This is a genomic window from Methylobacterium sp. Leaf456, from assembly GCF_001425465.1.
In the GTDB taxonomy this organism is placed as follows: domain Bacteria; phylum Pseudomonadota; class Alphaproteobacteria; order Rhizobiales; family Beijerinckiaceae; genus Methylobacterium.
Map to the genome: position 1 here is coordinate 54,763 of NZ_LMQV01000008.1, position 55,783 is coordinate 110,545.

The window sequence follows — 55,783 nt, forward strand, 5'->3', positions numbered from 1 at the left end:
CGAGGGTGCCGGGCATTTCCCGCACCGGGAGCGGCCGGATGCGGCGGCGCGGGCCATCGCGGGGTTTTTCGGGCGGATCACAGGTTGAGGCCCGCCACGTCCGGCCTCTCAAGATAATCCTCCGTAAAAGCGTGACCGGCGGGAGAAGCACCCTCGCCTAAGCCCCTGAACAACGGAGGATTATTCCGTTGACCCGACGCCCGTGCGGCGGCGAGATTGAGGCGCGGTCCGGTCTCTACCGGCCTCCTCCGAGAAAAGCTCCGCAAGCGGAGCGAATGTCTCGAGTAGGCCGGGACGACGCCGGATCTGCCCAATTTCCCTCGAAGCGAGACCCCGACGGGGCGGCGCGCCGCCGCTCCGGGCAATCGCTGCCGCCTTGTCCGGAGCCAATCCCGTGCTGCGCCCATCCGCCTTCCTGTTCGCCGTCGCCGCGGCCGTCCTCCTGCCCGTGGCCCCGGCCGCCGCACAGGAGCCGGCGGCCCAACCCGTCAAGGAGGGCTCGACCAAGGAGAGCCCGCTGGTCTCGACCGAGTGGCTGGAAAAGAACCTCGACTCCAAGAAGATCCGGATCGTCGAGGTCAGCGTCGAGCCGGGCGTGTTCGAGCGCGGCCACATCCCGAACGCGCAGAACGTTTCGTGGCACACCGACCTCGTCGAGACGGTGAGCCGCGACATCGCCGGCCCCGAAAAGTTCACGGCGCTGGCGCGCCGCCTCGGCGTCGATCGCGACACCACAATCGTGCTCTACGGCGACAACAACAACTGGTTCGCCGCCTGGGGCGCCTGGGTGTTCGCCCAGTACGGCCTGACCGACAATGTCAAGCTGCTCGACGGCGGGCGCAAGAAGTGGGAGGCCGAGAAGCGCCCGCTCGACACCCGCACGGCGGACGTGCCGGCCTCGACCTTCACGGCGCAGGCGCCCTCGGGGAAGCTCCGCGCCCGCTTCGCCGACGTGCTGGCGGTGGCGAAGAAGGAGCGCGACGAGCAGATCCTCGACATCCGCTCGCCCGACGAGTTCAGCGGCAAGATCATCGCGCCCGCCGGCATCCAGGAATTGGCGATCCGCGCCGGCCACATCCCCGGCTCGGTCAACATCCCCTGGGCCAAGGCGGTGAACCCGGACGGCACCCTGAAGTCCAAGGAGGAGCTGAAGGCGCTCTACGCGGCGGCCGGGATCGACGGCTCCAAGCCGATCATCACCTCCTGCCGCATCGGCGAGCGCTCCAGCCATTCGTGGTTCGTGCTGAGCCGCATCCTCGGCTACGACGCCCGCAACTACGATGGCTCGTGGACCGAATACGGCAACGCCGTCGGCGTGCCGGTGGTCAACCTCGCCGGCACGGTCTGGGGCGGCAAGTGAGCCGGAGCGGCAAGTGACCCGGAGCGGAAAGTGACGTCTCCCGACGGTCTGGCGGAGCCGGTCGGCTCCGTCAGCTTCGCCGCCAAGCCGGCCCGGCGCCTCGCCCGGGCCGGCCTCGTCCCGGTCCTGGCCGGACCGTCCCCGATCGCGGCCTCCCGCGGCCTCGCCCTGCGGGTAGCCATCGCCGCCCTCGTCGCCGCCGGGCTCGCGACGGCGGCGTGGCGGCTCTCGGGCGAGACGGGCGGCACCCGGCTCGCCCTCTCGCTCGTCTTCGGCGCGCTGTTCGGCCTCGTGCTCCAGCGCAGCCGCTTCTGCTTTTCCTGCCAGTGGCGCGACTTCCTCGTGCTCGGCGATCCGCGCGGGATGCTCGGCATCCTGGCCGCACTCGCGGCCGGAATCGCCGGCTACGCGGTTGTGCTCGGCGCCTGGATGCCCGATCCGTCGGGCACGCGGCTGGCCCCCGACGCGCATATCGGCCCCGTGGGGCCGGTGCTGGTGCTGGCAGGGCTCGCCTTCGGGACCGGCATGGCGCTGTCGGGCTCCTGCATCAGCGCCCATCTCTACCGCCTCGGCGAGGGCTCGCCGACGGCGCCGTTCGCGCTCGTCGGCACCGCACTCGGCTTCGTGCTCGGCTTCCTGACGTGGAACCCGCTCTACCTCGCCAGCATCTCGGACGCCCCGGTTCTGTGGCTGCCGAGGCATCTCGGCTATGCCGGCACCCTCGCGCTGTCGCTGGCGCTCCTCGCGGCGCTGGCCTGGCCGCTGCTGCGCCGCCTGCCCACACCGGAGCCGGCCGCACGGTCCGATCCGCTGCACGCCGTGTTCGTGGCGCGCTGGCCGGTCTGGATCGGCGGGCTCGCAGTCGGCGCCATCGGCACGCTCAGCTATCTCCGGGTCGGCCCGCTCGGCGTCACCGCCGAGATCGGCGGACGCGCGCGGCAGGCGGCGGGTTCCTTTGGGCTGCTTCCGGAGCGGCTGGAGGGCCTCGACACCTTCCGCGGCTGCGCCACCGCCGTGCGCGACGCCCTGCTCACGCCCAACGGCCTGTTCGTCGGCGGCCTCGTGCTCGCGTCCTTCGCTGCCGCGCTGGTGGCCGGCCAGTTCCGTCCTGCCCTGCCGACATCGGGACAGGTGGTGCGCGGCCTCACCGGCGGCCTGCTGCTGGGCTGGGGCGCGATGACGGGGTTGGGGTGCAGCGTCGGCACGCTGCTGTCGGGCATCATGGCCGGCGCGGTCTCCGGCTGGGTTTTTGGCGTGGCCATGTTCGCCGGGGCGGCGGGGACGCTGTGGGTGGGGCGGCGGATGGGGGTGCTGGCGTAGGAGCGGCGCTCCCACAGCTCAGCAGACGATCACCTCGAGATATTTCTCCGCCGCCAAGCGGCACAGGATCGCGTCGCGCGTGACAATCGGGACCTTCCGCACGCGGGCCGTCGCGATCAGGAAACAGTCACCGGGGTCCCTGTGCCCAGTCGCGACCGGCACCTGCGCCGCCTCGATCGCGATGGTCTGCCGGATCGGTACAATTCTGGCGGATGTCGCGCGGACGGCCGCACGAAACCAGTCCGACACGCCGCCATCCAGGTGCGGAGGGTCACGGTGCGGCGGCTTCTGTGCCGCGATCGACAATTCCCATGCCGTGATCGGAGACACATAGAGCTGGCCCACCGCCTGACTTTCACCGATGGCGAACAAAGCCGTCTCGGTGAGCGGCTCCGCGCCTCCGACGAGCCAGTAGAGGGCATGGGTATCGAGAAGGACGCCCGCCAACGGCTACGCGTCTGTCCGTTCGCCGCGCCGTTCAGCGAACGCCTGCTCGGCGATCGGCTTCAGCAGGTCGATCCCCTTCCCGAGTTCGAGATCGCTGCCTTTGAGCGCTCCGAACCCCTTCACGGTCACGGTCGCGCCCGTCTGCGCGTCGCGCACGAGCTTCACCGCGGCCAGCGCTGGCTTCGCAGGTCGGTTCGGGGACGATGTCAGACGGATCTTCGCCATGCCCCCTATCATAGCAGGCCGGCGACTTGGCTTCGAGCCATCGATCGGGACAGCGCACCGAACATGGCCCGACGTCCTGGCGGATGCGCCCTCGGGTGATTAGCTCTCGTGCCGGTCGGCATGGAGAGCATCATGAGCGGAACGGCACTGATCGCCGGCGTCAGCGGCATCGTCGGCAACAACCTCGCCCGTCATCTCGTTGCCGCGGGCTGGTCGGTCCACGGCCTCGCCCGGCGCCCGCCGCACGACATCGACGGCGTCGCGCCGGTGGCGGCCGACCTGCTCGATCCGGAGAGTCTTCGGGCCGCGCTCGAAGGGCTGAGGCCGAGCCATGTCTTCATCACCACGTGGCTGCGCCAGGAGACCGAGGCCGAGAACATCCGGGTCAACGCCGCGATGGTGCGCAACCTGCTCGACGCGGTCCGGCCGGCAGGGAGCGTGCGCCACGTCGCGCTGGTGACCGGCCTCAAGCACTATCTCGGGCCGTTCGAGGCCTACGGGCAGGGGACGCTGCCGGAAACCCCGTTCCGCGAGGAGCAGGGCCGGCTCGACGTCGAGAACTTCTACTACGCGCAGGAGGACGAGGTGTTTGCCGCCGCCGGGCGGGACGGGTTCGGCTGGAGCGTGCATCGCCCGCACACCATCATCGGCTATGCGCTCGGCAACGCCATGAACATGGGCGTGACATTGGCCACCTACGCCATGCTGTGCCGCGAGACCGGACGGCCGTTCCGCTTTCCCGGCTCGGCGGCGCAGTGGAACGGGCTCACCGACATGACCGACGCGCGGCTGCTCGCCCGGCACCTCGCCTGGGCCGCCACCAGTTCGGCGGCCCGCAACGAGGCCTTCAACGTCGTCAACGGCGACGTCTTCCGCTGGAGCTGGATGTGGGGCCGGATCGCCGCGTGGTTCGGCGTCGAGCCCGCGCCCTTCGACGGGGAGTCCAATCCCCTGGAGGCGCAGATGGCGGGGGCCGCCCCGCTCTGGGCGGAGATCGCGACCCGGCACGGTCTGGTCGAGCCGGACCTGAACCGTCTCGCTTCCGCTTGGCACACCGACGCCGATCTCGGCCGGCCGATCGAGGTGGTGACCGACATGAGCAAGAGCCGCCGTCTTGGCTTCCTCGACTATCAGGCGACGGACGAGGCGTTTTTCGCGCTGTTCGAGCGGCTCCGGGCCGAACGGGTCATCCCCTGACCCGTTACCCCCGCGCGATCATCTCCCGGATCCGCAGGCCCAGCGTCTCGACCACGAAGGGCTTGGTCAGCACCGCCATGCCGGGCTCCAGATGGCCGTTGCCGACCGCCGCGTTCTCGGCGTAGCCGGTGATGAACAGGATTTTCAGGTCGGGCCGCGAGACCCGGCCCGCATCGGCCATCTGGCGGCCGTTCATGCCGCCGGGCAGACCGACATCGGTGATGAGCAGGTCGATCCGCACATCGGATTGCAGCACCTTGAGGCCGGAGACGCTGTCGGCCGCCTCGATCGCGGTGTAGCCGAGGTCTTCCAGCACTTCCGTCACCAGCATCCGCACCGTGGGCTCGTCGTCGACCACGAGCACCGTCTCGCCCTGCTCGGCGCGGGGCGCATCGACCAGGGGGCCGGACGCATCGGGCTCGGTCGCCGCGCCGTGATGGCGCGGCAGGTAGAGACACATGGTCGTGCCCTGGCCGAGTTCGGAATAGATCCGCACCTGCCCGCCCGACTGCTTGGCGAAGCCGTAGATCATCGACAGCCCCAGCCCCGTGCCCTGGCCGGTGGGCTTCGTCGTGAAGAACGGGTCGAAGGCCTTGGCGATCACGTCCGGGCTCATGCCGGTGCCGGTGTCGGTGACGCAGAGCGACAGGTAGGGGCCGGGCGGCATGTCGTGGGTGCGGGCGGCGGCCGGGTCGAGCCACTTGTTGGCGGTCTCGATGGTGATGCGCCCGCCCTCCGGCATGGCGTCGCGGGCGTTGATGCAGAGGTTCAGCAGCGCGTTCTCGAGCTGCGGCGGATCGACCAGGGCCGGCCAGAGGCCTGCCGCGCCGACGACCTCGATGGTCACCGTCGGCCCCACCGTGCGCCGGATCAGCTCCTCCAGGCCGAAGACGAGGCGGTTCACGTCCGTGGGCTTGGGGTCGAGCGTCTGGCGGCGGGAGAAGGCGAGCAGGCGATGCGTCAGCGCGGCGGCGCGCTTCGCGGCGCCCTGCGCCGCGCCCATGTAGCGATCGACGTCCTTGAGCCGGCCCTGGCTGATGCGCGTCTGCATCAGTTCGAGCGAGCCGGAGATGCCGGCCAGAAGGTTGTTGAAGTCGTGGGCGATGCCGCCGGTGAGCTGGCCCACCGCCTCCATCTTCTGCGACTGGCGCAAAGCCTCCTCGGTCTGCATCAGGGCGCGGGTGCGGGTCGCGACCTGCTCCTCCAGGGTCTCGTTCAGTTCCCGCAACGCGTCCTGCGCCGCACGCTGCTCGGCGATGTCGACATTGGTGCCGAACCAGCGCACCACCGCGCCGGCCTCGTCGCGGATCGGCACGATGCGGGTCAGGAACGGCCAGAAGACGCCGTCCGCTCCTTTCAGCGGGAAGATCATCTCGAAGCGCTCGCCGGTGGCCAGCGAATGCCCCCAGCGCGCCGCCACGGCGGGAAGCACGGCAGGGTCGTGCAGGGCCTCCCAGCCCCAGCCCTGCATCGCCTCGAAATCGGTACCCGAATACTCGTACCAGCGCCGGTTGTACCAGTAGATGTGCCCGTCGGCCCGCGCCATCCAGCACAGGACCGGGATGTTGTCGGCCAGCGTCTCGAACTCGACCGCCTTCTCGCGGGCCAGCGCGCTCGCGCGATCGCGCTCGGCCTCGACGGCCCGGCGCTCCTCGACGTCGATGAGCACGCCGGGGAAGCGGATCGGCCCACCGTCGGTTCCGTGCTCGACCCGGCCGTTGGCCTCGATCCAGTAATAGCGCCCGTCGGCGCGCCGCACCCGGTACTGGTGGGCGTAGGCCCCGCCGCGGGCGATGGCCCCCTCGATCGCCCGCGCGAGCTCCGCCTGGTCGTCGGGATGGACCGTCTCGACCACCTGCCCCAGGCTGAGACCCACCCGGCCGAGCGCCGGATCGAGGCCGAAGGCGCGGGCGAAGGCCTCGTCCACGGTGAAGCGGTCGGCGGTCACGTCCCAGAACCACGTGCCGATGATCGCGCCCGCGGCCAGCGCTAGCTGGACCCGCTCGGCGTGCTCGCGGGCGAGCGCCTCGCTCTCCCGCAAGCGCCGCTCGACGGCGATGCGCTCGGTCACGTCGAGCTCCGCCGCCACGCCGCCGACGATCGCGCCGGCCGCATCCCGGATCGGTGCCGCGTTGTTGAGGAACTGGCGCCGCTCGGTCCCGTCGAACGGCTCGATCTCGATCAACTCGCCCTGCACGGTCTCGCCGTGCAGGAGCGCGCGGGCCAGCCCCCATTCCTCGGCCCGCAGCCGCTGCCCGGTCTCGGGCCAGTAGCCGACCCAGTCGCCGTACTGCTCCCAGCTCCCGGTCTCGGGCGGGATGCCCCACAGCGCCCGGTTGGCGGCGTTGTCGCGCAGGATCTTTCCTTGGGCGTCGGCCAGGATGACGCCGACGGGGAGCGCGTCGAGGGTCGCGGCGAGCAGGGTCTCGCTGCTGCGCAGGCGCTCGGCGTCTTCCCGCCGGGCGGTCACGTCCCGGTAGAACAGGGCGAGTCCCTCGGGCACGGGGTAGCCGCGCATGTCGATCCAGGCGGTGCGCCCGTCCGGCCACGTGTAGCGGTGCTCCAGCGTCACCGGCACGCGCTCGGCCATGGCGCGCCGGATCGCCTCGTCGAAGGCCGGATCGGTGCCGGGATAGACCTCCCACTGGATGCCGCCGACGATCGCCTCGCGCGGGCGCGTCTCCAGGCGCATCGCCTCGGCGTTGACGTCGAGGATGCGGAAGTCGCGGTCGAGCAGCGAGAAGGCGTCGCCCATATTGGCGAGCACGCCCTGCGCCCGGTCGCGCTCGGCCCGCAACTCGGCCTCGACCTCCTGCTGACGCGTCTCGGCCTGCACGCGCTTGGTCGTCTCGTTGGTGAAGATGAACAGGCCGGCGATGCGGCCCTCGCCGTCGAGCACCCGCGAATACGAGAACGACCACCACGTGTCGGCCTCGCCCCGGTCGGTGGCAAGCTTCCATGGCAGGTCCTCGAACCGGCGGCTCTTGCCGGCGAAGGCCTCGTCGATGATGGGCTTGGCCTGCTCCCAGCCGTCGGCCCAAACCTTGTCGAAACGCTCGCCCATCGCCCACGGCAGACGGGGGCCGAGCAGCGGGAAGTAGGTGTCGTTGAAGAAGAAATGCAGCTCCGGCCCCCAGGCCAGGATCATGCTCTCGGGCGAGTTGAGCACGAGGCTCAGCGCCGTGCGCAGCGAGTCCGGCCACGTCTGCGGGGGGCCGAGCGGATGCCCCGTCCAATCGCGCTCGGCGATCATGCGGGCGGCCTCGCCGCCGCCGGCCAGGAAGGGGGGTCGATCGGTCATGCGGCCGGATTTACACAGGTTAGCGCATCCCATGTCACTCCCGGTCACGGATAATTGCCCGATATGCCGGGAGGTTGGCTTTCGGGAGACATGGGCCCGTCGATCTCGGAACGGGGATCGAGAACGGAACGACGGCCACCCGCGCCTTTCCAACCCTCACCCTCATCCTGAGGTGCCCGCGTGAGCGGGCCTCGAAGGAGGGCTTCAGTGTATCGCGCGATCCCTGGAGCCCTCCTTCGAGGCTGCGCTTCGCTCCGCACCTCAGGATGAGGGGGTTGGGTGGGAAGGGTGAAAAAGTCGCCCTACGCCGCCCGCCCGCGCCGGCCCTCCACCAACCACATCGCCAGCACCGCCGCCGCCAGCGCCGCGAGCGCCCACAGGCCGATGCCCAACGGATAGACCTCGACGCCGCGGATCGTGGCGCTGTCGCTTGGGCGGAAGCCGATCCAGTCGGCGCCGCCGAGGCGCCCGCCACGGGTGATCTGGAGGCGCGGCACGTCGAGGCCGCCGCCCGCGGCCGCCACGCGGCGGATGGTGCCGCCGGAGGACTCGGCCACGCCCTTGAGGCGGTCGGTGTCGCTGAACACGTCGGCGAGTTCGCGCGGGTTGGCCGGGCCGACGCTGACGAAGGCGACGAGAGTCCCTGAACGCAGCGTATGCAGGCCGAGGCTCTCGGCTTCGAAAGTGGCGCTGAACAGGCCGGGCTCGGTCTTCGACAGGGTGAGCGTGCGCTCCTTTCCGGTCGGGCCGGTGACCGTGACGGGGCCGGTCTCCTCGGCCATGGTCTGGCGCTCGACGTGCACTTCGCGCCCCCGGCCCGTCGTTTGGGCGCGCAACGCCTCCTCTTCGAGGGCCGGCTCCTTCATCAGCCAGTGGGCGAGGCGCCGCAGCAAGTCGAGATACGGGCCGCCCTGCTGGTAGCCGCGGGCCCAGAGCCAGGCCTGATCCGAAAGCATCAGGGCGACGCGGCCCCTGTCCTCCCGCGACAGGGCCAGCAGCGGCAAGCCGTTGGCGCCCGATAGGATCGGCTGGACGCCCGCGCGGGTCTGGGCCGAGACGATGCGCAGCCAGTCGCCCCAGGCCGGCGGGTTCGATTCCGAACCGGGCAGCGCGCGGGTGACCGGATGGCGCTGGCCGGTATCGGTGAGCGCGGCCTTGTACGGCTGCTCGACCACCTTCATCGACGGGTCGCCCGGCAGCACCACCGACAACCGCGTGCGGGCGAGGCTCGCCGGCCCGGCGAATTCCGGCCCGGCGGCGATCAGCAGCGCGCCGCCCTCGCGGACGTAGCGGACGATGTTGTCGAAATAGGCCGACGGCAGCACGCTCTGGTTGGCGTAGCGGTCGAAGATGATCAGGTCGAAGTCCTTGATCTTCTGGACGAACAGCTCGCGGGTCGGGAAGGCGATCAGCGAGAGTTCGGAGATCGGCGTGCCGTCCTGCTTCTCCGGCGGCCTGAGAATCGTGAAGTGGACGAGATCGACGCTGGCGTCCGACTTCAGCAGGTTGCGCCACGTGCGCTCGCCCTGGTGCGGCTCGCCCGAGACCAGCAGCACACGCAGCTTCTCGCGGATGCCCTCGATGGGGAGCACCGCGCGGTTGTTGACCGTGGTCAGCTCGCCCAGCAGCGGCTCGACCTCGATCTCGACCACGTTCGGGCCGCCATGCTCGATATGCGTCGTCAGCGAGAACGGCGTGCCGGTCGCGATGCTCTGCCGGTCGATCTCCTCCCCGTCGCGGCGCACGCTGACGACCGCGGTGCCGGTGCCGCCGCGCTCCATCACCTCGGCGCGGATGGTCACGTCCTTGCCGACAATGCCGAAGCGGGGGGCCTCCAGCATCTTGATCTGGCGGTCGCGCTCATCCGGGCGGCCGGTGACGAGGACGTGCAGCGGCGCCTTGAACCCCAAAGTCTCCAGCGAGGCCGGGATGTCGTGGACCACGCCGTCGGTGAGCATGACGACGCCCGCGACGCGCTCGGCGGGCACGTCGGCGAGTGCCTGGGTCAGGGCGGTGAACAGCTTGGTGCCGTCGTCACCCTCGCCGCCCTGCGCGTCGCCGACCTCGATGAAGCGCGGCTCGATGTTGGTGAGCGAGCCGAAGCGGCGCTCCAGTTCGGCCTTCACCGCGTCGGTCATGGCCGGGCGCTCGCCCAGCGTCTGCGAGCCGGAGCGGTCCACGACGATGGCGGCCACGTCCTTCACCGGGTCGCGGTCCTCGCGCACGAGCGAGGGGTTGGCGAGCGCGGCGATCACCAGGGCGAGCGCGATCGCCCGCAGGAGCGCGGTGCGCCCGCGGGCGAGGATCGCGACCACCACAAGCACGGCCGCGAGCACGCCGAAGCCGGCGAGCACCGGCCAGGGCACGAGGGGGGTGAAGCTGAGGCTCAGCATCGGGCGAGGCCTTCAGGATGAAGCACGAAAATCCCTCTCCCCGCCGGGCGGGGAGAGGCCTGCTTGCACCTTGTCGTGCAGGCAGGAAGCGGAGGCGAAGCCGAAGCGAGGGTGAGGGGATGCTTCCGGAAGAGGCTCATCCTGAAGCGCCCCCTCACCTTCGGCTGCCGCCTCGCCGCGCCGACGACGAGGTCGTCGCGGCCCTCTCCCCGCGTGCGGGGAGAGGGGATAACCCTCGGAAACCGCGCGGCCCTCACTGTCCCAGCCGCTCCAGCAGCGCCGGCACGTGGACCTGATCGGCCTTGTAATTCCCGGTCAGCGTGTAGATCACGATGTTGATGCCGCCCCGGAACGCCATCTCGCGCTGCCGCTGGTCGCCGTTGACCGGGTAGAGCGGCTCACCGTTGCGGCCTACCGCCCAGGCGGCGGCCAGATCGTTGCCGGTGATGATGAGCGGGGTGACGCCGTCGCCCGCGCGTGCCGGGCGGCGCTCGCCGCCCTCGGCCGCGGGGGGAATCGTCTCGACCCAGGTCTGGCCGTTGCCGTAGCGGCCGGGGAAGGAATCAACGAGGTAGAATGCCTTCGTCAGCACGTGGTCGGGCGGCACCGGTTCCAGTTCCGGCACCTCCAGGGTCGCCAGCATCTTGCGGAGATAGGCGGTCTCCGGCGTCGGCGGGCCGCCGGCGCGGGCGGTCTGGGCGTCGCGGGTGTCGAACACCACGGTGCCGCCGTTCCTCATGAAGGCGTCGATCTTGCGGATCGCCGCTTCGCTCGGTTGCGCGCGCCCGGCGACAATGGGCCAGTAGATCAGGGGGTAGAAGGCCAGCTCGTCCTTTTCGGGGTCGAGGCCGGCGGGCTCCCCCGGTTCCAGGGCGGTGCGGGCGGCGAGCATCTGGGTCAGGCCGGTGAGCCCGGCCCGGCTCGCGGTGTCGATGGCGGCATCGCCGGTCACGACGTAGGCGAGGCGGGTGTTGAGGGCGGATTCGGTGCCGTTCGGCCGGTTGGCGGCGGGCACCTGCGCGAAGGCAGGCGGAGGCACCGCCAGGAGTCCGGCGCCCAGGATGGCGGCGAGGACGAGGGAAGCTGGTGCGGCGCGCCCGCGCGAGAGGCGGCTGGGACCGCGCAGAAAACCACCGAGCCAGAGGCCGGCCAGGGTGTCGAGGGCGAGCAGCAGCAGCGCCAGCGTGAACAGGGTGGCGCGCAGGTCCACCGTCTCGGCGCCGGCAAGCGAGCCGATCCGGGCGCCGGAGAGCGCGGCGATGTCGAGCGGTTCGAGCCGGTCGCCGGGGCGGAGCGCGTTGACCGCGATGCCGCCCTCGGCCGCGCCGTAGAAGCCCGGCGGATGCTCGGGGCCGGCGCGGTCGGCGAAATCGGCCGGGACCGCGGTGGCGCTGGCGGGCGGCGAGCCCAGCGCACCGAAGCCGTCGAGCGTCAGGCGCGGGGCGAGCAAAGCCGCCTTGGCCTGCCGACCGTCGCCCTCGACGGGCTTGGCGGAGGGGCCGGCGAGCCCGACGACCCGGCGCAGCATGTCCACGAACAGGCCCGACAGCGGCAGGTTCGACCACGTGGTGTCGGCGGTGACGTGGAACAGCACCATCAGCCCCTGGCCCCGCTTCTGCGCCGTGACGATCGGCGTGCCGTCCTGCAGCGCCGCCCAGGTCTTGCCCGGCAGGTCGCCGTCGGGCTCGGCCAGGATCTGGCGGCGGATGCCGATGTCGGCGGGGGGCACGAGGCCGGCGAACGGGCTCTCGGGGGCGAACGCGGCCAGCGTCTTCGGCCGGTCCCAGGAGAGCGTGCCGCCCAGCGACCTTCCGCCCCGGCGCAGGCGCACTGGCACGAGCGGATCGTTGCCGGCCGCCAAGCGCGGGCCGGCGAAGCGCAGCAGCAGGCCGCCCTCGTCCACGAATTTTTCCACGCGGGCGAGCGTGCGCTCGTCGAGCGCACCGACATCGGCCAGAGCCAGCACCGAGACCTGATTGTCGAACATCTGCCCGATGGCCTCCGCCGTGCCCTGCCCGCCGCGGGGCTGCTGCACGTCGGCGAAGGGCGAGAGCGCCTTGGCAAGGTAGTAGGTCGGCGCCAGCAGCGGCTGGGCCTGATCGAGGGTGCCGCCGAAGACGAGGCCGACGCGGCGGCGCCGGCCGCGCTCGTCCATCAGCACCACGGCCCCGGCCGAGCCCTCGCCTTCAATTTCGAGGCGCGCGATGGCGTTGCGCAGTTCCACCGGCAGATCGAAGGTGACCGTCGCCTCGCGGGCCTCCGGCTCCAGGGTGAAGCGGCTTTCGGCCAACGGCAGGCCTTTTGGGTCGAGCGCCCGCACAAGGCCGGCGTCGCGGCCGTTGGGGGCGGCGCGCAAAACCTGCGCGGCGAGTTTTTCGCCGGGCTGCTGCGGCGAGCCTTCGAGGGCGAGCGCCGGCGGACGGTCGGCCTTGAGCAGGGTGACGGCGCTGCCGTGGCGGGCGGCGAGTTCGCCGAGCTCCTTGGAAAAGTCCGCCTCGCCCGCACCGCGCACGCCGTCGGCGATCCAGACGATGGAGGCGCCGTGCGTGCGCTCCAGGAAGGTGCCGATCGAGGCCAGATGGGCGCCACGGTCGGCGAGGTGCGGGCGCGGCTTGATCGCGCGGAGCCGCTCCAGGGCGGCGGCGGGGGGCCGCGCCTCGAACGGGGCCGGCGCCTCCGCGCTCGCCATCAGGGCGACCGGGCGCCCGTCGCGGGCGGCGGCCTCGACCTCGTCGGTGGCAGCGCGCAGGCGGTCGCGCCAGTCGTGGGCGGCGGTGAAGCCGTTGTCGAGGATCAGCAGCAGCGGGCTGCGGCCCGAGGCGGCGCCGATGCCGGACGGGTTCCAGACCGGACCGGCCACCGCGAGGATCAGGCAGGCGGCGGCGAGAATCCGAAGAATCAGGAGCCAGGGCGGCGTGCGGGCCGGGGTCTCGCGCTTGGGCAGGATGTCGGCCATCAGCGCCAGGGGCGGGAAGCTGATGCGGCGCGGGCGCGGCGGCGTGACCCGCAGCAGGATCCAGAGCGCGGGCAGCGCCACGAGGGCGGCCAGCGCCAGCGGGGCGGCGAAGGTGAGGGGAATCCCGAACACGCTTTGCCTTTCAGCCGAGCCCGCGCGCGGCGGCGACCAGGGTGAGGACGCGGAGCGCCGCCTCGGTCGCGGGCCGGTCGGTGCGGTGGATGGTGAGCGTCCAGCCCCGCTGCCGGGCGATCTCGGCGAGCCCCTCGCGATGGGCAGCGATGCGCTGGCGATAGGCCTCGCCCCAGGCGCCGGCCTCGCCGATGTCGAGGCTGGTGTTGCCTTCGGGGTCGTGCAGCACGGCTTGGCCGGTGAAGGGGAAGGTTTCCTCCACCGGATCGACCACCATCACGAGATGGCCGTGGGTGCCGCGGGCCGAGACCGCCTGCACCGAAGCGCGCACTGCATCGAGCGGGGTAAGGAAGTCGCTAATCAGCACCGTCTCGTCGAAGCGGCCGGGGCTCGCGGGCGGGGGCAGGTCCTGGGTCAACCCGGCGCGGTCGTTGACGAGGGATTGGGCCAGTGTCTCGACCACGCCGCGGGCGGCGCTCGAGCGGGTGAGGCCCAACAGCCCGACCCGCTCGCCGCCGTCGACGAAGGTGTCGGCGAGCGCCAGCCCTAGCACGAGAGCGCGCTCGACCTTCGAGGTCTGGGCGAGATCGGAGGCGAAGCCCATGGAGGCGGAGCGGTCGATCCAGAGCCAGATGTTGTGGGCGGCTTCCCACTCGCGCTCGCGCACGTAGAGCCGGTCGTCGCGGGCCGAGCGGCGCCAGTCGATGCGCGCCGCGGCCTCGCCGTTCACGAAGGGCCTAAACTGCCAGAAGCTCTCGCCCGGTCCAGCCCGGCGGCGTCCGTGCAGGCCGTGCGCCAGCGTGCCGGAGACGCGACGCGATTCGAGCACGAGCCGCGGCATCCGCCCGGCGAGGTCGAGGGCGCCGCCGGTCTCGGGCCGCCCGGGGCGGCGGCTGTCGGCCTCGACGAGCCGGGTGGAGGCCATGCGGGTCGGCCCCGTCAGAGCTTGGCGGCGAGCTGGCCGATCAGGCCGGTCACGCTCTCGCCGTCGGCGCGCGCCGCGAAGGTCACCGCCATGCGGTGCTTGAGCACCGGCTCGGCCAGCGCCTTCACGTCGGCGACGGAGGGGGCGACGCGGCCCTCGATCAGGGCGCGGGCACGGACCGCCAGCGTCAGCGCCTGGCTGGCGCGGGGGCCGGGGCCCCATTGCAGCTTCTTGCCCACCGACGGATCGCCGCCCTCGGGGCGCGCCGAGCGCACGAGATCGAGGATGGCATCGACCACCGCCTCGCCCACCGGCAGGCGGCGCACGAGGCGCTGAGCGGTGAGAAGCTGCTCGGTGGTCATCACGGTCTTGGCCCGCGCGTCCTCGACGCCGGTCGTCTCGATCAGGATGCGGCGCTCGGCAGCGCGGTCGGGATAGCCGACATCGATCTGGAGGAGGAAGCGGTCGAGCTGCGCCTCGGGCAGCGGATAGGTGCCCTCCTGCTCGATCGGGTTCTGGGTCGCCAGCACATGGAAGGGCCGCGGCAGGTCGTGGCGCTCGCCGGCCACCGAGACGAAATGCTCCTGCATCGCCTGGAGCAGGGCCGATTGCGTGCGCGGGCTCGCGCGGTTGATCTCGTCGGCCATCAGCAATTGCGTGAAGACCGGGCCCTTCACGAAGCGGAACGAGCGACGGCGCTCGGCGTCCTCGTCCAGAATCTCGGTGCCGAGGATGTCCGAGGGCATCAGGTCGGGGGTGAACTGCACCCGCCGGGCGTCGAGCCCGAGCACGGTGCCGAGCGTCTCGACCAGCTTGGTCTTGGCGAGGCCCGGGAGGCCGACGAGCAGGCCGTGGCCGCCCGCCAGGATGGTGACGAGGGCGAGATCGACGATTCTTTCCTGGCCGAAGATGACCCCATGGATCGCCTCCCGCGCCTCGTGGATCGCGGACAGGCAGGTCTCGGCGGTGGCGACGATCCCGTCGTCGAGGTTCGTCGTGCTGGCCGAACCGGCGCCCTGTGCCATGCGGTCGAATCTCCGGATGCCGGGCGGCGAACCATCGGGCGCCCAGGATTAAGTGTAAGTCTGGCGCCGAACGCGCACCGAACGCAAGCGCGGCGCTGCCGCGCGGCGGATGAGCGCTATATGGGCCGGCCAGGACTCGAGGGCAGGCCGCCCGCGACATCATGCATCCGTGGTCGGCCCGTTCGGACTTTTGGCGCGGAGACGACCCCACATGACCGACGCGGAACAAGCGGCGTTTCCCGCCGGCTGGGAGGCCTTCACCGATCCGGGCTTCATCGCCCATATCGGCCCGGTCCATCACCGTACGGTCGAGGGGCGGCGCGACTTCGCGTTCCAGACGGACGAGCGCCACGGCAATCTGGTCGGCATCGTCCACGGCGGCGCGCTGCTCACCTTCGCCGACCGGGCGCTCAGCATCGTCGTGCGCGAGGCCGCCGACGACGCCCCTTGCGTCACCGTCGAGATGTCGAGCCAGTTCGTGGACGCGACCAAGATCGGCGACCTGATCGAGGTGACGCCGGAAATCGTGCGGCAGACCTCGTCGCTGGTGTTCGTGCGCGGCACGCTGACGAGCGGCGGACGGGCGCTCGTCGCCGTCACCGGCATCTGGAAGGTGCTGAAGAAGAAGCCCGGCGCGTAAGGGCACCTTGGCGGGTCTCCGCCTCCCTTGAAACGACTGCGCCAATGGCAGATAAGAATGACTTGGGATCCGGGCGCAGTCACCTTCGAATTCAGGGAGGACGGCGTCTCGGGCGACAATGTCGTGACTGTCCGGATCGTCACCCCGGACGGCGTCGTGCACCTGATGGCCGAAGTGGAGGAAACGGACGGTGGAGGTTTGCGGCTTTCCAGGCTGCACATCCACTCCGAGGGCGGGAAGAACACCCTGGGCCGCTCCAAGCTGCGCCAGCTTGCCCAATGGGCTCTCAAGGAGACGGGCTACGATGAGATCGTCGTTGAAGGAGCGGCTCGGACGTCTGGGGCCAATCCGGGACGTGTCCCGGGTCGTCTCAGGTTCACCCCTGACCCTGTCGCTGAGCCCGAGCTGGGAGCCGGCGGAGATTCTGACGGTCCCGCTGGCGCTGGCCCTGGCTAAGCGGGGCCTCACGCTGCTGAAGGCCAAGCGCGTCACCGAAGAGATGCTCGACAGGGGACGCGTCGTCGTGCGCCTTCCCCTCGTGGAGGACGAGGCCGCACTCGCCGACGAGCTGACGGCGGCCGGCTGCTCCGGGTTCCGGCTGGACCGACCCGAGATCGACGTTCGTGCCCTGCGCGAACGCCTCGGCCTCACCCAGGACCAGTTCGCGCTTCGCTATGCCCTGGATGTCGATACGCTCAGGAACTGGGAGAGCAAGCGGCGGCATCCGGATGCGGCCGGCCTCGCCTATCTCGGCGTGATCGCGCGCCTACCCGAGCAAGCCAGCCTGGCACTGGAGCGACCGCTGGCGTCGGCGCGGCTGCCGATGGCCGAGGACAGCGCCCGCTGACGGGGCGCGATGGAGGCGCTCTATCCGGAACGGGCGCGCGAGTCGCGCCGCATGGTCGATGCGGTTTCGGATGCGAGGCTTCTCGACGCGGCCGAGACGCTCGTGGCGGCGCGCATCGAATCCGCTGAGAAACGGAAGCCCGAAGCGTCGTCGGCGTGGAATCCAGGGCGCCCTTCCGGTTTCGACGGGGCGGCCGGCCGCGCTATGATGCGGAGAGCGGGTCGGCGCAACAGCCGCGCAGGTCCCGCGTTGCCGTCCGGGCCACGTCGCGGCCCGCTTCGCACCGATCGGTCCCATGGACGACTCTTCCGATCCCGCCCTCGCCCGCCTGAGCGCCGCCCTCGGCGACCTGCCGAAGCGCGGGCCACCGCCGGTCGAGCGCTGGAACCCCGAGCATTGCGGCGAGATCGACATCCGCATCGCGGCCGATGGGACGTGGTTCCACAACGGCTCGCCGATCCGGCGGCCGAAGCTCGTGAGGCTGTTCGCCTCGATCCTGCGCAAAGAGCCCGACGGCTCGACCGTGCTGGTGACGCCGGTCGAGAAGGTGCGGATCGCGGTCGAGGACGCGCATTTCACCGCGGTCGAGATGGCGGTGGAGGGCGCGGGCGAGGGGCGCCGCATCGCGTTGCGCACCAACGTCGACGACCTCGTGTCCGTCGATGCCGAGCACCCCCTGCGGTTCGAGGACGGGGCGGACGGGCTCAAACCTTATGTGCGCGTGCGCGGCGGGCTGACGGCGCTGGTGAGCCGGGCGCTCACCTACGATCTCGTCGAACTCGCCGAGGAGCGGAGCATCGACGGCGAGAGCTGGCTCGGACTGTGGGCCGGGGGCGCCTTCCACCGCATCGCCCCGGCCGGGGAAGCCGCATGAAGCTGCCCGACGAGGCGGCCGACCCCGCGACCGTGCCGCCGACCGGAGTGGAGCCAACCAATCCCGCAGACTTCCGCGGCCCCGGCTTCCTGGCGCGGGCCGAGGTCGGCTTGTCGCGCGTGCCGCCCGGCCCCGGCGGGCCGCTCGCGAACCCGCGCGGCGACCACGATCTCGATCCCGGCGGCCCGGCCGTCGCGCCCGCCGCGCCCCACCGCGACGCCGCGGTGCTGGTGCCGGTGATCGAGCGCGACGCCGGCATGAGCGTGCTGCTGACGCGGCGTGCGGCGCACCTGCGCGACCATTCGGGCCAGATCGCCTTCCCCGGCGGCAAGGTCGATCCCGGCGACGGCTCGCCCATCGACACGGCGCTCCGCGAGGCCCGCGAGGAGATCGGATTGGCGGCCGACGCCGTGCGCCCGCTCGGCTATCTCGATCCCTACCTCTCGGCGACCGGCTTCCTCGTGGTGCCGGTGGTCGGCCTCGTGGCCGCGGACGCCGTCCTCACCCTCAACCGCGACGAGGTGGACCTCGCCTTCGAGGTGCCGCTGCATGTCCTGATGGACCCGGCGCGGCATCTCGTCCGCTCGCGGGCGTGGCAGGGCCGGACGCGTTACTTCTACGCCATCCCGCACGGGGAGCACCTGATCTGGGGCGTCACGGCGGGGATCGTGCATAACCTCTACCAGCGCCTCTACGCCTGAAAACTCAGCCCCGCGAAAACCCCCAAAAATGCTGCGTCTCGTCCTCGAACAGATCGCCCTGTTCTCACTGCCCTTCATCCTCTTCGCCGGCTGGCTGCTGCTCGCCCGCCGCTCGCCGCTCGACCATGCCGAGTGGAAGCCGCAATGGACCCGGCTCGTGCTCGCCGGGATGTTCGTCGTGGTGGTCTCGCTGGTGATGACCGGGCTGACGGGCGAGCGCCACGCCGAGGGCTACGTGCCGCCGCGCTACGAGAACGGGCGCTTGGTGCCGGGCCATTTCCAGTGACCCAACTGCCAACGACCCCATTGCCCCTTGGCCTCGATCCCGAGGGCCCGGCGCGGCTGCTGGCGCGGCCGGGCGTGCGCGCCTGCCTCGATGCCCTCGACGCACCCGGCGAGGAGACCCGCCTCGTCGGCGGCTGCGTGCGCGACGCGCTGCTCGGGCGCACCGCCAGCGACGTCGATCTCGCCACCACGCTCCTGCCCCAGGCCGTGATCGCGCGGGCCCGCGCTGCCGGCCTCAAGGCGGTGCCGACGGGCATCGAGCACGGCACCGTCACCCTCGTGGTGGACGGCGCGCCGCACGAGGTCACGACGCTGCGCGAGGATGTCGAGACCGACGGGCGCCACGCCGTCGTCCGCTTCGGCCGCGACTTCTCGCGGGATGCCGAGCGGCGCGACTTCACCATCAATGCGCTCTCGCTCGGAGCCGACGGCAGACTCCACGATACGACCGGCGGCGTGGCCGACCTCGCCGGGGACCGCGTGCGCTTCATCGGCGAGGCCGCGACCCGCATCCGTGAGGACTTTTTACGCGTTCTGCGCTTCTTCCGATTTCACGCCCGCTATGGACGGGGCGACCCGGATCCGGAGGGGCTCGCGGCGGCCGTCGCGGCCCGCGACGGCCTTTCTCGGCTCTCGCGCGAGCGCGTGCGGGCGGAGTTCTTGAAGCTGCTGCTGGCGCCCCGCGCGGTGGAAGCCGTCGCGACCTTGAGCGAGACCGGCCTGCTCGCGCGCATCACCGGCGGCGTCGCCGAACTCGGCCGCCTCGCCCGCGCGGAGTCGGCCGCGGAGGCAGAGGCGATCGTGCGGCTCGGTGCGCTCTGCGTGCTGACCCGCGAGGATGCCGACCGGCTGCAGGAGACCTTGCGCCTGTCCAAGGCCGAGCATGCCGGTCTCACCGCCTACGCCGACCTGCTCGCGCCTCTGCACGGCCGCCCGGCCCTCGACGCGGCGGACGTGCCGGCGCTCGTGGCCGATCACGGCGCCGCGCCGGTGCAGACGGTGCTGCGCATCCTCGACAGCGAACCGCGCCCGCAGGTGATGAACGAAGCCAGGGCTACGGTGGATCGGATGGCGCAGGCGGGCACGCGCCCGGTGCTTCCGCTGACCGGCGCCGATCTCGTGGCCCGCGGCGTGCCGCCGGGTCCGGGTGTGGGACAGGCTCTTCGCGCCGCCCGGGCCCTGTGGCTCGCCGAGGGCTGCCCGAGCGATGCGGCGGTGAAGGATCGGTTGCTCGGCCACGCGCTTGCGGTCACCAAAGCAAGCACCCCTGTCACGAATTAGCCAATTCGCGAGCCGCGGAGTTCCCCTCTCCCCGCACGCGGGGAGAGGCCTGTAGGGACCTTGTCGTCCCTGCAGGAAGCAGAGCGATGGTCAGGGGGACTCGACGCATAGGCTCGTCCTGAATCGCCCCCTCACCTCCGGCTGCCGCCTCGCCGCGCCGACGACAAGGTCGTCGCGACCCTCTCCCCGCGTGCGGGGCGAGGGGATGCGCGGGCGATGGAGCGTACAACCCGAGGGGCGTTCAGGCTGATGAACCATGAGCCCTGAAACGAAAAAGGGCGCCGGTTGCCCGACGCCCTTCCCAAAAAAACGAAAAAACTCAGAGGCTGAGCGTGTGGCGGGCTTCGCGCAGCTGGACGATCTGGCTGTTGAGCTCTTCGCGCTTGGCCGGGTCCTGGGTCGCGTCGCGGGCCATCTCGGCCGCCTCGATCTCCCCATCGATCGTGGCCGGGCTGATCTCCTCGATCGGCGCGGCGCGCTCGGCCAACACCGTCACGGCCTTGGGGCCGATATCGGCGAAGCCGCCCTGCACGTAGATGCGCTTGCCGGAGCCGGCCTGCTCGGTGACCGTGATCACCCCGACCTTGAGCGAGGTGATGACCGGCGCGTGGCCCGGCAGCACGGTCATCTCGCCCTCGGAGCCGGGCAACTGTACCGCCTCGACCTGACCGGAATACAGCGTCCGCTCGGGGCCGACGAAATCGAACTGGAAGGTGGCCATGCGTCAGGTGTCCGCGAGAGGAGGGGCGGCGCGCGATGTCTCTCCCGCGCGCCGGGTGGAAGCGTCGTCGGCTTACGCGGCCGCGAGCTTCTTGGCCTTCTCCTGGGCGTCCTCGATGGTGCCGACCATGTAGAACGCCGCCTCAGGCAGGTCGTCGTACTTGCCTTCGACCAGGCCCTTGAAGCCCTTGATGGTGTCTTCCAGCGGCACCTGGATGCCCGGCGAGCCGGTGAAGATCTCGGCCACCGAGAACGGCTGCGAGAAGAAGCGCTCGATCTTGCGGGCGCGGGCCACCGTCAGCTTGTCCTCTTCGGACAGCTCGTCCATCCCGAGGATGGCGATGATGTCCTGGAGCGACTTGTAGCGCTGCAGCGTCTGCTGGACCTTGCGGGCCACGTCGTAATGCTCCTCGCCAAGGATCGCGGGCGACAGCATGCGCGAGGTCGAGTCGAGCGGATCGACGGCCGGGTAGATGCCCTTCTCGGCGATCGAGCGCGAGAGCGTCGTGGTCGCGTCCAAGTGGGCGAAGGAGGCGGCGGGGGCCGGGTCGGTCAGGTCGTCCGCCGGCACGTAGATCGCCTGCACCGAGGTGATCGAGCCCTTGGTCGTGGTGGTGATGCGCTCCTGCAGGGCGCCCATGTCGGTGGAGAGCGTCGGCTGGTAGCCCACCGCCGACGGGATGCGGCCGAGCAGCGCCGAGACCTCGGAACCGGCCTGCGTGAAGCGGAAGATGTTGTCGACGAAGAACAGCACGTCCTGGCCCTGGTCGCGGAACTCTTCGGCGATGGTCAGGCCGGTGAGCGCCACGCGCGAGCGGGCGCCGGGCGACTCGTTCATCTGGCCGTAGACCAGCGCGCACTTGGAGCCTTCGGCCGAGCCGCCGTTCTCCTTGGGGTTCTTGTTGACGTTGGACTCGATCATCTCGTGGTAGAGATCGTTGCCCTCGCGGGTACGCTCACCCACGCCCGCAAAAACCGAATAACCACTATGCACCTTGGCGATGTTGTTGATCAGCTCCATGATCAGCACGGTCTTGCCGACGCCCGCGCCGCCGAACAGGCCGATCTTGCCGCCCTTGGCGTAGGGGGCGAGCAGGTCCACCACCTTGATGCCGGTGACGAGGATCTGCGACTCGGTCGACTGGTCGGTGTAGGGCGGAGCGGGCTGGTGGATGGCGCGCAGGCTGTCCGACTGGATCGGGCCGGCCTCGTCGATCGGCTCGCCGATGACGTTCATGATGCGGCCGAGCGTGTTGTGGCCGACCGGCACCCGGATCGGCGCACCGGTGTCGGAGACCTCCTGGCCGCGGACCAGACCCTCGGAGGTGTCCATGGCGATGCAGCGGACGGTGTTCTCGCCGAGCTGCTGGGCCACTTCGAGCACGAGGCGATTGCCCTGGTTCTTGGTCTCGAGCGCGTTCAGGATCTCCGGCAGGTGACCCTCGAACTGCACGTCGACCACGGGGCCGATGACCTGGGTGATCTTGCCCTTGGCGTTGGTCGAGCCGGCGGCGGTGGGGGCGGCGGTGTTGGCCATGATGCCTGTCCTTCGAATGCGTGCGGGCGCGTGTTTGTGGATCAGAGCGCTTCCGCGCCCGAGATGATTTCGATGAGTTCCTTGGTGATCATGGCCTGACGCGTGCGGTTGTAGATCAGCGTCTGCTTCTTGATCATCTCGCCCGCGTTGCGGGTCGCGGAATCCATGGCGCTCATGCGCGCGCCCTGCTCGGAGGCGGCGTTCTCCAGGAGCGCGCGGTAGACCTGGACGGTCAGGTTCTTGGGCAGCAGCGTCTCGAGGATCGCCTCCTCGGAGGGCTCGAACTCCATGGCGGCGTCGGAGCCGGCGCCGGTGGTGGTCGAGCCGTCGGTGGTCGGCAGTTCGGCCGGGATCAGGCGCTGGGCGGTCGGGATCTGCGAGATCACCGAGCGGAACTCGGAGTAGAACAAAGTTGCCACGTCGAACTCGCCGGCGTTGAAGCGGGCGACGATCTTGTCGGCGATCTGCGAGGCGAAGTCGTAATCCACCGGCTTGGTGCCGCGGATGTCCATGCTCTCGACGATCCGGTCGCGATACTGGCGGCGCAGGATGTCGAGGCCCTTCTTGCCGACGGTCATGATCTTGACCGTCTTGCCCTCGGCCTCCAGCTTGCGGACGTGCTCGCGGGCGAGCCGCACGATCGAGGAGTTGAAGGCGCCGCACAGGCCACGGTCGCCGGTGCAGACCACGAGCAGGTGGACGCGGTCCTGGCCCGTGCCCGAGAGCAGGCGCGGGGCATCGACGCCGCCGACGAGGTTGCCCGCGAGGTTGGCGAGCACGTTCGACATCTTCTCGGCGTAGGGACGCCCGTTCTCGGCGGCGTTCTGGGCGCGCCGCAGCTTGGCGGCGGCGACCATCTGCATCGCCTTGGTGATCTTCTGCGTCGCCTTCACCGAGGTGATGCGGTTGCGCAGGTCCTTCAAGCTGGCCATCGAGGGGCGTCCGGGTCCGTTCGGGAGGGCCTCTCCTCCCCGACGGGGGGAGGAGCCGGAGAGGGTCGTTCGGGACGAGGGCTTTCAGCCGCCGTCCCCGATCCCTTCCTGACGCGGAAGGGATCGGATCGTTCGAGAGGCTTAGCCTTCGAGCGACTTGGAGATGCTTTCGACGACACCCTTGAGCTTGTTCGCGCTCTCGTCGGACAGGTCCTTGGAGTCGCGGATCGTGGTCAGCAGGTCGGCGTGCTTCGAGCGGAGCGTGCCGAGCAGCTGCTCCTCGAAGGTGCGGACCTTGTTGAGCGGCAGCTTGTCGAGGTAGCCGTTGACGCCGGCGTAGATCACCGCGACCTGCTCTTCCATCTTCAGCGGCGAGAATTGCGGCTGCTTCAGGAGCTCGGTGAGGCGCGAGCCGCGGTTCAGCAGGCGCTGGGTCGAGGCGTCGAGGTCGGAGCCGAACTGCGCGAAGGCGGCCATCTCGCGGTACTGGGCGAGCTCGCCCTTGATCTTGCCGGCGACCTTCTTCATCGCCTTGGTCTGGGCCGAGGAGCCCACCCGCGACACCGAGAGGCCGACGTTCACCGCCGGGCGGATGCCCTGGTAGAACAGGTCGGTCTCGAGGAAGATCTGGCCGTCGGTGATCGAGATCACGTTGGTCGGGATGTAGGCCGACACGTCGTTGGCCTGGGTCTCGATGACCGGGAGCGCGGTGAGCGAGCCCTTGCCGGCGGCGTCACCCATCTTGGCGGCGCGCTCGAGCAGGCGCGAATGGAGGTAGAACACGTCGCCCGGATACGCCTCGCGGCCCGGCGGGCGGCGCAGCAGCAGCGACATCTGGCGGTAGGCGACGGCCTGCTTCGACAGATCGTCGTACACGATCACGGCATGCATGCCGTTGTCGCGGAAATACTCGCCCATGGCGCAGCCGGAGAACGGCGCGATGAACTGCATCGGCGCGGCGTCGGAAGCCGTGGCGGCGACGACGATGGAGTATTCCATCGCGCCCTGGTCTTCCAGCACCTTCACGAACTGGGCCACCGTCGAGCGCTTCTGGCCAATGGCGACGTAGACGCAGTAGAGCTTGGCGCTCTCGTCCGAACCGGCATGAGCCGACTTCTGGTTGAGGATGGTGTCGAGCGCGATCGCGGTCTTGCCGGTCTGGCGGTCGCCGATGATCAGCTCGCGCTGGCCGCGGCCGACCGGGATGAGGGCGTCGATCGCCTTGAGGCCGGTGGCCATCGGCTCGTGCACGGACTTGCGCGGGATGATGCCCGGGGCCTTGACGTCGACGCGGCGGCGCTCGGTCGTCTGGATCGGACCCTTGCCGTCGATCGGGTTGCCGAGGCCGTCGACCACGCGGCCGAGCAGGCCCTTGCCGACCGGCACGTCCACGATGGCGCCGGTGCGCTTGACGGTCTGGCCTTCCTTGATCTCGCGGTCGGAGCCGAAGATCACGACGCCGACATTGTCCTGTTCGAGGTTGAGGGCCATGCCGCGCACGCCCGACTCGAACTCGACCATCTCGCCGGCCTGGACGTTGTCGAGGCCGTAGACGCGGGCGATGCCGTCGCCGACCGCGAGCACCTGCCCGACTTCCGTGACCTCGGCCTCCTCGCCGAAGTTCTTGATCTGCTCTTTCAGGATCGCGGAGATCTCGGCGGCGCGGATGTCCATCGTCGGGCCTCTTTAAGGTCGGGTGTCTGTTTCGTCGGGTACGGTCGGTCGCGAGGCGTCAGGCCTCAGCGGGCTTCCCGCATGGCGAGGCGGATGTTGTTGAGCTTGGTCCGCAGCGAGGCGTCGACCATGCGTGACCCCATCTTCACGACGATGCCGCCGATGAGGGAGGGATCGACGTGGAGGTCGATCTCGACCTCGGCCTTGGCGACGTCGCGCAGCGAGGTCTTGATCTCTTCGATGATCGCGTCGGACGGCTTCTCCGCCACGCGGACCTCGGCGCGCACGATGCCCTTGGCCTCGCGCACCTTCGTGCGGAAGGCGCGGATCATGTCCGGCAGGGCGAACAGGCGGCGGTTGGCCGCCGAGAGCTTGATGAAGCTGGCGGCGAGCCCCTCGATGCCGGCCTTGGCGAGCAGGGCACTGATCGCGGCCGTCTGCTGCTCGGCGGAGAAGGCCGGGCTCTTCACGAGGCGGCGGAGGTCCGCGCTCTCCCGGTAGAGCGCGTCGAACGCGTCGAGGTTCTTGGCGACCTCGTCGACCTGCCGCTCGTCGCGGGCCAGCTCGTACAGGGCCAATGCGTAGCGACCGGCAACGCCTGACACCAGGGGACCCTCGGAACCGTTCTGCGCCACCCGTCGCTCTCTCTTGTCCTTTGCCCGCCGCTCTCTTTCAGCCCGCGTCCGCCCGTGACGGCGAAGGCTGCAAGACCGTGGGGATTGGAATGGCGCCGGGCACGGAAGGCCCTAGAAGGGTCTCCCCACGGCGCGGCTGTCGCCTAGCATGGGCTCCGGGGGTGTGCAAGGCGAAGTCAGGGCGGGGGATGGGCGCTTGTGTGGCATGCCCCGCAGCGTGCGGGGCTCACGCCCGAAGCGGTTGGCCGACGCGCACCAGGGCGCCATCGGGATCGGACAGGGCGAATTCGAGCATCCCCCATCCCGTCGCCGCCGGTCCGTCGGTGCCGATGATCTCACCCGCGAAGGCAGCGGCCAGCGCTTCCACGTCCTCGGCGTACAGGTAGAGACCGAAGGGATTGCGCTCCGGCACGACCCCGCCGTCCTCCGCCTGCCGCAGATGCAGGCGGGCCCCGTCGGGCCGGCTCAGCATGCGGTAGCCGTCCTGCCACGCCGCCTGACCGGGATCGCGGGTGAAGCCGAGGCGGGCATAGAAGCGCTCCGACACGTCGAGGTCCCGGCAGGGCAGGATCGCGACGAGGCCGGAGCACGGCGTCACCGGATCAGAGCCATCCCTGCAATTCCCGCCGCACCACGTGCTCGATCACGCGCATGCCGAGGGCGGAATCGTTGAGGCAGGGGATGAAGGCGTAGTGCTCGCCGCCGTTCTCCTCGAAATAGTGGCGGTTCTCGCCGTCGAGTTCCTCCAGCGTCTCCAGGCAGTCGGCGGTGAAGCCCGGCGCCACGATCGCCATGCGCTTGACGCCAGATTTGGCCAGCGCCTGCACGGTCTCGTCGGTATAGGGCTTGAGCCATTCCTCGTTGCCGAAGCGCGACTGGAACGTCACCCGCATGCGCTCGGGCGAATAACCCATCGCCTCTCGGATCAGGCGGCCGGTCTTGAGGCACTGGCAATGGTAGGGGTCGCCCTTGAGCAGGTAGCTCTTGGGCACGCCGTGGAACGAGGTGAGGATCACCTCCGGCTCGAAATCGAGTTTTTGCAGTCCCTCGCGGATCGAGTCCGCCATGGCTTGGATATAGACCGGATCGTCGTGGTAGGGCGGCGAGACGCGGACAGACGGCTGCCAGCGCATCTGCATCAGGGCCTTGAACGCCTGGTCGCAGGCGGTGGCCGAGGTCGCCGCCGCGTATTGCGGATAGAGCGGCACCAGCAGGATGCGGTCGCAGCCCTCGTCCAGCAGCGCCTGGATGCGCACCGACACCTCGGGCTTGCCGTAGCGCATCGCCCAATCGACCAGCACGGTGTCGCCCATCGCGGCCTGGAGCTTCTCGCACTGACCGCGGGTGATGGTCTTGAGCGGGCCCTCGTCCAGCTCCTTGTTCCAGATGCTGTCGTAGTCGCGGCCCTTCGGCTTCGGGCGCTTCGTCAGGATGATGAGGTTGAGGAGCGGCCACCAGATCAGACGCGGCACCTCGATGACGCGGCGGTCGGACAGGAATTCCTTGAGGTACCGGCGCATCGGCCAGTAGCTCGTGCCCTCGGGGGTGCCGAGATTCATCAGGAGCACGCCGACGCGGCCGGTCCGCACCGCCGGATGGTCGGGCGGCAGGGTGGTCGGGGCGACGCGTAACGGTTCGCGCAAGAGGGTCTGGGGTTCGACGCGTTCGTTCATCGGGTTTCCGGTCACGGGGTGGCCGCCTCCCTCGACGCGGGGCCGTCGTTCGAGGCCCCCGGCGATCAGGTTGTGCGCTCCCACCGTTCGATCTAGAGCAGGCGGCCGTCCAAGACCAAGAATCTCGGTTCGCAAGAATCGCGGTTCGAGCGTCTCGGGGCGCGACGTACGACGAAGAGTGTGGCGAAATCCTTCGCCCGAAATCGCCTCGGAGGCCAGCGCGACATGCCGTCCCCCCGCTACTTCCTGCAGCATTTCGTGCCGTTCACCGGCTACCCCTACGCGGGGACGCCGACGGCGTGCAATCTGTGCGGATCGCGCGAGGCCGTGACCGTCGCCGAGACCGACCGGCGGCTGAAGACCCTGCGCTCGATCGCCTGCACCCAGTGCGGCCTGATCCGCACCGACCCGATGCCGACGCCGGATGAACTGGCCGAGTACTACGCCACCGCCTACCGGGCCGATTACCAGCTCGCCTTCGCCGGCGGCCCGCCGCGCCATCACCTCAACCGCTCGGCCCGCGAGGCCACCTTCCGCGCCGACCTCCTGGCGCCGAAACTCAAGCCCGGCGCGCGGCTGCTCGACTTCGGCTCGGGGTCGGGCGAGTTCCTGGCCGAGGCGAAGAAGCGCGGCTGCGACGTGACCGGCGTCGAGCCGGGCCGCGACTACGCCGCTTACGCCCGCGAGCATCACGGCGTCACCGTGCTGGACGAGGCCGAGAACCCCGAGACCTTCCCGGCCGGGCATTTCGACGTGATCTCGACGCACCACGTTTTGGAGCACCTGCGCAACCCCGCCGAGGCGGTGGAGCGGCTGGCCCGCTGGCTGAAGCCCGACGGCGTGCTCTACGCGGCGGTGCCGAACATGGCCGCCACCGGCAAGCCGCCGCACGAGCGGTTCCACTTCGCCCATGTCCACGGCTACGTCCGCGAGACCTTCGATCTGCTGGCCCGCCGCGCCGGCCTCGTGCCGCACACCGAGTACTGGCGCGAGGACACCACGGTGGTCTACCGCAAGACCGACGCGCCGCCCGCGCCGCTGAAGAATCCCGGCCTCGCCGAGCGCCTCGCCGTCGATCTGAAGCCGATGTCGGCCGGGCTGTTCCTCGCCTCGGGCGCCTGGATCTGGCCGGCGCTCCGGCGCAACGCCAAGGCGGTGCGGGACGGGCTCGCCCGGCGCTGAGGCGCCGGTCGTGGCCCACCGCCCCACCCGCCGCGCCACCGTGGCGGGGCTTAGTGTGAGTTTCGGCGCCGGCCTGCTCGCGGCCGGCACCGGACAGGCGTTCGCCGCCACGCCGACCTTCACGCTCCTTCTGGTCAACGACATCTATGCCATGGGCGAGGCGGAGGGCCGCGGCGGCTTCGCCCGGCTCAACGCCGTTGTGAAGGCCGAGCGGGCCCGCGGGGTGCCGCTGCTCTACGCGCATGCGGGCGATTGCTTCTCGCCCTCGCTGATGTCGGGTTTCGATAAGGGCGCCCATATCGTGGCGCTGCACAACCTCGCACCGCCCGACATCTTCGTGCCGGGCAACCACGAATTCGATTTCGGCCCCAAGGTGTTCGCCGAGCGGCAGGCGGAGGCGCGCTTCCCGTTCTTTGCGGCCAACCTCCGCGACGCGGCCGGACAGCCACTGCCGGGGATCAAGGATTCGGCGCTGATCGAACTCGGCGGCGTCCGGCTCGGAATCGTCGGCATCGCGCTGCAATCGACGCCGGAAAAATCGCAGTCCGAAAATCTCCGCTTCGGCCCCGAAATCGAGACGCTGGCCGCTGAGGCCCAAAAACTTCGGGCGGCCGGGGCGCAGATGATCGTCGGCGTGTGCCACACCGCGCGGGTCACCGACGACGCGATCGTGCGCGCCCGCCTCGTCGACATCCTGCTCTCGGGCCACGACCACGACCTCGTGGTGCGCGACGACGGGCAGGCGGTGCTGGTCGAGTCGAGCCACGACGCCCATTACGTCACCGCTGTCGACGTGTTCGTCACGTCCGCGGGCGACGGGCCGGTGCGCTGGCGCGCGGCCTTCCGCGTCCACGACACCGCGCAGGTGACGCCCGACCCCGAGACCGCGGCGCTCGTGGCCCATCTCGAAGGCGACCTGTCGCGGGAACTCGACGTGGTGCTCGGCACCACCCAGGCGCCCCTCGACAGCCGCATCGCCAGCGTCCGGACGCGGGAAGCGAGCTTCGGCAGCCTCGTCGCCGACGCGGTGCGGGCCGGCACCGGCGCAGAGATCGGCCTGATGAACGGCGGCGGCATCCGCGGCGATCGGCTCTACCCGGCGGGCGCCGCGATCACCCGGCGCGACATTCTCAGCGAACTGCCCTTCGGCAACTCGGTGGTGCTGGTGGCCATCGACGGCGCGACGGTGCGCGAGGCCCTGGAGAACGGTTTTCGCGATCTCGGTCGCTCGTCGGGCCGCTTCCTGCACGTCTCGGGCCTCACCGTGACGCTGGACCCCAAGGCACCACCGGGCCGGCGCGTCGTCGCGGTGGATGTCGGCGACGAACCGCTCGACGCAGGCAGGACCTACCGGATCGCCGCCAACGACTTCATGCTGCGCGGCGGCAACGATTACGGGATGCTGGCGAAGGGCCGCACCCTGATCGGCGCGACCGATGGAAAGCTCCTGGCCAACGCGGTGATGACCTATATCCGCGCCCACGCGCCGCTGTCGGCGGTGCCGGGCCCGCGCCTCAAGGTTCTGCCGTGACACAGAGCGATCTCTTCGCCGAGCCCTCGGCCGGCCCCGGCCCCGGCCCGGTCGCGGCCGCCCTCGCGGCCTTTCGGGACAGCGGCTCCCCCTGGCTCGCCCTCCCCTTCTTCCGCGAGGGCGCGGCCGACGCGGTCGCGAAGAAGATCGACGCCCGCGTGGCGGCGGGCGCGCAGGTTCTGCCCGATCCCTCGGCGATCTTCCGGGCGCTGATGCTCACGCCGCTGCCCGCGGTGAAGGCGGTGATCCTCGGCCAGGACCCCTACCCGACGCCGGGCGATGCCAACGGGCTCGCCTTCTCCTATGTCGGCGGACGTCGCCTCCCGGCCTCGCTCAAGGTGATCCTGGCCGAACTCGCGCCGGAGGGCGAAACGCCCGACCTCTCGACCGGCGACCTCACCCCTTGGGCCGAGCGCGGCGTGCTGCTGCTCAATTCCGCCCTGACGGTCGAGGCCGGCAAGGCCGGGGCGCATCTGCGGCTCGGCTGGTCGCAGCTCACCGACGAGGCGGTGGCGGCCGTCTCCGCCCGCGCGGAGCCTTCCGTGTTCCTGCTCTGGGGCGCCCAGGCCCGCGCCCGCGAGGCGCTGATCGACACCGACCGCCACGGCGTCGTCGCCTCGGGCCACCCCTCCCCGCTGAACCGCGCCCGCGACTTCCCCGGATCGCGTCCGTTCACGCGCGCAAACGCATGGCTCGAAAAAAACGGGCGGGCGCCGATCGACTGGCGCCTCGCCTGAACTATCGTTCCTCTTCGCACATGCGAAAAGCCCCGCCACAGGGGGCGGGGCTGATCGGCCGACCGGATTTTCGGAAGGATTATGCGGCGAGGCGGGCGCCCGCCGGGGCCGTGACGTTCTCGTTGGCCGGGGCGTAGGACGCGGCCGGGGCGGTGTTCGCGGTGCCGGTCGCCTGCAGGCTGGTCAGCTCGCCAGCGGAGACGTGCGAGCCCTCACCGCCGAAGCGTTCGGCCAGGAACACGACGAGCGACACGTTGGCGATGGCGGCGGCGAGAACGAGGAGAGCGATCATCGGGGCGGGTCCGTGCTTGGTGCGTTGCGTTGAGCTTCATATCGCACCGCACACTGGAATTTGGTATGCCAGATGCCGTAAAGCCGATATTCCGCCAGCGCATGGCTCCCGGGCTGACCGGCGGGATTAAATCTATCAATTGAGAGTTTGCCCTTAGCCGTATGGCAGCGGCGATGGGACATTCCTCCGGGTCACGCGCCCTGGCGATATGACCGAAGGATTATTCGCTCCCCAGCCGATCACCTTGGGTTTCACTCCCCGCCGCCACTGCGAGGCGAAGCCGAAGCAATCCAGGGCGCGACCTCTTCGGGAAGAACGAGACCTTGCCGACGAAGCGGTCCTGCGACGCGCCCGTTCGAACATTGCTGAACATCCACGGCAATGACGGGGAAGCCGGCTGGATTGACGGCCGTCCCAACGAAAACGGGCCCCGCAGGGCCCGCATCGTCCGATCATCGTGAGGCGCGGCTCAGTTCGCCTTGTTCTGAGACGGCTGCGGGTAGGCCGGGTTCTCGGCCGGGACGTTGCCGCTGTTGGAGGTCGAGGACTTGTTGACCGAGCCGGTCGTGATCTCGCGGGCCGAGTCCTGGCTCTTGCCGGCGTAGTCGGCGGGCGACTCGGCGCGGTTCCAGCTCAGCAGGCCGACGGTGGCGACGGCGAGCAGGATCAGGCTGGCGACCAGCACGTAGAGGGCAGGCTTGCCCTTCTCGCCCTGGCGGGCTTCGGAGGGATTCTCGATCGGCGCCATGGAGTTCCTCTTTCGACGCCCCGTTCGTGCGGGCGTCGCGGTGTGACGGGATATGCCAGGCCAACGCCGCGCCTGTCGGGGATGTTCCTGGCGGCCGAACCCGCAAGCGAACCGTCTCGGAGAGATTTGCCGGCTTACAGACCTTTCAGGAAGCCCGCGAGGCGCATCAGGCCCTCGGGCCAGGGCCCGTGCCCGCTCGCCACGTTGATGTGGCCGGACTCGCCCGCATCGACCAGCGCCGAGCCCCAGGCATAGGCGTAGTCCTCCGCCCGCTCGTAGGTGCAGTGCGGATCGGTGCGGCTCGCGACCAGCAGGGAGGGGAAGGGCAGGGGATCGCGCGGCACGGGGGCGAAGGCGCGCACGCTGTCGGGGAGCGCCGCCCCCGCCTCGATGTCCGGGAAGGCGACCAGCAGCGCGCCGCGCACCACGCCCTCGGGGAAGCGGGGGGCGGCCTCGACCGCGGCGACGACGCCGAGGCTGTGGGCGATCAGGATCACCGGCCGGCTGGCCGCCTCCACCGCCTCGACGATGCGCGCGCGCCAGGATTCCGGATCGGGGTCATGCCAGTCCGCCTGCTCGACCACCCGCGCCGTCTTGAGGCGCCCGGCCCAGCGGCTCTGCCAATGCTCCTCCTCGGAGCCGGCATAGCCCGGCAGGATCAGGATGTCGCAGTCGGCTGTCTTCATGGTCGGCCTTTCGGAAACGGGGTGGCGCAGCCCGGTGACCTTGGGCGCGCATCTCGTCCGGCCAGTAGCCGAGACGCCCGATGCGGCTCAAGCCGCGGCCCGCGCGGCCTCGACGCTGCGGCCGATCTGCGCGGCGAGCGGCACGCTCGCTTGGTTCTTGCCCTTGGCCTCGATCTCGAAATCGGCCCAGGCGAGATGGCAGGCCACCAGCGCGTTGACCGCCTCGTTCCACATTTTGTCGGAGTGGGCGGCGAGGTCACGCCACGAATGGCCTTTCTCGGAGAGCCCGACGAAATCCGGCAGGGCGCCGGGATCGTGGTCCGTCAGCACGCTCTCGCGCGAGACGCTGATATGGGCGACCGGCCGCACGCCGCGCCACGAGGCGATCACGGCCTGGATGCGGGGATCGTCGGGCTCGATGTATTCGCCGCGGCTCTCGACCCAATGATGGTGCAGATCGAGCACCACCGGCACCCGGTCGCCGAGGCGGAGCACCGCGTCGAGGCCGAACAGCGATTCGTCGTTCTCAACGGTCAGCAGGTTGCGCGCGGTCTCCGAGAGCAGCGACAGGCTCTCGCGAAACCCCTCGATGCCGGGCTCGCGGCCGCCGACATGGATGTTGAGGTGGGCCCCGTGCGGGTGCCAGCCCGAGCCGTAGCCCAGCAGCGCCATGACCTCGGCGTGGTACTCCAACTCGGCGATGCCGTTGACCTGTGCGTTCGGATTGCGCGAGGCGATGATGCAGAACGGGCCCGGATGCATGCTGAGGCGCACGCCTCCCGCCCGTGCCCGCTCACCGATGCGGGCGAGCCCGGCCTCGATCACGGCGCGCAGCGAGATTTCGGCGTAGATCGGCATCGCGGTCGGGTGGGTGAAGCCGGGCAGGAGCGAACTCGCCATGCGCAGCAGCCGCTCCAGCGGCGGTCGGGCGGCGACCCAGGTCACCTGCCGCTCCAGGGCGGCGAGGTTGTGGCGCACCACGTCCTCCAGCTTCTTGCGCCGCTCCGCCGGCCCGAGGCGCCCGAGGTTGGCCATGGTCACGGTGCCGAGATTCATCAGCTTGGCCGCATCCTTGGCGGCCTTGAGCGTCTTATGCGCCGGGTCCGGGTCCGGGATGAAGGTGCAGCAGAAGCCGAGGCGGGGTTTTGGGGGTTGTTCGCGCGACATGGGCGGACAACGCGGCAGGGGCGCTCCGGTCACGGACGCAAAAGCTCAATCGTCGCGAAACGCGTCCACCGCAGCGCCCGCGACGTTGGCCGCCATCAACCGCTCGGCCTCGCCCTCCACGGGCCGCAGGTTTTTTGGGAGTGCGTCGAGCGCGGCCGCCCGCACCTGGGCGAGCGTTCGCGCGGTTGCGAGATCGACGGCCTCAAACCGCACCGGCTCACCCGGCCGGCGCTGCGCGATCCGGCGAATGTCCGAAGAGATGACGGTGGCGATCTTCGGGTAGCCGCCGGTGGTCTGGCGGTCGGCCATCAGCACGATGGGCCGGCCCGTGCCCGACACCTGCACCGAGCCCATCACGGTGGCGTCCGAGACGATGTTGAAGCCCCCCGCGCCGTGGGCGATGGCCGGCCCGTCGAGTTGGTAGCCCATCCGGTCGGCCTGCCCCGAGACCGTGAAGATGCTTTGCAGGAAGGTCGCGAGGCCGTCGCTGGTGAAAAGATCGTCCTGGGGCCCGAGGACGACGCGGATCGACCGGTCGCTCTCCAACGGAACGGGATCGAGGCCAACATCGGCCTCGCCCGCGGGGACGGGGCCGGCCAGCGGCAGTCGGTCGCCCTCGCGTAAGGGGCGCCCGTCGAGGCCACCGAGGGCGGCGCGGCGGTGGAGCGCGACGCTGCCGAGGACGGGGCGCAAGGCGAGCCCGCCCGCGACCGCCAGGGTGGCGAACACGCCTGCGCGGGGCCGCCCGAGGGTCAGCTCCGCGCCCTCCCGCAGCAGGAACGAGCGGTGATCGGCGAGCGGTTCGCCGTCGCAACGCAGCGGGCCGCAGGCGCCGGCGAGAGCCAGCCGCACCGGCCCGCCCTCGGCCCGCAGGGTCGCGCTCGCGAGCCCCCATTCGATCGCCGCCGCATCGGGTGGATTGCCGACGAGAATGTTCGCCGCGGCATGGGCCAGCCGGTCCATCGGCCCCGAAGCCGAGAGTCCGTCGCGCAGGAAACCGGGTCGGCCGCCGTCCTGGATCGAGGCGGCGCCGGAGAGACGCAGGAGATGGAGAACGCCGCTCATGCCTCGCTCAGTTCGGCAACGGACTCGCCGGCCTCGGCGGCGGCGCAGAGCGCGTCCCAATGCTCCGCGGGCGTCGGCACGAAGCGCACCCGGTCGCCGGGGCGCAGCAGGAAGACCGGATCGCGCTCCGGCACGAAGTTTTGGAAGGGCGTGCGGCCGAGCAGATGCCAGCCGCTCGGGGCCGCGATGCTCGCGATCAGGGCCTGCGCCCCGCCGATGGAGATGGTGCCGGCGGGCGTGACAGAGCGCGGATGCGGGCGCCGCGAGAGGGCGAGCCCGGGGTCGAGCCCTTCGAGATAGGCGTAGCCCGGCAGGAAGCCGATCATCGCGACCCGGTACTCCGGTGCGGCGTGGCGCTCGATCAAGGCGTCCGGCGCGAGACCGTGATGGGCGGAGACCGCATCGAGATCGATCCCGAATTCGCCGCCATAGACCACCGGGATGCGCCACAGTCGCGCGGTGGCGGGCGGCGGCAGCGGCGCGGCGGCGAGCGCCAGCACGGTGCGTCCGAGATCGTCCGGGTCGGCGACGAGGGGATCGAGATGGACGGTGAGCGAGCGGTAGGTCGGCACCGTCTCGCATAGGCCCGGCAGAGGGCGCGCCCGAAGCGCGGCGTCGAGGGCCAGCACGCGGGCCGAGAGCGCCGGATCGATCCCGGCGCCGAATTCGATGGTGAAGGCCGTGTTCCCGCAGGCGAGCAGCCGCGGCGCGTCGTGGGTCATGGGGTGGAAGGCTAGCCGAAGATAGGTTTCGCCGCGAGGGCGACGCCTTTCGCGACGGCCGTCTCACCCCACCATGCCTGCATCCTACACGCCCGTCATTCCGGGGCGCCGCAGGCGAACCCGGAATCCACGACTGGCCGCGACGGCTGGGCTTCAGCGGGGCATACCGCATCACGGGTGGATCCCGGGTTCCGCTGCGCGGCCCCGGGATGACGGTGTGGCGTAAGGCGCCGCGGGCCCCTCCTCAGAGCCGATGCGCCGTCCGCTCCACGTCGTCGTGCCCGTCCCGCTCCGGCGTCGCGCCGGTCGCGCGCTGGACCGCGGCGTCGAGGTTGTCCGGGTCGAGGGCGGTCTCGACGAAGCTGCGTCCGCGCTGGGTCAGGTCGCGGGCGTAACGTACACCCTGGCCGCGCAGGTCGTCGGCGTAGGGGCCGAGCGCGCGGTCTTCCTGGCGGGTGCGCGGCAGCAGCGCGCCGAGGAGCAGGCCGGCGGCGAGGCCGACGACGCCGACCAGCAGCGGGTTCTCGGCGATGAAGTCCTCGGTGGCGGTCCGGCCACGGTGGAGGCGCTGTGCCCCGCGGTCGGCGAGGTCGGCGGCGCGCTGACGCTGGGTGTCGTAGCGGTCCTCGGCCCAGGCGCGCGCGTCCTCGTAGGTGTCTTCGGCGCGGGAGCGGGCGGAGCGCAGGGTCTCGCTCGCGCGGTCACGCAGCTCGGACGCCTTGTCGGCGGCTTGATCGCGCAACTCGGAGGCCTTGTCGGCGGCGCGGTCGCGCAGGTTCGAGGCCTGTTCGGTGGCCTCGCGGGTGGTGTCGTGCAGGCCCTGCTGGAGCCGGGCGTTGGCGTCGCGGCCCGCGGCGGTGGCGCGGTCGGCGGTGCCGTGCAGGCTGTGCTCGACGCCCTCGGTGCGGGGCATGCCGGCCTTGGCGGCAAGACGCTCGGGCAGGGACTCGTCCGGAATGCCCTCGGTCGGGCGGGGCGGGATGGCGGGATCGTGGTTCATGATGGAGCTCCGTATCAGGCGGGGCGGCGCCGGGAGAGGCGCCGCGCGGGCAAGGGGTCAGACCTGCGGGCGCTCGCCGGGCAGGTCGTGCGGCGGCTTCCCGGCCGGAGCGTCGGGATCGTAGGTGCGGTCGGCGCCCGTCACCGTGACGGGCTTCGTCTCCACCGGCACCAGCGCGCGGCTCGCCCGCTGGCGGCCGGTGCGCAGGCCGTTGAGCAGGAGCCCGACGCCGGCCGCGATCAGCAGCACCGGCACGGGATTGCGCCGCACCGTGTCCAGCGCCTCGTCGTAGAAGCCGCTGTAGGGTGTGCGCCGGGCCGAGCCGAGCATCTCGTCGACGAGGCTCGACGCGTTGAGGCGACCCTGGATGCGGTCGATGGTCTCGTCGAGCCGGGCGCGGCGCTGCTCGATGTCCTTTTCCAGATCCGAGATCGATTCGCTCATCCCGAGACCCTTTCCGTCAGAGCGCGGGCATCCTGCCGGACCTGGCGGGAGGTCCGGGTCGGGGCGAGGTTGGACAGCGACATCGCGCGGGCGCCGAGCACGCCGAGGATCACCGCGACGAGCAGCATCGCGCCGCCGACGAGGAGGGCGGCGAGCCATTCGGAGCCGACGAGCGTGGCGACGAACTTCACCAGCGCGCCGATCAGCACCAGCATCGCGGTCACCGCGAACACCGCGGCGAAGACCATCATGCCGAGGCCGACGAACAGCGAGCGGACGTTGCTCGTCATCTCGGTGCGGAAGAGCGCGATCTCCTTGCCGGCGAGTTCGCTCGCCTCGCGCAGGGCGTCGGCGATGAGCGCCTGGATCGAGGACGAGGGTGGCGGTGGGGGCGGGGGGCTAGCCATGGCGGTCGTCTCGATCCCTCAGGCCCGGTAGTCGCGGTCGAAGGCCGTCTCGGGCTCGCCCGAGGCCTTGATGAAGCGCGCGAGCAGGAAGCCCGCCGCGAAGGTCGCGACCGCGGTCGTCACCGGCGAGCGCCGGGCGAAGGCCTCGGCCTCGGCGTAGTAGTCCTCCAGGCCCCGCCGCTCGATCGAGCCGGCGAGACCGTCGAGCCCCTCTGCCGCACTGTCGAAGAAGGCGCGGAGGTTGGGGCGGTCCTCGAAGGTCCGGCCGGAATCGCGGATCGACTGGGCGATGTCGCCGACCGAGCGGGCAGCCTCCCCCTTCCGCTGATCGACATAGGCGTAGGCCTGCTTGCGGGCGGCGGCGGCCAGTCCCCGGCCGCGCTCGGCGGCGAGCTGGGCGGTGTCCTCGACGTCGTGGCGCAGGTCCTTCAGGTCGGCCCCGTCGACGGGGTCCGGTGACGCGGAGGCGGTCATGGTTTCAACTCCTGCAAGCACGAAGCGGTGAGGGCGGCCGGCGCCGGGTACGGCTGACCGCAAAAGGATTCGGCCGGAGAACCGATGGCCGTGCTGAGGGGTTCCGCTGCCAACGTCCTGTTCCGCTTCAGGCTTCGGCGGGCGGCTGGCATGGAACCGATCGAGGAGACGCAAGCGTGGTCAGTCGCGAGACGCTGCGAAGGCCGTCCGGAGATTCGACGGCGCGGCAGGCGACCTCGCTCGCAGCCGGACCTTCGGCATCCTCGGTCGCCCCTCGGAATCGACGGTCGAAGAAGGAATGGCCGTATGGCCGGGCGCGAAGGGCGCCCCGCGCAGTGGGCTTCGGCAAAGCCGAGGCGTCGAGCGGAGCGAACAGCCAAAGCCGCGGACGCGGCTGCCGGCGCTTGAGGCCACCCATAAAGCCTTTCGAGCGAGCAGGGCGACCGCCCTCCTCGCTTGACCGACGAGAAACGATGCGCTTGGCTGCGCTTCGACGGATCGCGCACGACTTCCGCGCGTTTTCCCACGGACGTTTGAGACTCTACAGGTGGGCGCGTTCCTCGCGCCCGCCGCAACGAGGAGCGGAGCCGGGTTCGTGGCACGTCTGATCATCGTCTCGAATCGTGTCGCCGTGCCTGCCGAGGGCAAGGACGCGGTCTCCGCGGGCGGCCTCGCCGTGGCGGTCAAGGAAGCATTCTCCTCCTATGAGGGGCTCTGGTTCGGCTGGAGCGGCAACATCACCGAGAATCCGAGCCTGGAGCCGGAGCTGATCGACCGCGGGCCGATCCAGTACGCCGTCCTCGACCTCTCGCCTCAGGACCACCGCGAATATTACGCCGGCTTCGCCAACCGGGCGCTGTGGCCGATCATGCATTACCGCATCGGCCTCGGCACCTTCTCGCGCTCGGACTATGCCGGCTACCAGCGCGTCAACCAGACCTTCGCCCGCGCGCTCGCCAAGCTGGTCGAGCCCGACGACCTGATCTGGGTCCACGACTACCACCTGCTGCCGCTGGCCTCCGAGCTGCGCGGCCAGGGCATCGCCAACCCGATCGGTTACTTCCACCACATCCCGTGGCCCGCAGCCGACGTGTTCAACACTCTGCCGGCAAGCAACGAATTGCTGCGCGCCATGGCCGATTACGACCTGATCGGCCTGCAGACCGACGCCGACGTGCAGAATCTGTCGCGCAACTTCATCGACACGATGCGGGCGATCCCTCTCGGCGGCGGCGCGCTGATGGTCGATGGGCGGCGCACCCGCATCCGCTCCTTCCCGATCGGCATCGATGTCGCCGGCTTCAAGGAGGCCGCCGACAAGGCCGGCTCCAACAAGGTCGTGCGCGAGACCATGGCGGGCCTGCGCACCCGCAAGCTCCTCATCGGCGTCGACCGGCTCGACTACTCGAAGGGCGTGCCCGAGCGCATGGAGGCGGTGGACCGCTTCTTCGCCTCGAACCCGGACCAGCGCGGCAACGTCGTCTACATCCAGATCACCCCGAAATCCCGCAGCGAGGTGCCGGAATACGAGCAGCTCTCGCGCGAGGTGAACGAGAAGGTCGGCGACATCAACGGCATGCTGGGCGAGCCGGCCTGGACGCCGATCCAGTACGTCACCAAGGCCTATCCGCGCCCCGTACTCGCCGGCCTCTACCGCGCGGCCCGCGTCGGCCTCGTCACGCCGATGCGCGACGGCATGAATCTCGTCGCTAAGGAATACGTCGTGGCGCAGAGCGAGGAGGATCCCGGCGTTCTCGTCCTGTCGAAGTTCGCGGGCGCGGCGCGGCAACTGCCCGAGGCGCTCTTGGTCAACCCCTACGACCGGTTCGAGGTGGCGGAGGCGATTCGGCAGGCGCTCTACATGCCGCGGGCCGAGCGCCTGGAGCGCTGGAAGCCGATGGCCGACCGCATGCTGCGCGAGGACGTGGATTGGTGGGCCCGCAGCTACATGGCCGAACTCGAATCCTTCCGCACCGTCGAGCGCGAGCCGCCGCGGGCGGCGGCGGCCGCCGCCGAATAGCTTTTCGCTAGAGCATCGCCCTGGATATCGGATCCAGGGCGATGCTCTATGTTCTTGTGCCGCATCGCCTTTTTTCCGAAAGCCGGAAACCACCTTTCGGGACGATGCTCTAGGTTCACCGATGCGCGACGGCCGGACCGCGAGGTCCGGCCGTTCTTTTTTTTGTCCTTTCGCGACCGGCCTTTGTGGCGCCTTCTGCAAATGACGATTGCGTGATCAACCGTGTCGATTGCATCACACCGGGCACGGCATTGTGTCGGTCCGATTGGATACAATCACGGTGGCAAGCCGGACACTTTTCATTCCCTGCACGATTGTGCAGCGTCGCCGGGTTCGCGGGGGCGCGAGCCGATCTACGGCAAGCCGTCCGACGTTCATTGATCATGTGATCGATTCGGATCGGATTTTTCGCTTTGCCCGGCACCTTCACGATCCGATCCACCGGGAAAGACACGCGCCGTCTTGAACAGAGAGCGCGGCTCGGCCGCGGCCTCGTCTTTTTCTTGGCGCTCCTCTGCGCCCTCGTCGGCCCGCTCGCGGGCGGGCGCGAGGCACGCGCCTTCGACGTCGAGCTGCGCTCGCCCTTCGCGCCGTGCCGGGCCGACTGCACCGCGACGCTGTTCGCCGGCCAACTTGTCGAGACCTCCATGTGGGAGATCTTCCTCACCAAGCATCAGGGTCCGTGGGACTGGCGCTGGGGGTCGAGCACCTTCGTCGGCGGCGCCTTCTCCCGCGAGGTCGTGCGCTTCGACCGCTTCGCCGCCATCGAGACCGAGGTGGGCGTCGGCAAGCGGTTCGGCTCGCTGCACGAGGGCGAGGGTTGGGGCGCGCTGTATTTCCGCTGGAAGTGGTTCCCCTGGGACGCGTACCTGCGCACCACTCTCGGCATCTCGATCGGCCTCAACTACGCCACCGGCGTGCCGGTGTTCGAGGCGCGCCGGGCCGGCGTCGAGGGGCAGAACCTGCTGCACTATCTCTCGCCGGAGCTGACCTTCGGCCTGCCGAGCCGGCCCGACCTCGACCTGATCTTTCGCTTCCACCACCGCTCGGGCGGCGACCTGCCGTTCTTCAACCGCGCCGGCGGCGGCGCGCAGTACGGGACGGTGGGCCTGCGCTATCGCTGGTGAGGTGCGGCGCCCATCGAACGAGGGCTCTTTCAATCTGACGCGTCGCCGTCATTCCGGGCCGCCGCTAGGCGGACCCGGAATGACGGTGGAAGGTTGAAAACCAAACCGTTGTCATCCTTTGAACGGTTCGGAGCCTGGATGTGCCGCTGCCCGCCGCTTGAGCTTCGCCCAACCAATCTTTAACCCCATCAAGGAGGCCCGGCGCCCTGCGAGGCGCGCCCACGACGAAGGACCGGGATGATCGTCATCGAGGAGGGCCTGCCGACGCCGCTCGGCGCGCATTTCGACGGCCGCGGCGTCAACTTCGCCCTCTTCTCGCAGAACGCGACCGCGGTCGATCTCTGCCTGTTCGAGCCCGGCGCCCGCCACGAATCGCGCACGATCCGTCTGCCGTGCCGAACCGACGACGTCTTCCACGGCTACGTCCACGGCCTGCTGCCGGGCCAGCTCTACGGCTACCGCGTCTCCGGCCCGTGGGAGCCCGCCGCCGGACACCGCTTCAACCCGGCCAAGCTCGTCCTCGACCCCTATGCCCGCGAGATCGCCGGCCGCATCCGCTGGCACGACGCGCTCTACGGCCACCGCCGCGGCGGTGCCCGCGAGGACCAGATCGACCGCCGCGACAGCGCCCCGTTCATGCCGCGCGGCGTGGTGACCCGGCCCGATGCTCCCGAACCGGCATCGTTTGCCGCCCCCCGGCCGCTGTACGAAAGCGTGATCTACGAGGCCCACGTCAAGGCGCTGACTATGACGCATCCGGCTCTGTCGGAGGCGGAGCGCGGCACCTATCTCGGGCTGGCCCACCCGGCGATCATCGAACACCTGCTCAAGCTCGGCGTCACCGCGCTCGAACTCCTGCCGATCCAGGCCTTTGCCGACGACCGCTTCCTCGTCGAGAAGGGTCTGACGAACTTTTGGGGCTACCAGCCCTACAACTACTTCGCCCCCGAGCCGCGCTATCTCGGTGGGGGCGATGCCAGTGCGCTCCGCTTCGCCATCCGCGAACTCGCGGCGGCCGGCATCGAGACCCTGATCGACGTGGTCTACAACCACACGGCCGAGGGCGACCATCTCGGGCCGACGCTCGCCTTCCGCGGCATCGACAACGCCAGCTACTACAAGCTCGACCCGGAGGACCGCCGCCGCAACATCGACTGCACCGGCTGCGGCAACACCCTCAACGTCGCCCATCCCCGCGTGATGCGGATGGTGCTCGATTCGCTCCGCCACTGGGTGACGGTCTACGGCGTGGCGGGCTTCCGCTTCGATCTCGCCTCCAGCCTGGGCCGCGCGCCCTACGACTTCACGCCGGAGGCCGCCTTCTTCCAGGCCGTGCAGCAGGATCCCATCCTGTCGCGCGTCAAGCTCATCGCCGAGCCCTGGGACATCGGCATGGGCGGTTACCGGCTCGGCGGCTATCCCTACGGCTGGAGCGAGTGGAACGACCAGTTCCGCGACAACCTGCGCGGTTTCTGGCGCGGCGATCGCGGGACGCTCGCCAAGCTGACGCAAGGGCTGTCCGGCTCTCGCGAAATCTTCCTGCCGTCCGGCCGCTCGCCCTTGGCCAGCATCAATTTCGTCGCCTCGCATGACGGCTTCACGCTCGCCGACGCGGTCGCCTACGAGGAGAAGCACAACGAGGCCAACGGCGAGGGCAACCGCGACGGCCACGGCCACAACCTCACCTCCAACTACGGGGTCGAGGGGCCGACCGAGGATTCCGAGATCCTCAGCGTCCGCGCCCGCCAGAAGCGCAACATGCTGGCATGCGTGTTCTTCGCGCAAGGCGTGCCGATGCTGCTGATGGGCGACGAGCGCTCGCGCACGCAGAACGGCAACAACAACGCCTATTGCCAGGACAACGCCGGGAGCTGGATCGATTGGGAGAACGATCCCGATCCGGCGCTGACCGCGTTCGTGGCTAACCTCGCGGGGCTGCGCCGCGTCTGCCGCTCGCTGCGGCGGCGCCACTTCCTGATGGGCGCCGAGGTCGAGGGCACCGGCCTCAAGGACGTGCACTGGCTCTCCCCCGACGCCGCCGAGATGGACGGCGCCGCCTGGGCCGACGGTGAGCGCCAGGCCTTCGGCATGCAGATGAGCAACGACATCGCCGGCTCCGAGCGCGTGTTGATCCTGATGAACGCCGCGACCGCGCCGTGCCCCTTCGCCCTGCCGCCCGCGCTCGGCGGCCCCTGGCGCCCGGTCTTCGACACCACGCTCCCCGTCGGCACCGTCCCCGAGGGCAGCCGCCCCACGGTCGCGGCCGGCGGCACGGTCGATCTGCCCGAGCGGGCCGTGCTGGTGCTGAAGGGCGCGCCGGCCCTGTCCTGAAACCGCCGATCGGCCGGGAAAACCCTGTCGGCGTCTCGGCTTCGCCGGCCCGATTGTGGCATCGTGCTCTCGAGAGCGCGGTGTGGGACGGGAGCGGATCGATGACGGTAGGCGGCGGGGCGGCTGCGGTGACGGTGGTCGATCATCCGCTCGTCCAGCACAAGCTGACGATGATGCGCGACCGCGACCGCTCGACGAAGGGGTTCCGCGAACTCCTCAACGAGATCGGCATGCTGCTGGCCTACGAGGTGACTCGCGACCTGCCGCTGGAGGCGATCTCGATCGAGACGCCGCTCCAGCGCATGGAGGGCCGCCAGATCGCCGGCAAGAAGCTCGTGCTCGCCCCGATCCTGCGGGCCGGCGTCGGCTTCCTCGACGGGATGCTGTCGCTGATGCCCTCGGCGCGGGTCGCCCATATCGGGCTCTACCGCGATCCCGACACGCTCCAGGCGGTGGAATACTATTTCAAGTCGCCGTCCGACCTCGCCGACCGCACCGTGCTGGTGCTCGACCCGATGCTGGCGACCGCCAACTCGGCGGTGGCCGCGGTGGAGCGGCTGAAGAGCCGGGGCGCCAAGGACTTGCGCTTCGTCTGCCTGCTGGCCGCGCCGGAGGGCATCGCCCGGTTCCAGGAGGCGCATCCGGACGTGCCGGTCTGGACGGCGGCGATCGACGAGCGGCTCAACGAGCACGGCTACATCGTCCCCGGCCTCGGCGACGCGGGCGACCGGATGTACGGGACGCGGTAGGGGCTCGCCCTTACCCACATTGCCAATCGAGGCGTGCGGCAGCCCCGTATGGCCCGGCGCGAAGAGCGCCGCGCGCAGTGGCCTCGGCTACGCCGAGGCGTCTAGCGGAGCGAACAGCCTAAGGCCGCGGACGCGGCCGCTTGAGGCCCAACTCAGCGCGTCGGGATCGGCGTCTCGCCGCGGTAATCGTAAAAACCGCGCTTGGTCTTGCGGCCGAGCCAGCCGGCCTCGACGTATTTCACCAGCAGCGGGCAGGGGCGGTATTTCGAATCCGCCAGGCCCTCGTAGAGCACCTGCATCACCGACAGGCAGGTGTCGAGGCCGATGAAGTCGGCGAGTTGCAGCGGGCCCATCGGATGGTTGGCGCCGAGCTTCATCGCCGTGTCGATCGACTCGACCGAGCCGACGCCCTCGTAGAGCGTGTAGATCGCCTCGTTGATCATCGGCAGCAGGATGCGGTTGACGATGAAGGCCGGAAAATCCTCCGACATCGTCGAGGTCTTGCCGAGCTTGCCGATGAAGGCCTTGGCCGATTCGTAGGTCGGGTCTTCCGTGGCGATGCCGCGGATCAGCTCGACGAGCTGCATCACCGGCACCGGGTTCATGAAGTGGATGCCGATGAAGCGGTCCGGCCGGTCGGTCGAGGCGGCGAGCCGCGTGATCGAGATCGAGGAGGTGTTGGTGGCCACCAGCGCGTCGGGCTTCAGCGACGGGCAGAGGTCCTGAAAAATCTTGCGCTTGGTCGCCTCGTCCTCGGTCGCGGCCTCGATCACGAGGTCGCAGGGGCCGAGATCGGCGTAGCCGCGGGCGAGGGCGATCCGCTCCAGGGCGGTGCGGCGCTGGTCCTCGCTCAGGCTGCCCTTCTGCACCTGCCGGGACAGGTTCGCGTCGATCAGCGCGAGGCCGGCATCGAGCCGCCCGGAATCACGGTCGTTCAGCCGGACGTCGAGGCCCGAGGCCGCGCAGACATGCGCGATGCCGGTCCCCATCTGGCCGGCACCGATGATGCCGACCGTCTTGATCTCGATGCCCATACCCGTCTCGCGTCTCACCTGCTGCGGCATCGCCGGGCGAACCGCCTGTATACCATGCGGCACTGCAACAAATGCGTCAAACCGGTCCTTCGCCACGCCCGGAGCAAAGTTTTCCGCGCCCGCAGGAGACGGGCGCGGAAAATTGCGGCCTTACCGGTCCTTGGCCTTGGCGATCTCGGCCTGCAACTCCGGCACGACCTGGAACAGGTCGCCGACGAGTCCGTAATCCGCCACTTGGAAGATCGGCGCGTCCTCGTCCTTATTGACGGCGACGATGACCTTCGAGTCCTTCATGCCGGCCAGATGCTGGATCGCGCCGGAGATGCCGACGGCGACGTAGAGGTCGGGGGCGACCACCTTGCCGGTCTGGCCGACCTGCCAGTCGTTGGGGGCGTAGCCGGCATCGACCGCCGCGCGCGAGGCGCCGACCGCCGCACCGAGCGCGTCGGCCAGCGGCTCGATCAGCTCCTTGAACTTGTCCGCCGAGCCGAGCGAGCGGCCGCCGGAGACGATGAACTTGGCCGAGGCCAGCTCCGGCCGGTCGGACTTGGCGATCTCTTCGGACTTGTAGGCCGCGCCGAGTGCGTCGGGGGCGGCGGCCGAGACCGCCTCGACGGTCGCCGCCGAACCACCCTCTTCCGCGGCCTTGAAGGCGGCGGTGCGGACCGTAATGACCTTCTTGCCGGTGCCGGCCTGCACGGTCTGGATCGCGTTGCCGGCGTAGATCGGCCGGTCGAAGGTGTCGGGCGAGACGACCTTGATGATGTCCGAGACCTGGGCGACGTCGAGGAGCGCGGCGACGCGGGGCAGGGTGTTCTTGCCGGTCGTGGTCGCGGCGGCGACGATGGTGTCGTAACCGTCGGCGAGCGACACGATCAGCGCCGCGTTGGTCTCGGCGAGATCGTGGTCGTAGGCCGCGTCCTCGGCGTTCAGCACCTTCTCGACGCCGTCGAGCCGACCCGCGGCCTCGGCCGCCATCTTCGAGTTCGCGCCGGCCACGAGCGCGTGGATCGGGCCGCCGAGCTGTTTGGCGGCGGTGAGGGCCTTGAGCGTGCCGTCCTTGATCTTGCCGTCGGCGTGCTCGACGTAGAGGAGCGTGGTCATCGAAAGAGCTTTCGAATGAGGAGTTTAGCGCCGCTCGACCTTCCGGGAGCGGCGCGCGAGTCTCAAAAAATTAGAGGACGCCGGCCTCGACCTTGAGCTTCTGGACGAGTTCCGCCGCGGAGCCGACCTTGATGCCCGCCGAGCGGCCCGGCGGCTCGGCGACCTTCACCACGGTGAGCTTGGGCGAGACATCGACGCCGAGCGCGTCGGGGGCCAGTTCCTCCAGCGGCTTCTTCTTGGCCTTCATGATGTTGGGCAGCGAGGCGTAGCGGGGCTCGTTGAGGCGCAGATCCGTCGTGACGATGGCGGGGAGCTTCAGCGCCACGGTCTGGAGGCCGCCATCGACCTCGCGGGTCACGTCGATGCTTCCCTCGCCGAATTCGAGCTTGAAGGCGAAGGTGCCCTGCGGCCAGCCCAGCAGCGCGGCGAGCATCTGGCCGGTCTGGTTGGAATCGTCGTCGATCGCCTGCTTGCCGAGGATGACGAGTTCGGGGCTCTCCTTTTCGACCACCGCCTTGAGGAGCTTGGCGACGGCCAGCGGCTCGCAAGTGACGTCGGTCTTGATCAGGATGGCGCGGTCGGCGCCCATGGCGAGCGCCGTGCGCAGGGTCTCCTGCGCCTGCTGCGGGCCGATCGAGACCGCGACGATCTCGGTGGCCTTGCCCTTCTCCTTCAGGCGGATCGCCTCCTCGACGGCGATCTCGTCGAAGGGGTTCATCGACATCTTGACGTTGGCGAGTTCCACGCCCGATCCGTCGGCCTTCACGCGGATCTTCACGTTGTAGTCAACGACCCGCTTGACGGGCACCAGAACCTTCATGGCAGTCGCCTTCCTCCGCGCCGTCGGATGGCAGGCGGGCGCCCGTGAGGCGGCCACGCCTGTGCGACGGCAATCCGATCTTGATTGTCAGGGCGGGCGGGACCGTAACGAGCCGATTTCCCGCTTGTCAACGCGCCTATCTGGAAGGAGTGGCCTGCGGAATCTAGCGGTTCTGGCCGGGAACCCAGAGCACGTCGTCGGCCCCGTCGCGGTTGGCCGCGCGGGAGGCCACGAACAGGAAGTCCGACAGGCGGTTGAGATATTGCAGCGCCTCCGAGGAAATCGCTTCGCTCTCGTTGGCGGAGAGCGACACCACCAGCCGCTCGGCCCGGCGGCAGACGGTGCGGGCGAGGTGGAGCGCGGCGGAGGCCGGCGAGCCGCCGGGCAGCACGAACGACTTCAGCGGCGGAATCTTTTCGTTGAGCGCGTCGATCTCGGTCTCCAGCCGCTGCACCTGGGCGGCGACGACGCGCAGGGGCTCGTAGCCCAGCGGCTCCTCGCTCGGCGGGGTGGCGAGATCGGCGCCGAGATCGAACAGGTCGTTCTGGATGCGCGCCAGCATCGCGTCGAGGGCCGGCTCGGCGTGGAGGCGGGCGAGCCCGATACAGGCATTGGTCTCATCGACGGTGCCGTAGGCCTCGACCCGCAGATCCGCCTTCGAGCGCCGCTCGCCGTTGGCGAGCCCGGTCGTGCCCTTGTCGCCGGTGCGGGTGTAGATGCGGTTCAGCTTGACCACGGCGGTCCTCCCCCGCGGGCTCGTTGGACCCGCTGGGGATGGTGTTCCGCGCGGGGCCGGTCTTGGCAAGGGGGTGGTCTTGGCAAGGGGGTGGTCCGCGCCGCTGTCGGTCCGCGTCCCTGAGGTGGGCGGGGAAACGGCTCCCGCGTGATCCGACTGGTCTTGCCGTCTTCGCCTCGCAATGACGGCGTGGGGCGGAAACCGCCGCGAGCCCTCACGAAGACCTGCGACGCGCAACCTCGACGGCACCGACCTTCCGCGCCATGTGACGGCGGAGCCCCAAACACGCCAGGAGCCCGTCGATGACCCAACCGCTGCCCGAGACCATGCGCCAGATCCGCTTCGGCGGCGCGGGCGGGCCGGAGGTGATCGTGGTCGAGACGGCGCCGGTGCCGCGGCCCGAGGCCGGTCAGGTGCTGGTCGAGGTGGTGGCCGCAGGCGTCAACCGGCCCGACATCATGCAGCGCCAGGGCAGCTACCCGCCGCCGAAGGGCGCCACCGAGATTCCCGGTCTGGAGATTGCCGGCCGCATCGCCGCGCTCGGTGAGGGCGTCACCGGATTTTCGGTGGGCGACGAGGTCTGCGCGCTCGTCATCAGCGGCGGCTATGCCGAGTTCGCGGTGGCGGAAGTCGGACAGGTGCTGAAGAAGCCCGCCTCGCTCTCGCTCACCGAGGCGGCGGGCCTGCCCGAGACCGTCTTCACCGTCTATTCCACGGTGATCCAGCGCGGGCGGCTGAAGGCGGGTGAGACCTTCCTGGTTCATGGCGGATCGAGCGGCATCGGCTCGACCGCGATCCAGATCGCCAAGCAGCACGGTGCCCGCGTCCTCACCACGGCGGGCTCGGCCGAGAAGTGCCGGTTCTGCGAGGAGCTGGGGGCGGATGCCGCCATCAACTACCGCGAGGCCGACTTCGCCGAGGCGGTGAAGCGCCTCACCGACGGCAAGGGCGTCGACGTGATCCTCGACATGGTGGGCGCGGCCTACCTCCAGAAGAACATCGCCTCGCTGGCGGTCGAGGGCCGGCTCGTCCAGATCGCGTTCATGCAGGGCTTCAAGGCCGAGAGCCTGACTCTCACGCCCATCATGCTCAAGCGCCTGACCATCACCGGAGCGACCCTGCGAGCACAGTCGAAGGAGGCGAAGGCGGCCATCGCCGAGGGCGTGAAGGGCGAGGTATGGCCGCTGGTGGAAGCCGGAAAAATCCGCCCGATCGTCCACGCCACCTTCCCGCTCGAGGACGCGCAAAAGGCGCACGAGTTGATGGAGACGAGCAGCCACTCGGGCAAGATTTTGCTGACGACCGGGCGCTGACATCAGCGCCTCCAACCAACCCCCCTCCTTCGAGGGCGCCGCTGCGCGCCGCCACCTCAGGATGAGGGGGTTGGATGGGAGCGGCGGAACGATGCGGAACTCCGGTCCAGTGCCGGTGTTCGTCAGAACCCGCCGCTTCCGGCGCTGACACCTCACAGGCCCCCGATGCGGCATCTCCCGATCGCCCTGGCGCTCGCCCTGATCCTTCCAGCCGCGCCGGCCCTGGCGCAATCCGCTTCACGAGACGGAACACCCGCCATCCCCTCGCCGCCCAGTCCAAAAGCCTCCGCCACGGGCGACGCGCCCGTCACCGGTCCCGGCACCGGCGGCACCCCGAACCGGCCCGCGGTGGTCGGAGGCACGCCCGGCGCGGTGATCGGCGGGACGCCGACGAGCGGCCCGCCCGGAACCGGCGGCGCGGCCGGCGGGCCCTCGATCAGCGGGCAATAGAGCATCGGCCCAAAAGGTGGGAACCGGCTTTTGGAAAAGCCGATGCGGCACTGGAATCGAGCGTCGCGCTGGCCGCGGCCGGGCCGGAGGCTAGATCGTCCGGGATGACGCTCCGCCTTCGCCTCGCTCTCGCGCTCCTCGTCCTCGCTGGCCCGGCCCGCGCGCAGCCGGACGTCACCCCCGGTTCCCTCCCCTCCGCGCCCGAGCTGCCGCCGATCCAGTCGGATTCGGCGCGGCTGCTGCCGGTGCTGGCGACCCGCGGCATGGTCTCGTCGCAGGACGCGCTGGCGACCCGCGTCGGCGTCGCGGTGCTGGAAAAGGGCGGCAACGCCATCGACGCCGCGGTGGCGGTCGGCTTCGCCCTCGCCGTCACCCTGCCGCGGGCCGGCAATCTCGGCGGCGGCGGCTTCATGATGGTCCACCGCGCCGCAGGCCGCGAGACGGTGGCGATCGATTACCGCGAGACCGCGCCGGGGGCGGCCAAAGCCGACATGTTCCTCGACGCCAAGGGCGAGCCCGACAAGGCGGCCTCGACCCGCGGCGGCAAGGCGGTGGGCGTGCCCGGCACGGTGCGGGGACTGGCGGAAGCGCATCGTCGCTACGGCTCGGGCAAGCTGACGCTCGCCGACCTGATCGCCCCGGCGGAAAAACTCGCCCGCGAGGGCATCCCGGTCGAGTCGGGGCTGGCCGACTCCCTGCCGCGGGCCTCCGGCCTGCTCGGGGCGTGGCCGTCGAGCCGCAAGATCTTCTATCAAGGCGACCACGTGCTGCCCCGCGGGGCGACGCTCCGCCAGACCGACCTCGCCGACACCCTCAGGACAATCGCCGAGCGCGGGCCGGACGCGTTCTACGAGGGCCCGATCGCGCAAAAGATCGCCGGAGCGGTGCAGGGCGCGGGCGGCATCATGACGGTGGCCGACCTCGCCGCCTACCGGCCGGAAATCCGAAAGCCCGTGCGCGGCACCTATCGCGGCTACGAGATCGTATCGATGCCACCGCCGAGTTCCGGCGGGGTCCATCTCATCGAGATCCTCAACGTGCTGGAGGGTTACGATCTGGCCAAGCTCGGCGCCGGCAGCGCGGGCGCGCTCCACCTCATGGCCGAGGCGATGAAGCCGGCCTATGCCGACCGCGCTACCTGGCTCGGCGACCCGGCCCGCACCAAGGTCCCGGTCGCAGGCCTCACGGCGAAGTCCTACGCGGCGAAACTGCGGGACAGCATCGACCCGGAGCGGGCCCGGCCCGCCGGAGAGGTGAAGGCCGGCGATCCGCTGCCCTACGAGTCCGACCAGACCACCCACTTCTCGGTGGTCGATGCCGAGGGCAACGCGGTGTCGAACACCTACACCCTCAACTTCTCCTACGGGATCGGGCTGGTGGCCGAGGGCACGGGGGTGCTGCTCAACAACGAGATGGACGACTTTTCCGCCAAGACCGGGGCGCGCAACGCCTACGGCCTCGTCGGCGGCGAGGCGAATGCGGTGGCGCCGGGCGCCCGCCCGCTCTCCTCCATGACGCCGACCTTCGTCTTCCGTGACGGCAAGCTCTATCTCGTCACCGGCAGCCCCGGCGGCAGCCGCATCATCACCACGGTTCTGCAGGTGATCGTCAACGTGCTGGATTTCCGCCTCAACCTCGCGGAAGCCGTGGCCGCGCCGCGCATCCACCACCAGTGGCAGCCGGACATGCTGATGGCCGAGGAGGGCGTCTCGCCCGACACCCTGGCGCTGCTGCGCGCCAAGGGCCATCCGGTGAAGGTCGGGGCGAGTTCGGGCTCGGCCAACTCGGTGATGGCCGAGGACGGGCTGCTGGCCGGCGCCTCCGACCCGCGTCAGCGGGGAACGCTGGCCGAGGGGCATTGAGGCCCTTCAACCAACCCCCGCCGTCATTCCGGGGCGCCGAAGGCGAACCCGGAATCCACCCGTGATGCGCCGCTATGTCTAGAGCTGTTGCCGATCAGGTTGGATCGTAGGCGTCGTATCCGGCCGCTGCGAGGCAGTTGCGGCAGGCCTTTGGGGTGAGGCTGTCGAAGGCGGATCGGATTGCCGCCCTCAGATCTGGAAGCGTCCGCGCGGCGGCTTTGCGCAAGTCGGCCTTCAGCTTGGCAAAGACTTGCTCGATTGGGTTGAGGTCCGGCGAGTAGGGCGGAAGGTAGAGCAGCTTGGCGCCCACCRCCTGAATGGCTTCGCGCACGCCGGCCACCTTGTGAGCAGCGAGGTTGTCCATGATCACCGTGTCACCCCGCTTCAGCACGGGCACCAGGGTATCGGTGACGTAGGCCCGGAAGCGCTGGCCGTTGGTGGCTCCGTCGAACAGGGCCGTGGCCGCCAYCCCGCTCGTGCGCAGGGCGGCCGTGACGGTGGTAGTCTTCCAGTGGCCGTGCGGGACAGCGACGCGGCAGCGCTCACCGCGCACGGCCCAGCCGTAGCGGCGCACCATGKTGGTGGTGGTCGCCGTCTCGTCGAGGAAGACAAGCCTGTCCGGGTCGAGTTCGTCCTGAGCCTTGAACCAGTCCTCACGTTCGGCCCTCACGTCCGGCCGCTGCTGCTCGGCGGCGTGGAGCGTGTTTTTTTGTGCGTGACGGCGTGGCGCCGGAAGAAGCGCGACAGGCCGCTCTCGCTGGTGGCGATGCCGCGTTCGGCCAGCAGGACGCGCAACTCCGACAGGGTAAGCGTCGGTCGATCCAAGCGCAGTTTGACGATGAACGCGGCTTGCGCTTCGAGGTGCTGCGAGCGCCGGTCGCCGCCCTGCGGCTTGGCCGCCACCCGGCCTTCCCGCTCGANCCGTACCGAATCCCGCAGGGGCAGCCCCTCGCGTGACGGCGTGGCGCCGGAAGAAGCGCGACAGGCCGCTCTCGCTGGTGGCGATGCCGCGTTCGGCCAGCAGGACGCGCAACTCCGACAGGGTAAGCGTCGGTCGATCCAAGCGCAGTTTGACGATGAACGCGGCTTGCGCTTCGAGGTGCTGCGAGCGCCGGTCGCCGCCCTGCGGCTTGGCCGCCACCCGGCCTTCCCGCTCGAAGTTCTCCTGCCAGCGAATGGCGCTGGCGGGACTGACCCCGAACCGCGCCGCCGCCTGACGGCGCGAAGCGCCCTCGGACACGGCCTTCACGACCCGTTCGCGCAGATCCGATGACAACGCTGAGCCCATCAATCCTCCTGTCGAGGACCACAGGGAATCAGATCACGCCGTGCCAGTGAACCCCGAACGACTCGCAGCGGTCGGCAACAGCTCTAGCGTCGCGGCCAGTCGTGGATTCCGGGTTCCGCGGCGCGGCCCCGGAATGACGGGGGAAATCGGGGGGCTCAGACGGCCAGCGCCGTCGTCAGCCAAACCCGCATCGCCTCGAAACGCTGAGCCCATCAATCCTCCTGTCGAGGACCACAGGGAATCAGATCACGCCGTGCCAGTGAACCCCGAACGACTCGCAGCGGTCGGCAACAGCTCTAGTGCAGCCGGTTTCCGACCACGCCCGCCTCGACCGCCACCGAGAGCCGGTCGGTGATCGCCCACTCGACGCCGACGCGGGCATCGGGCCGCACCGCGATCTGCTCGCGATCGTAGAGGGGGGCCGCGGGCGTGCCGCCAAAGCGCAGCCGCTCGTGCACCGCCCAGGCCCCGGCCTTGCCGTAGAGCAGCACGGTGTCGGTCAGCAGCGTCCCGACCTGCACCTGCACCGCGCCGGACAGGTCGCGCGAGTAGCCGAGGCCATTGAACCCCAGCGTATTGCTCCCGGCCCCGGGGATCAGCCAATCGACCCCGCCGACGATGCCGTAGACGAACCGCCCGTCCTGCCAAAGCCGCCCGCCCTCGAAGCCGAGCGTCGGCCCGCCGTAGCTGCCGTAGGCCTTTGACGACGAGAACGCGTAGCCGGTCGAGACGGCGGCGTAGGAACCGGACCACCGCCCGGCCTCGTCGCCACGCGGCTGCGACCACGCGAAGGCGGGCAACGGCGCGAAGCCGGCGAAGGGGAGGGCGCTCTGCGCGAGCGCCGGCCCGGGCCCGAGGAGGCCGCAGCCGAGAGCAAGAAGCGCCGCCCGGCGAGGCCGCGAAGAACGAGGAGCGATCAGCCTGTCCATACGGCCAAGATAGCCGATCTCGCAGCGTGGAAACAGGGCGACCAGCTGCGTCGGCCGAAAGCGTGTCAGCCAGAGGCGTAGGCCTCAGCGGTCGCGGGAGGAGACGGGCGGGGAACGCCCTGGCAACGGCTTCGGGACTTTCGGGACCGCGATGTCCCGAATTGCCCGGTTTGTTCCAGGTTTCGTCCCAGCACGAAAGGCGCCAGAGCCCCGCAGGGCTTGGGCTAAATCGTTCGAACCGATGAGGAAAAGACTGGCGACCCCGGTAGGGGCGCCCTAGATGAGCAAGATCAATGACTTGCTCGATAGTGGGACACCAACCCATCCCATCGGATCATTACGCTTTTCAGCGTAGTGTCCCACGGCCTTTTGGCCGGGCAAGGGAGGGGATCCCGCTACGGGTCACGTCGACGGGAGGCGTGGGCCGATGATCCCCGCTGCCGACCGCTTCGGCCCCCGGTCCGACAGCATCGACGCCGCCGAGCAGCTGGCCCGCCTGCGCAGCCTCCGGGCTATCGTTCGTCTGACGACCGGTCCGCGCGGCGACCGCCTTGCCGAGGAACTGCACCGCGCCGAGCGTGACGCCGACCGCCTTCCCGCTGCGCTCACTGCGCTTAAAGGCCTGGCCGCCCTCGACCGGCGCCAGGTGCTCAGCTCCTACGCCGCCCTCCACCGTCCGCAGCCCGAGGCCCGCACCGCATGACGCACCGCGAACTCGCCGCTTTCCGCGCCGGCCTGCAGCAGGCCGCAGAACACGCCCTCATCTCGGTGCTCACGATCGAACTCCGCGACGACGCGGGCGAAATCCGCCAGCGCGCAGCCATTGAGGCGCTGCGAGGGCTCGCCGAGGGCCTGAATGCCGCTCTCGCCGAGCGCCTCATCGCGGCGATGGCTCCACCGATCGATCTGGACGGCTATCCGGCCGGCATCGGCGTCAGTGTCGGGATTGCCTTCTCGCACGCCGATGGCGTCGAGCCCGACGCGCTGTTCGCGTGCGCGGACCGGGCGCTCTACCGTGCCAAGGCCGAGGGCAGAAATACAGTCACACGACCGACGATGCACTAACTTCAAACCCGGGCCACCAAATGGGGGCAGGCCAATCTCGTCGCCGTAGATATTGAGAAATAAGATCACATATCCGTCAGGTGATCGAAGGTCGTAGTGTCAGCACAAATGATTCCGGAAACGGTCCATCTCGAAAATCGATTTGGCTGCCGGAATCGGGCAGTAGCTTGACGCCCGGGGGCGTGAGGAGTTGCCGGACTGTCTCCGCCACGATCTCTTCTCCGATCATTCGGCCGAGGCATTCGTGCGGGCCGAAGCCCAGCGTCAAGTAGAGATGGCGTGGGCGCGCCGGATCGAGCGTGTCGGGATTTGGAAAGACGGCCGGGTCGAACATTGCCGACCGGATCTCAGCCTTGACGGGGGTGCCCGCCTTGACGGCGGTCGCGCGCGGCGTGCCAGGGGCAATCACGGTATCGGCTTTCGCAAACCGGAGGAGGACATCGGATACGGGGGCGAAGCGCAGGGCTTCGCGGACGATGCCGTCGAACCGGCTCCCGTCGTTGGCCAAAATCGCCGCATCCGCCGCCGACCCGAAATTCCGATTGTTAAGGATGTGATCGGTCACTTTGACGATTGCTTGCGATGTCGTCTCGATCGCGCCGACAAGGAGGCCGCAGACATTGGTCACGACCTGCTGCCGGTCGAGCAGCGTCGTCCCCCCGGCCGTCACGCGCATGAGCCGTGAAATCGTGTCGTCCGCTCCGTTCCCCGCGCGAGCGACGAGCAACTGCCAATTGCCGTCAATCCAGCGCTGCATAGCCTGTCCGGCGTCGATCCCCTCCTTCATCTTCGTGGGGTCAGGCCGTTCGAAGTTGTGGAACATCGCCCACTGGGTCGCCTTGGACCATTGCAGGATCGTCGCGTCGTTGAGGCCGCCGCCCTGGAAGCCGAACGTCTCCCGCACGATGCACAAGGGCACGGCGCGTGAGATCATGCCGGCGACGTCGATCGTCGGAACCCGGCTCGCTCGTTCCCTGGCGAGAATGCTGGCCGTCTCCTCTCCGGCGCGTTGGCGGATTTTCGGAAGATCCTCGAAACGCAGCAACGCCCGCATGACGGATTTGTCGTGCCAATTCTCGGGGGTGTTGTCCCGAGCCAGCATGAAGCGCCCGACCGCGGCATCCATCACGGCCGCATAGGGAACGCCGAAATGCTCGTTTCGGCTCAGCAGGTCGATGACGTCGATCCAGCGGCTGCAGGTGGGCATGTCTGGACCGGACTTCAACGGACGGCTTGACATCGACAGACCTCGCGCAAGCGAACGATCCGGCCTCTGTTTTAGGCCGGCCGAGCCTAAGGTCTTGCAAGAATGTCCCGTTTTCAGCGGCTTGACAACGGCTGGTATCAGGCCGCAATTAATTTCAAATCTAATTTTTATCCGTATCCGCCCATTCAAGAGCATTAATACAGCCATAGATTA

The 55,783-nt window shown here is 70.0% G+C and carries 52 protein-coding genes and 2 pseudogenes (1 of these 54 cut by a window edge); 22 read left to right on the forward strand and 32 right to left on the reverse strand.

All coding sequences use genetic code 11. The features are described from left to right. The 3 genes from ASG52_RS08535 to ASG52_RS08545 all read left to right on the forward strand — a co-directional run. Positions 1–88, forward strand: the 3' end of a protein-coding gene (locus ASG52_RS08535) for an alpha/beta fold hydrolase (protein ID WP_056241866.1). 788 nt of this gene lie to the left of the window's left edge; 88 of the gene's 876 nt are visible here — the last part of the coding sequence; its start codon lies beyond the left edge, outside the window; its stop codon occupies positions 86–88. A 306-nt stretch (positions 89–394) separates the two neighbouring features. Continuing rightward, entirely contained in the window at positions 395–1,360 is a 966-nt protein-coding gene (locus ASG52_RS08540; RefSeq protein WP_082552446.1) for a sulfurtransferase, read from the forward strand. Positions 1,361–1,504: 144 nt separating this feature from the next. Next, positions 1,505–2,680: a YeeE/YedE family protein gene (locus tag ASG52_RS08545; RefSeq protein ID WP_056241872.1), complete on the forward strand. Its 1,176-nt coding sequence runs from the start codon at positions 1,505–1,507 to the stop codon at positions 2,678–2,680. An 18-nt stretch (positions 2,681–2,698) separates the two neighbouring features. On the opposite strand, the gene ASG52_RS08550 is transcribed toward ASG52_RS08545, so the two are convergent. After that, complete coding sequence (locus ASG52_RS08550) at positions 2,699–3,127, reverse strand: type II toxin-antitoxin system VapC family toxin (protein WP_056241693.1); 429 nt, start codon at positions 3,125–3,127, stop codon at positions 2,699–2,701. 3 nt (positions 3,128–3,130) lie between these two features. Beyond that, a complete protein-coding gene (locus tag ASG52_RS08555) occupies positions 3,131–3,352 on the reverse strand; it encodes a hypothetical protein (protein ID WP_056241695.1) in 222 nt (73 codons plus the stop codon). Positions 3,353–3,484: 132 nt separating this feature from the next. Between ASG52_RS08555 and ASG52_RS08560 the strand changes: the two genes are divergently transcribed. Then, the gene (locus ASG52_RS08560; protein WP_056241874.1) at positions 3,485–4,549 is read left to right on the forward strand and encodes an SDR family oxidoreductase; all 1,065 of its coding nucleotides are present in this window, start codon (positions 3,485–3,487) and stop codon (positions 4,547–4,549) included. Between the two features lie 4 nt (positions 4,550–4,553). On the opposite strand, the gene ASG52_RS08565 is transcribed toward ASG52_RS08560, so the two are convergent. The 5 genes from ASG52_RS08565 to ASG52_RS08585 form a co-directional block, all read right to left on the reverse strand. After that, positions 4,554–7,850 carry a hybrid sensor histidine kinase/response regulator gene (locus ASG52_RS08565; RefSeq protein WP_082552447.1) on the reverse strand — a complete coding sequence of 1,099 codons (3,297 nt, stop codon included), beginning with the start codon at positions 7,848–7,850 and terminating at the stop codon, positions 4,554–4,556. Positions 7,851–8,152: 302 nt separating this feature from the next. Next, positions 8,153–10,243, reverse strand: a complete 2,091-nt coding sequence (locus ASG52_RS08570; protein WP_056241700.1) for a hypothetical protein — start codon at positions 10,241–10,243, stop codon at positions 8,153–8,155. A 253-nt stretch (positions 10,244–10,496) separates the two neighbouring features. After that, a complete protein-coding gene (locus tag ASG52_RS08575) occupies positions 10,497–13,331 on the reverse strand; it encodes a DUF4159 domain-containing protein (protein WP_056241703.1) in 2,835 nt (944 codons plus the stop codon). Positions 13,332–13,341: 10 nt separating this feature from the next. Further along, positions 13,342–14,256 carry a DUF58 domain-containing protein gene (locus ASG52_RS08580; RefSeq protein WP_056241704.1) on the reverse strand — a complete coding sequence of 305 codons (915 nt, stop codon included), beginning with the start codon at positions 14,254–14,256 and terminating at the stop codon, positions 13,342–13,344. Between the two features lie 14 nt (positions 14,257–14,270). After that, a complete protein-coding gene (locus ASG52_RS08585; RefSeq protein WP_056241707.1) occupies positions 14,271–15,281 on the reverse strand; it encodes an AAA family ATPase in 1,011 nt (336 codons plus the stop codon). A gap of 211 nt (positions 15,282–15,492) precedes the next feature. On the opposite strand from ASG52_RS08585, the gene ASG52_RS08590 reads away from it, so the two are divergent. From ASG52_RS08590 to ASG52_RS08615, 6 genes are all read left to right on the forward strand, one after another. Next, entirely contained in the window at positions 15,493–15,921 is a 429-nt protein-coding gene (locus ASG52_RS08590) for a PaaI family thioesterase (protein WP_056241709.1), read from the forward strand. A 304-nt stretch (positions 15,922–16,225) separates the two neighbouring features. Then, positions 16,226–16,768: a helix-turn-helix domain-containing protein gene (locus ASG52_RS08595; RefSeq protein ID WP_156383856.1), complete on the forward strand. Its 543-nt coding sequence runs from the start codon at positions 16,226–16,228 to the stop codon at positions 16,766–16,768. Positions 16,769–17,063: 295 nt separating this feature from the next. Next, the gene (locus ASG52_RS08600) at positions 17,064–17,642 is read left to right on the forward strand and encodes a DUF1285 domain-containing protein (RefSeq protein WP_056241716.1); all 579 of its coding nucleotides are present in this window, start codon (positions 17,064–17,066) and stop codon (positions 17,640–17,642) included. Further along, on the forward strand, positions 17,639–18,343 hold the full coding sequence (locus ASG52_RS08605; protein ID WP_082552448.1) for a CoA pyrophosphatase: 705 nt from the start codon (positions 17,639–17,641) through the stop codon (positions 18,341–18,343). The genes ASG52_RS08600 and ASG52_RS08605 overlap by 4 nt, the downstream gene beginning before the upstream one ends. A 28-nt stretch (positions 18,344–18,371) precedes the next feature. Continuing rightward, a complete protein-coding gene (locus ASG52_RS08610; RefSeq protein ID WP_056241719.1) occupies positions 18,372–18,629 on the forward strand; it encodes a DUF6111 family protein in 258 nt (85 codons plus the stop codon). 20 nt (positions 18,630–18,649) lie between these two features. Then, a complete protein-coding gene (locus tag ASG52_RS08615; protein ID WP_156383857.1) occupies positions 18,650–19,909 on the forward strand; it encodes a CCA tRNA nucleotidyltransferase in 1,260 nt (419 codons plus the stop codon). Between the two features lie 319 nt (positions 19,910–20,228). Here the strand turns inward: ASG52_RS08615 and ASG52_RS08620 are convergent, their stop codons facing one another. From ASG52_RS08620 to hemH, 7 genes are all read right to left on the reverse strand, one after another. Next, entirely contained in the window at positions 20,229–20,630 is a 402-nt protein-coding gene (locus ASG52_RS08620; RefSeq protein WP_056241723.1) for a F0F1 ATP synthase subunit epsilon, read from the reverse strand. Positions 20,631–20,702: 72 nt separating this feature from the next. After that, positions 20,703–22,166, reverse strand: a complete 1,464-nt coding sequence (gene atpD / locus ASG52_RS08625) for a F0F1 ATP synthase subunit beta (protein WP_056241725.1) — start codon at positions 22,164–22,166, stop codon at positions 20,703–20,705. A 41-nt stretch (positions 22,167–22,207) separates the two neighbouring features. Then, on the reverse strand, positions 22,208–23,098 hold the full coding sequence (locus ASG52_RS08630; protein WP_056241728.1) for a F0F1 ATP synthase subunit gamma: 891 nt from the start codon (positions 23,096–23,098) through the stop codon (positions 22,208–22,210). Positions 23,099–23,239: 141 nt separating this feature from the next. Then, entirely contained in the window at positions 23,240–24,772 is a 1,533-nt protein-coding gene (atpA, locus tag ASG52_RS08635; RefSeq protein ID WP_056241729.1) for a F0F1 ATP synthase subunit alpha, read from the reverse strand. 65 nt (positions 24,773–24,837) lie between these two features. Beyond that, positions 24,838–25,407 carry a F0F1 ATP synthase subunit delta gene (locus ASG52_RS08640; RefSeq protein WP_056241732.1) on the reverse strand — a complete coding sequence of 190 codons (570 nt, stop codon included), beginning with the start codon at positions 25,405–25,407 and terminating at the stop codon, positions 24,838–24,840. A 226-nt stretch (positions 25,408–25,633) separates the two neighbouring features. Next, a complete protein-coding gene (locus tag ASG52_RS08645; RefSeq protein WP_056241735.1) occupies positions 25,634–26,005 on the reverse strand; it encodes a DUF8817 family protein in 372 nt (123 codons plus the stop codon). 4 nt (positions 26,006–26,009) lie between these two features. Beyond that, positions 26,010–27,080, reverse strand: coding sequence for a ferrochelatase (hemH, locus tag ASG52_RS08650; RefSeq protein WP_056241738.1), 1,071 nt, complete (start codon positions 27,078–27,080; stop codon positions 26,010–26,012). A 225-nt stretch (positions 27,081–27,305) separates the two neighbouring features. On the opposite strand from hemH, the gene ASG52_RS08655 reads away from it, so the two are divergent. From ASG52_RS08655 to ASG52_RS08665, 3 genes are read left to right on the forward strand one after another with little or no spacing between them, the layout of a single operon-like run. Next, the gene (locus ASG52_RS08655; RefSeq protein WP_056241740.1) at positions 27,306–28,262 is read left to right on the forward strand and encodes a class I SAM-dependent methyltransferase; all 957 of its coding nucleotides are present in this window, start codon (positions 27,306–27,308) and stop codon (positions 28,260–28,262) included. Positions 28,263–28,272: 10 nt separating this feature from the next. Further along, complete coding sequence (locus tag ASG52_RS08660) at positions 28,273–29,793, forward strand: bifunctional metallophosphatase/5'-nucleotidase (protein WP_056241742.1); 1,521 nt, start codon at positions 28,273–28,275, stop codon at positions 29,791–29,793. Further along, positions 29,790–30,530 (forward strand): uracil-DNA glycosylase, encoded by a 741-nt coding sequence (locus ASG52_RS08665; RefSeq protein ID WP_056241744.1) that lies wholly within the window; start codon positions 29,790–29,792, stop codon positions 30,528–30,530. The genes ASG52_RS08660 and ASG52_RS08665 overlap by 4 nt, the downstream gene beginning before the upstream one ends. Before the next feature lie 79 nt (positions 30,531–30,609). Here ASG52_RS08665 and ASG52_RS08670 read toward each other — a convergent pair whose 3' ends face one another. From ASG52_RS08670 to ASG52_RS08715, 10 genes are all read right to left on the reverse strand, one after another. Continuing rightward, complete coding sequence (locus ASG52_RS08670) at positions 30,610–30,822, reverse strand: hypothetical protein (protein ID WP_056241747.1); 213 nt, start codon at positions 30,820–30,822, stop codon at positions 30,610–30,612. Positions 30,823–31,291: 469 nt separating this feature from the next. Next, positions 31,292–31,570: a hypothetical protein gene (locus ASG52_RS08675; protein WP_056241751.1), complete on the reverse strand. Its 279-nt coding sequence runs from the start codon at positions 31,568–31,570 to the stop codon at positions 31,292–31,294. Between the two features lie 134 nt (positions 31,571–31,704). After that, on the reverse strand, positions 31,705–32,256 hold the full coding sequence (locus ASG52_RS08680; protein ID WP_056241755.1) for an RBBP9/YdeN family alpha/beta hydrolase: 552 nt from the start codon (positions 32,254–32,256) through the stop codon (positions 31,705–31,707). A gap of 87 nt (positions 32,257–32,343) precedes the next feature. Then, positions 32,344–33,423, reverse strand: coding sequence for a UV damage endonuclease UvsE (locus ASG52_RS08685; RefSeq protein ID WP_056241758.1), 1,080 nt, complete (start codon positions 33,421–33,423; stop codon positions 32,344–32,346). A 45-nt stretch (positions 33,424–33,468) separates the two neighbouring features. Further along, positions 33,469–34,488, reverse strand: coding sequence for a 5-oxoprolinase subunit C family protein (locus tag ASG52_RS08690; RefSeq protein ID WP_056241760.1), 1,020 nt, complete (start codon positions 34,486–34,488; stop codon positions 33,469–33,471). Beyond that, positions 34,485–35,210: a 5-oxoprolinase subunit PxpB gene (gene pxpB, locus ASG52_RS08695; RefSeq protein ID WP_056241763.1), complete on the reverse strand. Its 726-nt coding sequence runs from the start codon at positions 35,208–35,210 to the stop codon at positions 34,485–34,487. Before pxpB ends, ASG52_RS08690 begins: the two co-directional genes overlap by 4 nt. Positions 35,211–35,454: 244 nt before the next feature. Further along, complete coding sequence (locus ASG52_RS08700) at positions 35,455–36,210, reverse strand: DUF883 family protein (protein WP_056241765.1); 756 nt, start codon at positions 36,208–36,210, stop codon at positions 35,455–35,457. Positions 36,211–36,267: 57 nt separating this feature from the next. Next, positions 36,268–36,654, reverse strand: a complete 387-nt coding sequence (locus ASG52_RS08705) for a DUF3618 domain-containing protein (protein WP_056241767.1) — start codon at positions 36,652–36,654, stop codon at positions 36,268–36,270. Next, positions 36,651–37,061 carry a phage holin family protein gene (locus ASG52_RS08710; protein WP_056241771.1) on the reverse strand — a complete coding sequence of 137 codons (411 nt, stop codon included), beginning with the start codon at positions 37,059–37,061 and terminating at the stop codon, positions 36,651–36,653. Before ASG52_RS08710 ends, ASG52_RS08705 begins: the two co-directional genes overlap by 4 nt. 18 nt (positions 37,062–37,079) lie before the next feature. Further along, positions 37,080–37,535, reverse strand: coding sequence for a hypothetical protein (locus tag ASG52_RS08715; RefSeq protein WP_056241774.1), 456 nt, complete (start codon positions 37,533–37,535; stop codon positions 37,080–37,082). A gap of 595 nt (positions 37,536–38,130) precedes the next feature. Between ASG52_RS08715 and ASG52_RS08720 the strand changes: the two genes are divergently transcribed. The 4 genes from ASG52_RS08720 (at position 38,131) to upp (ending at position 43,762) form a co-directional block, all read left to right on the forward strand. Beyond that, complete coding sequence (locus tag ASG52_RS08720; RefSeq protein ID WP_056241776.1) at positions 38,131–39,555, forward strand: alpha,alpha-trehalose-phosphate synthase (UDP-forming); 1,425 nt, start codon at positions 38,131–38,133, stop codon at positions 39,553–39,555. Positions 39,556–40,058: 503 nt separating this feature from the next. Then, positions 40,059–40,682, forward strand: a complete 624-nt coding sequence (locus ASG52_RS08725) for a hypothetical protein (RefSeq protein WP_082552454.1) — start codon at positions 40,059–40,061, stop codon at positions 40,680–40,682. Positions 40,683–40,919: 237 nt separating this feature from the next. After that, positions 40,920–43,013, forward strand: coding sequence for a glycogen debranching protein GlgX (gene glgX / locus ASG52_RS08730; RefSeq protein ID WP_056241781.1), 2,094 nt, complete (start codon positions 40,920–40,922; stop codon positions 43,011–43,013). A 101-nt stretch (positions 43,014–43,114) separates the two neighbouring features. Then, the gene (gene upp / locus ASG52_RS08735) at positions 43,115–43,762 is read left to right on the forward strand and encodes a uracil phosphoribosyltransferase (RefSeq protein ID WP_056241784.1); all 648 of its coding nucleotides are present in this window, start codon (positions 43,115–43,117) and stop codon (positions 43,760–43,762) included. 152 nt (positions 43,763–43,914) lie between these two features. On the opposite strand, the gene ASG52_RS08740 is transcribed toward upp, so the two are convergent. From ASG52_RS08740 to ASG52_RS08755, 4 genes are all read right to left on the reverse strand, one after another. Then, positions 43,915–44,796 carry a 3-hydroxybutyryl-CoA dehydrogenase gene (locus ASG52_RS08740; RefSeq protein ID WP_056241787.1) on the reverse strand — a complete coding sequence of 294 codons (882 nt, stop codon included), beginning with the start codon at positions 44,794–44,796 and terminating at the stop codon, positions 43,915–43,917. Positions 44,797–44,946: 150 nt separating this feature from the next. Beyond that, positions 44,947–45,900, reverse strand: a complete 954-nt coding sequence (locus ASG52_RS08745; protein WP_056241790.1) for an electron transfer flavoprotein subunit alpha/FixB family protein — start codon at positions 45,898–45,900, stop codon at positions 44,947–44,949. 70 nt (positions 45,901–45,970) lie between these two features. Then, positions 45,971–46,720 (reverse strand): electron transfer flavoprotein subunit beta/FixA family protein, encoded by a 750-nt coding sequence (locus ASG52_RS08750; RefSeq protein WP_056241791.1) that lies wholly within the window; start codon positions 46,718–46,720, stop codon positions 45,971–45,973. A gap of 163 nt (positions 46,721–46,883) precedes the next feature. Continuing rightward, positions 46,884–47,456 carry a cob(I)yrinic acid a,c-diamide adenosyltransferase gene (locus ASG52_RS08755; protein WP_056241793.1) on the reverse strand — a complete coding sequence of 191 codons (573 nt, stop codon included), beginning with the start codon at positions 47,454–47,456 and terminating at the stop codon, positions 46,884–46,886. Positions 47,457–47,758: 302 nt separating this feature from the next. Here ASG52_RS08755 and ASG52_RS08760 point away from each other — a divergent pair, with 302 nt between their 5' ends. The 3 genes from ASG52_RS08760 to ggt all read left to right on the forward strand — a co-directional run bounded on the left by ASG52_RS08760 (position 47,759) and on the right by ggt (position 51,081). Then, positions 47,759–48,769 (forward strand): NAD(P)H-quinone oxidoreductase, encoded by a 1,011-nt coding sequence (locus tag ASG52_RS08760; RefSeq protein WP_056241795.1) that lies wholly within the window; start codon positions 47,759–47,761, stop codon positions 48,767–48,769. Positions 48,770–48,934: 165 nt separating this feature from the next. Further along, on the forward strand, positions 48,935–49,219 hold the full coding sequence (locus ASG52_RS08765; RefSeq protein WP_056241796.1) for a hypothetical protein: 285 nt from the start codon (positions 48,935–48,937) through the stop codon (positions 49,217–49,219). A gap of 104 nt (positions 49,220–49,323) precedes the next feature. Further along, complete coding sequence (ggt, locus tag ASG52_RS08770; protein ID WP_056241798.1) at positions 49,324–51,081, forward strand: gamma-glutamyltransferase; 1,758 nt, start codon at positions 49,324–49,326, stop codon at positions 51,079–51,081. A gap of 94 nt (positions 51,082–51,175) precedes the next feature. Here ggt and ASG52_RS08775 read toward each other — a convergent pair. The 3 genes and pseudogenes from ASG52_RS08775 to ASG52_RS08785 all read right to left on the reverse strand — a co-directional run. Beyond that, positions 51,176–52,001 (reverse strand): annotated as a pseudogene (locus ASG52_RS08775) (IS630 family transposase); the annotation flags it as partial. Between the two features lie 29 nt (positions 52,002–52,030). Continuing rightward, a pseudogene (locus tag ASG52_RS28260) lies at positions 52,031–52,369 on the reverse strand (helix-turn-helix domain-containing protein); the annotation flags it as partial. Between the two features lie 296 nt (positions 52,370–52,665). Then, positions 52,666–53,169: an outer membrane protein gene (locus tag ASG52_RS08785; RefSeq protein WP_286158992.1), complete on the reverse strand. Its 504-nt coding sequence runs from the start codon at positions 53,167–53,169 to the stop codon at positions 52,666–52,668. Positions 53,170–53,725: 556 nt separating this feature from the next. On the opposite strand from ASG52_RS08785, the gene ASG52_RS08790 reads away from it, so the two are divergent. Both ASG52_RS08790 and ASG52_RS08795 read left to right on the forward strand, forming a co-directional pair. Beyond that, positions 53,726–54,001 carry a hypothetical protein gene (locus ASG52_RS08790; protein ID WP_056241808.1) on the forward strand — a complete coding sequence of 92 codons (276 nt, stop codon included), beginning with the start codon at positions 53,726–53,728 and terminating at the stop codon, positions 53,999–54,001. Next, complete coding sequence (locus ASG52_RS08795; protein ID WP_056241810.1) at positions 53,998–54,363, forward strand: diguanylate cyclase domain-containing protein; 366 nt, start codon at positions 53,998–54,000, stop codon at positions 54,361–54,363. Before ASG52_RS08790 ends, ASG52_RS08795 begins: the two co-directional genes overlap by 4 nt. 76 nt (positions 54,364–54,439) lie before the next feature. Here ASG52_RS08795 and ASG52_RS08800 read toward each other — a convergent pair whose 3' ends face one another. Next, entirely contained in the window at positions 54,440–55,570 is a 1,131-nt protein-coding gene (locus ASG52_RS08800) for a cytochrome P450 (RefSeq protein WP_056241813.1), read from the reverse strand. Positions 55,571–55,783 lie beyond the last annotated feature (213 nt).

Excerpts from the sequence above, each read along its gene's own strand:
- ASG52_RS08555 (WP_056241695.1), bottom strand. The coding sequence starts at position 3,352 with ATGGCGAAGATCCGTCTGACATCGTCCCCGAACCGACCTGCGAAGCCA.
- ASG52_RS08560 (WP_056241874.1), top strand. The coding sequence starts at position 3,485 with ATGAGCGGAACGGCACTGATCGCCGGCGTCAGCGGCATCGTCGGCAAC.
- ASG52_RS08565 (WP_082552447.1), bottom strand. The coding sequence starts at position 7,850 with ATGACCGATCGACCCCCCTTCCTGGCCGGCGGCGGCGAGGCCGCCCGC.
- ASG52_RS08570 (WP_056241700.1), bottom strand. The coding sequence starts at position 10,243 with ATGCTGAGCCTCAGCTTCACCCCCCTCGTGCCCTGGCCGGTGCTCGCC.
- ASG52_RS08580 (WP_056241704.1), bottom strand. The coding sequence starts at position 14,256 with ATGGCCTCCACCCGGCTCGTCGAGGCCGACAGCCGCCGCCCCGGGCGG.
- ASG52_RS08585 (WP_056241707.1), bottom strand. The coding sequence starts at position 15,281 with ATGGCACAGGGCGCCGGTTCGGCCAGCACGACGAACCTCGACGACGGG.
- ASG52_RS08590 (WP_056241709.1), top strand. The coding sequence starts at position 15,493 with ATGACCGACGCGGAACAAGCGGCGTTTCCCGCCGGCTGGGAGGCCTTC.
- ASG52_RS08595 (WP_156383856.1), top strand. The coding sequence starts at position 16,226 with ATGAGATCGTCGTTGAAGGAGCGGCTCGGACGTCTGGGGCCAATCCGG.
- ASG52_RS08600 (WP_056241716.1), top strand. The coding sequence starts at position 17,064 with ATGGACGACTCTTCCGATCCCGCCCTCGCCCGCCTGAGCGCCGCCCTC.
- ASG52_RS08605 (WP_082552448.1), top strand. The coding sequence starts at position 17,639 with ATGAAGCTGCCCGACGAGGCGGCCGACCCCGCGACCGTGCCGCCGACC.
- ASG52_RS08610 (WP_056241719.1), top strand. The coding sequence starts at position 18,372 with ATGCTGCGTCTCGTCCTCGAACAGATCGCCCTGTTCTCACTGCCCTTC.
- ASG52_RS08620 (WP_056241723.1), bottom strand. The coding sequence starts at position 20,630 with ATGGCCACCTTCCAGTTCGATTTCGTCGGCCCCGAGCGGACGCTGTAT.
- atpD (WP_056241725.1), bottom strand. The coding sequence starts at position 22,166 with ATGGCCAACACCGCCGCCCCCACCGCCGCCGGCTCGACCAACGCCAAG.
- ASG52_RS08630 (WP_056241728.1), bottom strand. The coding sequence starts at position 23,098 with ATGGCCAGCTTGAAGGACCTGCGCAACCGCATCACCTCGGTGAAGGCG.
- atpA (WP_056241729.1), bottom strand. The coding sequence starts at position 24,772 with ATGGACATCCGCGCCGCCGAGATCTCCGCGATCCTGAAAGAGCAGATC.
- hemH (WP_056241738.1), bottom strand. The coding sequence starts at position 27,080 with ATGAACGAACGCGTCGAACCCCAGACCCTCTTGCGCGAACCGTTACGC.
- ASG52_RS08655 (WP_056241740.1), top strand. The coding sequence starts at position 27,306 with ATGCCGTCCCCCCGCTACTTCCTGCAGCATTTCGTGCCGTTCACCGGC.
- ASG52_RS08670 (WP_056241747.1), bottom strand. The coding sequence starts at position 30,822 with ATGATCGCTCTCCTCGTTCTCGCCGCCGCCATCGCCAACGTGTCGCTC.
- ASG52_RS08675 (WP_056241751.1), bottom strand. The coding sequence starts at position 31,570 with ATGGCGCCGATCGAGAATCCCTCCGAAGCCCGCCAGGGCGAGAAGGGC.
- ASG52_RS08680 (WP_056241755.1), bottom strand. The coding sequence starts at position 32,256 with ATGAAGACAGCCGACTGCGACATCCTGATCCTGCCGGGCTATGCCGGC.
- ASG52_RS08685 (WP_056241758.1), bottom strand. The coding sequence starts at position 33,423 with ATGTCGCGCGAACAACCCCCAAAACCCCGCCTCGGCTTCTGCTGCACC.
- ASG52_RS08690 (WP_056241760.1), bottom strand. The coding sequence starts at position 34,488 with ATGAGCGGCGTTCTCCATCTCCTGCGTCTCTCCGGCGCCGCCTCGATC.
- pxpB (WP_056241763.1), bottom strand. The coding sequence starts at position 35,210 with ATGACCCACGACGCGCCGCGGCTGCTCGCCTGCGGGAACACGGCCTTC.
- ASG52_RS08700 (WP_056241765.1), bottom strand. The coding sequence starts at position 36,210 with ATGAACCACGATCCCGCCATCCCGCCCCGCCCGACCGAGGGCATTCCG.
- ASG52_RS08705 (WP_056241767.1), bottom strand. The coding sequence starts at position 36,654 with ATGAGCGAATCGATCTCGGATCTGGAAAAGGACATCGAGCAGCGCCGC.
- ASG52_RS08710 (WP_056241771.1), bottom strand. The coding sequence starts at position 37,061 with ATGGCTAGCCCCCCGCCCCCACCGCCACCCTCGTCCTCGATCCAGGCG.
- ASG52_RS08715 (WP_056241774.1), bottom strand. The coding sequence starts at position 37,535 with ATGACCGCCTCCGCGTCACCGGACCCCGTCGACGGGGCCGACCTGAAG.
- glgX (WP_056241781.1), top strand. The coding sequence starts at position 40,920 with ATGATCGTCATCGAGGAGGGCCTGCCGACGCCGCTCGGCGCGCATTTC.
- upp (WP_056241784.1), top strand. The coding sequence starts at position 43,115 with ATGACGGTAGGCGGCGGGGCGGCTGCGGTGACGGTGGTCGATCATCCG.
- ASG52_RS08740 (WP_056241787.1), bottom strand. The coding sequence starts at position 44,796 with ATGGGCATCGAGATCAAGACGGTCGGCATCATCGGTGCCGGCCAGATG.
- ASG52_RS08745 (WP_056241790.1), bottom strand. The coding sequence starts at position 45,900 with ATGACCACGCTCCTCTACGTCGAGCACGCCGACGGCAAGATCAAGGAC.
- ASG52_RS08750 (WP_056241791.1), bottom strand. The coding sequence starts at position 46,720 with ATGAAGGTTCTGGTGCCCGTCAAGCGGGTCGTTGACTACAACGTGAAG.
- ASG52_RS08760 (WP_056241795.1), top strand. The coding sequence starts at position 47,759 with ATGACCCAACCGCTGCCCGAGACCATGCGCCAGATCCGCTTCGGCGGC.
- ASG52_RS08765 (WP_056241796.1), top strand. The coding sequence starts at position 48,935 with ATGCGGCATCTCCCGATCGCCCTGGCGCTCGCCCTGATCCTTCCAGCC.
- ggt (WP_056241798.1), top strand. The coding sequence starts at position 49,324 with ATGACGCTCCGCCTTCGCCTCGCTCTCGCGCTCCTCGTCCTCGCTGGC.
- ASG52_RS08790 (WP_056241808.1), top strand. The coding sequence starts at position 53,726 with ATGATCCCCGCTGCCGACCGCTTCGGCCCCCGGTCCGACAGCATCGAC.
- ASG52_RS08795 (WP_056241810.1), top strand. The coding sequence starts at position 53,998 with ATGACGCACCGCGAACTCGCCGCTTTCCGCGCCGGCCTGCAGCAGGCC.
- ASG52_RS08800 (WP_056241813.1), bottom strand. The coding sequence starts at position 55,570 with ATGCCCACCTGCAGCCGCTGGATCGACGTCATCGACCTGCTGAGCCGA.